At 39.7% G+C, this 57671-nt stretch carries 43 protein-coding genes and 1 tRNA gene (1 of these 44 only partly in view); 19 read left to right on the plus strand and 25 right to left on the minus strand.

Translation table 11 applies throughout. The annotated features are described in order from the left end of the window. Positions 1–783: 783 nt before the first annotated feature. The 3 genes from H4J65_RS07590 (at position 784) to putA (ending at position 9293) form a co-directional block, all read left to right on the plus strand. Complete coding sequence (locus tag H4J65_RS07590) at positions 784–2046, plus strand: efflux RND transporter periplasmic adaptor subunit (protein ID WP_182197184.1); 1263 nt, start codon at positions 784–786, stop codon at positions 2044–2046. Then, positions 2046–5165 (plus strand): efflux RND transporter permease subunit, encoded by a 3120-nt coding sequence (locus H4J65_RS07595; protein ID WP_220465105.1) that lies wholly within the window; start codon positions 2046–2048, stop codon positions 5163–5165. The genes H4J65_RS07590 and H4J65_RS07595 overlap by 1 nt, the downstream gene beginning before the upstream one ends. A 297-nt stretch (positions 5166–5462) precedes the next feature. Continuing rightward, positions 5463–9293 carry a bifunctional proline dehydrogenase/L-glutamate gamma-semialdehyde dehydrogenase PutA gene (gene putA / locus H4J65_RS07600; RefSeq protein WP_182197187.1) on the plus strand — a complete coding sequence of 1277 codons (3831 nt, stop codon included), beginning with the start codon at positions 5463–5465 and terminating at the stop codon, positions 9291–9293. Positions 9294–9729: 436 nt separating this feature from the next. Here the strand turns inward: putA and H4J65_RS18290 are convergent, their stop codons facing one another. The 14 genes from H4J65_RS18290 to rlmE form a co-directional block, all read right to left on the minus strand. Next, a complete protein-coding gene (locus H4J65_RS18290) occupies positions 9730–9888 on the minus strand; it encodes an ArsR family transcriptional regulator (protein ID WP_404851942.1) in 159 nt (52 codons plus the stop codon). A 97-nt stretch (positions 9889–9985) separates the two neighbouring features. After that, positions 9986–10396, minus strand: coding sequence for a YeeE/YedE family protein (locus H4J65_RS07610; RefSeq protein ID WP_182197189.1), 411 nt, complete (start codon positions 10394–10396; stop codon positions 9986–9988). Between the two features lie 5 nt (positions 10397–10401). Continuing rightward, positions 10402–10818 carry a YeeE/YedE family protein gene (locus H4J65_RS07615; RefSeq protein WP_182197191.1) on the minus strand — a complete coding sequence of 139 codons (417 nt, stop codon included), beginning with the start codon at positions 10816–10818 and terminating at the stop codon, positions 10402–10404. Between the two features lie 16 nt (positions 10819–10834). Continuing rightward, a complete protein-coding gene (locus H4J65_RS07620; protein ID WP_182197194.1) occupies positions 10835–11704 on the minus strand; it encodes an MBL fold metallo-hydrolase in 870 nt (289 codons plus the stop codon). An 840-nt stretch (positions 11705–12544) separates the two neighbouring features. After that, a complete protein-coding gene (locus H4J65_RS07625; protein WP_182197196.1) occupies positions 12545–13297 on the minus strand; it encodes a hypothetical protein in 753 nt (250 codons plus the stop codon). 110 nt (positions 13298–13407) lie between these two features. Continuing rightward, positions 13408–14253 carry a DUF4435 domain-containing protein gene (locus H4J65_RS07630; RefSeq protein WP_182197198.1) on the minus strand — a complete coding sequence of 282 codons (846 nt, stop codon included), beginning with the start codon at positions 14251–14253 and terminating at the stop codon, positions 13408–13410. Position 14254: 1 nt separating this feature from the next. Then, positions 14255–15592 carry an AAA family ATPase gene (locus H4J65_RS07635; protein WP_182197201.1) on the minus strand — a complete coding sequence of 446 codons (1338 nt, stop codon included), beginning with the start codon at positions 15590–15592 and terminating at the stop codon, positions 14255–14257. A gap of 788 nt (positions 15593–16380) precedes the next feature. Continuing rightward, positions 16381–16465 (minus strand) — tRNA-Leu (locus tag H4J65_RS07640). Positions 16466–16611: 146 nt separating this feature from the next. Continuing rightward, positions 16612–17007 (minus strand): preprotein translocase subunit SecG, encoded by a 396-nt coding sequence (gene secG, locus H4J65_RS07645; protein WP_259363052.1) that lies wholly within the window; start codon positions 17005–17007, stop codon positions 16612–16614. Position 17008: 1 nt separating this feature from the next. Next, positions 17009–17779: a triose-phosphate isomerase gene (gene tpiA / locus H4J65_RS07650; protein ID WP_182197203.1), complete on the minus strand. Its 771-nt coding sequence runs from the start codon at positions 17777–17779 to the stop codon at positions 17009–17011. Between the two features lie 126 nt (positions 17780–17905). Then, the gene (gene glmM, locus H4J65_RS07655; protein WP_182197205.1) at positions 17906–19243 is read right to left on the minus strand and encodes a phosphoglucosamine mutase; all 1338 of its coding nucleotides are present in this window, start codon (positions 19241–19243) and stop codon (positions 17906–17908) included. 68 nt (positions 19244–19311) lie between these two features. Continuing rightward, a complete protein-coding gene (folP, locus tag H4J65_RS07660) occupies positions 19312–20091 on the minus strand; it encodes a dihydropteroate synthase (RefSeq protein ID WP_182197317.1) in 780 nt (259 codons plus the stop codon). Positions 20092–20281: 190 nt separating this feature from the next. Further along, positions 20282–22243 (minus strand): ATP-dependent zinc metalloprotease FtsH, encoded by a 1962-nt coding sequence (gene ftsH, locus H4J65_RS07665; protein WP_182197207.1) that lies wholly within the window; start codon positions 22241–22243, stop codon positions 20282–20284. Positions 22244–22311: 68 nt separating this feature from the next. Next, a complete protein-coding gene (gene rlmE, locus H4J65_RS07670; RefSeq protein WP_182135277.1) occupies positions 22312–22941 on the minus strand; it encodes a 23S rRNA (uridine(2552)-2'-O)-methyltransferase RlmE in 630 nt (209 codons plus the stop codon). Between the two features lie 217 nt (positions 22942–23158). On the opposite strand from rlmE, the gene yhbY reads away from it, so the two are divergent. Next, positions 23159–23455: a ribosome assembly RNA-binding protein YhbY gene (gene yhbY, locus H4J65_RS07675; protein WP_182135275.1), complete on the plus strand. Its 297-nt coding sequence runs from the start codon at positions 23159–23161 to the stop codon at positions 23453–23455. A 228-nt stretch (positions 23456–23683) separates the two neighbouring features. Continuing rightward, positions 23684–24028 (plus strand): rhodanese-like domain-containing protein, encoded by a 345-nt coding sequence (locus tag H4J65_RS07680; protein ID WP_182197210.1) that lies wholly within the window; start codon positions 23684–23686, stop codon positions 24026–24028. 121 nt (positions 24029–24149) lie between these two features. Here the strand turns inward: H4J65_RS07680 and greA are convergent, their stop codons facing one another. The 7 genes from greA to H4J65_RS07715 all read right to left on the minus strand — a co-directional run bounded on the left by greA (position 24150) and on the right by H4J65_RS07715 (position 32633). Beyond that, complete coding sequence (gene greA, locus H4J65_RS07685) at positions 24150–24626, minus strand: transcription elongation factor GreA (RefSeq protein ID WP_146878345.1); 477 nt, start codon at positions 24624–24626, stop codon at positions 24150–24152. Between the two features lie 154 nt (positions 24627–24780). After that, positions 24781–27999 carry a carbamoyl-phosphate synthase large subunit gene (gene carB / locus H4J65_RS07690; protein ID WP_182135271.1) on the minus strand — a complete coding sequence of 1073 codons (3219 nt, stop codon included), beginning with the start codon at positions 27997–27999 and terminating at the stop codon, positions 24781–24783. Between the two features lie 29 nt (positions 28000–28028). Then, positions 28029–29186 (minus strand): glutamine-hydrolyzing carbamoyl-phosphate synthase small subunit, encoded by a 1158-nt coding sequence (gene carA / locus H4J65_RS07695; protein WP_182197219.1) that lies wholly within the window; start codon positions 29184–29186, stop codon positions 28029–28031. 304 nt (positions 29187–29490) lie between these two features. Continuing rightward, on the minus strand, positions 29491–30300 hold the full coding sequence (gene dapB, locus H4J65_RS07700) for a 4-hydroxy-tetrahydrodipicolinate reductase (RefSeq protein ID WP_182135267.1): 810 nt from the start codon (positions 30298–30300) through the stop codon (positions 29491–29493). A gap of 39 nt (positions 30301–30339) precedes the next feature. Further along, positions 30340–30789 (minus strand): hypothetical protein, encoded by a 450-nt coding sequence (locus H4J65_RS07705; RefSeq protein WP_182183075.1) that lies wholly within the window; start codon positions 30787–30789, stop codon positions 30340–30342. Between the two features lie 71 nt (positions 30790–30860). Further along, positions 30861–31484, minus strand: coding sequence for an FKBP-type peptidyl-prolyl cis-trans isomerase (locus H4J65_RS07710; protein ID WP_182135263.1), 624 nt, complete (start codon positions 31482–31484; stop codon positions 30861–30863). Between the two features lie 156 nt (positions 31485–31640). After that, positions 31641–32633 (minus strand): ketopantoate reductase family protein, encoded by a 993-nt coding sequence (locus H4J65_RS07715; RefSeq protein WP_182197221.1) that lies wholly within the window; start codon positions 32631–32633, stop codon positions 31641–31643. 951 nt (positions 32634–33584) lie between these two features. Here H4J65_RS07715 and H4J65_RS07720 point away from each other — a divergent pair. The 5 genes from H4J65_RS07720 (at position 33585) to H4J65_RS07740 (ending at position 39188) form a co-directional block, all read left to right on the plus strand. Next, entirely contained in the window at positions 33585–34925 is a 1341-nt protein-coding gene (locus tag H4J65_RS07720) for a hypothetical protein (RefSeq protein ID WP_259367560.1), read from the plus strand. Between the two features lie 159 nt (positions 34926–35084). Continuing rightward, complete coding sequence (locus H4J65_RS07725) at positions 35085–36395, plus strand: sugar ABC transporter substrate-binding protein (protein WP_182197225.1); 1311 nt, start codon at positions 35085–35087, stop codon at positions 36393–36395. A 70-nt stretch (positions 36396–36465) separates the two neighbouring features. Then, positions 36466–37338 carry a carbohydrate ABC transporter permease gene (locus H4J65_RS07730; protein WP_182183070.1) on the plus strand — a complete coding sequence of 291 codons (873 nt, stop codon included), beginning with the start codon at positions 36466–36468 and terminating at the stop codon, positions 37336–37338. A gap of 3 nt (positions 37339–37341) precedes the next feature. Next, positions 37342–38172, plus strand: a complete 831-nt coding sequence (locus H4J65_RS07735) for a carbohydrate ABC transporter permease (protein WP_182135254.1) — start codon at positions 37342–37344, stop codon at positions 38170–38172. A gap of 11 nt (positions 38173–38183) precedes the next feature. Beyond that, positions 38184–39188 carry an ABC transporter ATP-binding protein gene (locus H4J65_RS07740; protein ID WP_182197227.1) on the plus strand — a complete coding sequence of 335 codons (1005 nt, stop codon included), beginning with the start codon at positions 38184–38186 and terminating at the stop codon, positions 39186–39188. A gap of 308 nt (positions 39189–39496) precedes the next feature. Here the strand turns inward: H4J65_RS07740 and H4J65_RS07745 are convergent, their stop codons facing one another. Then, positions 39497–40444 (minus strand): sugar-binding transcriptional regulator, encoded by a 948-nt coding sequence (locus tag H4J65_RS07745; RefSeq protein WP_182135357.1) that lies wholly within the window; start codon positions 40442–40444, stop codon positions 39497–39499. 495 nt (positions 40445–40939) lie between these two features. Here H4J65_RS07745 and dalD point away from each other — a divergent pair, with 495 nt between their 5' ends. From dalD to mnmH, 9 genes are all read left to right on the plus strand, one after another. Next, positions 40940–42322, plus strand: coding sequence for a D-arabinitol 4-dehydrogenase (gene dalD / locus H4J65_RS07750; RefSeq protein ID WP_220465106.1), 1383 nt, complete (start codon positions 40940–40942; stop codon positions 42320–42322). A gap of 421 nt (positions 42323–42743) precedes the next feature. Further along, entirely contained in the window at positions 42744–43421 is a 678-nt protein-coding gene (gene hxpB, locus H4J65_RS07755) for a hexitol phosphatase HxpB (RefSeq protein WP_182197230.1), read from the plus strand. A gap of 253 nt (positions 43422–43674) precedes the next feature. Further along, positions 43675–45132 (plus strand): xylulokinase, encoded by a 1458-nt coding sequence (xylB, locus tag H4J65_RS07760; RefSeq protein WP_182135362.1) that lies wholly within the window; start codon positions 43675–43677, stop codon positions 45130–45132. A 228-nt stretch (positions 45133–45360) separates the two neighbouring features. Further along, positions 45361–46314: a transaldolase gene (gene tal, locus H4J65_RS07765; RefSeq protein ID WP_182135364.1), complete on the plus strand. Its 954-nt coding sequence runs from the start codon at positions 45361–45363 to the stop codon at positions 46312–46314. A 147-nt stretch (positions 46315–46461) separates the two neighbouring features. Beyond that, positions 46462–48471 (plus strand): transketolase, encoded by a 2010-nt coding sequence (tkt, locus tag H4J65_RS07770; RefSeq protein ID WP_182197232.1) that lies wholly within the window; start codon positions 46462–46464, stop codon positions 48469–48471. Positions 48472–48554: 83 nt separating this feature from the next. Next, positions 48555–50201: a glucose-6-phosphate isomerase gene (pgi, locus tag H4J65_RS07775; protein WP_182197234.1), complete on the plus strand. Its 1647-nt coding sequence runs from the start codon at positions 48555–48557 to the stop codon at positions 50199–50201. Positions 50202–51131: 930 nt separating this feature from the next. Continuing rightward, positions 51132–52736 carry a cation:proton antiporter gene (locus H4J65_RS07780; RefSeq protein ID WP_182197236.1) on the plus strand — a complete coding sequence of 535 codons (1605 nt, stop codon included), beginning with the start codon at positions 51132–51134 and terminating at the stop codon, positions 52734–52736. Between the two features lie 85 nt (positions 52737–52821). Further along, entirely contained in the window at positions 52822–53856 is a 1035-nt protein-coding gene (selD, locus tag H4J65_RS07785; protein ID WP_310649927.1) for a selenide, water dikinase SelD, read from the plus strand. Continuing rightward, entirely contained in the window at positions 53856–54962 is a 1107-nt protein-coding gene (mnmH, locus tag H4J65_RS07790) for a tRNA 2-selenouridine(34) synthase MnmH (RefSeq protein WP_182197242.1), read from the plus strand. Before selD ends, mnmH begins: the two co-directional genes overlap by 1 nt. 282 nt (positions 54963–55244) lie before the next feature. Here mnmH and H4J65_RS07795 read toward each other — a convergent pair whose 3' ends face one another. The 3 genes in view from H4J65_RS07795 to H4J65_RS07805 are tightly spaced (at most 26 nt apart) and all read right to left on the minus strand, a layout consistent with a single transcriptional unit that may run on beyond the window. Then, positions 55245–56366: an acyl-CoA dehydrogenase family protein gene (locus tag H4J65_RS07795; protein WP_182197244.1), complete on the minus strand. Its 1122-nt coding sequence runs from the start codon at positions 56364–56366 to the stop codon at positions 55245–55247. 20 nt (positions 56367–56386) lie between these two features. Beyond that, the gene (locus H4J65_RS07800) at positions 56387–57586 is read right to left on the minus strand and encodes an acyl-CoA dehydrogenase family protein (RefSeq protein ID WP_182197246.1); all 1200 of its coding nucleotides are present in this window, start codon (positions 57584–57586) and stop codon (positions 56387–56389) included. Positions 57587–57612: 26 nt separating this feature from the next. Beyond that, on the minus strand, positions 57613–57671 hold the end of the coding sequence (locus H4J65_RS07805; RefSeq protein WP_182197248.1) for an acyl-CoA dehydrogenase family protein. 1093 nt of this gene lie beyond the right edge of the window; only the last 59 of its 1152 coding nucleotides appear in the window; the start codon falls outside the window, past its right edge; it ends in the stop codon at positions 57613–57615.

Genomic DNA, 57671 nt, shown 5'->3' on the forward strand with positions numbered 1-57671 from the left:
ATTGAGGCCCAACCTATTCTAACTAACACAGCATATAAAACAGTGTGATTTTGTATTCCGCTAATTAATAAATCGAACGCTTAAAAAACTAAAATCTTGAAAGCAATTAATATTAAAATAACTTTTACCACTTTATCTATTGTTCTTTTTAAATTCTGAATTATGTGAAATCCGTTGATTAATAGACGAAAATAACCGATTTCTCTCACTCAATGATATCAAAGAGAAGTAAATATAAAAAAATGAGGAATCATATATTTTCATGTTATGAAAAATGACGTTTTATTCTACCTATAGACAAACTGAGCCCTAGTTCTTCACAAACGCTTCAGCAGTAACACCATCTTCCTAAGCTTTGAGTAACGCCATACGATTAAGCTCAACAGAGTATCTTTGATAACGTTTACCTTTTGTCATAAAACATCTCCTGATGTATCCGTACAACGATTATTGTCTGTCCACGAAAGTGGGATAAGACTACTGAGTTCCAAATATTAATTTGTCTCATTTATAGTCCATAAGCTTTGACTTTCTCAGTTTCAAACTTTAAGCGATTTTACAAAATTATAGGTAAGATAATAGGTACGATAAATCCAGGGTTGCAAGACCTTTCAGCTTCAAAAATTAATACATCCTTACAAGTAGCATGAGTCCAGGTCACTTGCACCGGTATCATTGAGTCTTTAAACATGAGATGGTGTGGGGTCTTATCTAAAATTTATCTCGACTCGATTTCTGCTAAGACTTAAAAAATTCGTAATTGATAAAAACTTAAGGAGGAAGATGAAGTATTTCTTTTTCATCGCAGCGCTTGGCTTACTTATAACTGCCGGCTGTGGAGATAACACTGATAAAAGCACATCAGACGCTTCTCAAGATAATGAATTGCAAACAAAAGAGCGCCCTGCACACCAAGTAGGCGTGGTAACAATAAAAGAGCAAGCAATCGCTTTAAATCATGAGTTGCCTGGCCGCGTGAAAGCATTTATGACGGCTGATATTCGTCCTCAAGTGAGCGGTATCATTCAATCACGATTTTTTGAAGAAGGTAGCCTTATTGAAGAAGGTCAGCAACTCTACCAGATTGATCCAGCAAGATATCAGGCCGATTATCAAAGTGCAAAGGCGAGTTTGCAAAATAGCAAAGCTGAACTTGAGCTTGCCCTTGCATTCCAAAGCCGCTATCAAAGCCTGATAAAAACCAACACAGTAAGCGAGCAAACGTTTGATAGCGCAAAGGCAAGTGTGGCAAAAGCCAACGCCGCTGTTGCCCTCTCGCTGGCTGAGGTAAAAAAAGCAAAAATCAACCTTGATTACACAAAAGTACATGCCCCCATTTCAGGCTATATTAGCCCATCGACGGTGACGGAAGGTGCCCTCGTTACTGCGCAACAACAAACAGCTTTAGCAACAATCAGACAACTTGATCCAGTTTACGTCGACTTGTCTCAGTCGGCCGCCGATGCGAAGACTTTGCAGCAAAGTTTGATGACCCGTCGCATGACCAAAGGCGAGGACGCAAAATTTGAGGTAACGCTTTTATTTGGCAATAACGATTTTATCTATCCCCACAAAGGCAGTCTGTATGCGACTGATTTAGCCGTAGATGAAAACACGGGTACGATTCGGTTGAGGTCTATATTTCCAAACCCAAATGCAGCTTTATTACCTGGTATGTTCGTGCGTGGAACCATTGAGGAAATGGGAATTGAAGAAACAATCATAGTGCCGCAAAAAGCCGTCAGTATAGAGGCCGATGGCTCAAAGGTGGTTTGGGTTGTCAATGCTAATAATATAGCAAACAAGCGTGCAGTGGTCACCAGCGGCACTTACAAAAATAATTGGGTAATCAAAAGCGGTCTTAAAACGGGTGATACCGTTATCGTAGTGGGGGCAATGATGTTGCAGCCGGGCGCCAAAGTCGCGCCTAAAAACATCAAATTGAAGGATTCAACTAATACGCCCTCTGGTATGTCCTCTAGAGCAACGAAATCTGATGACAGTGCTACAGGTGACGCTAACAATAACAAAACGAGCTCGAATTAATGATCTCTAAATTTTTTATTAACAGACCCATTTTTGCGTGGGTTATTGCCATCGTTATTATGGGTTTAGGCTCTCTAGCCATTACATCACTGCCGGTTGAACAATATCCAAATATAGCCGCACCTAAGATATCAATATCGGTTACTTATCCAGGCGCATCGGCGCAAACACTCGAAAATACGGTGACACAAGTAATCGAGAAAAATCTGACGGGTATCGATAATTTACGTTATATCCAATCTCAAAGTTCCTCATCAGGACGTGCAAATATCAATCTTACTTTTGAGCCAGGAACTGACGCTGATATCGCGCAGGTACAAACACAAAATAAAGTGTCGCAAGCAGAATCATCGCTTCCTCAAGCCGTCCAGAGACAAGGCGTTGCGGTCAGAAAAGCGGGCAGCAGTTACGCCCTTATCGTTAGTTTTTATTCAACGGATGATTCATATGGACGAAATGAAATCTCTGACTTCTTGGCGTCTAATCTAGAAGAACCACTCAGCCGGATTGATGGCGTAGGACAAATTAGGACATTCGGCCCTGAGCACGCTATGCGTATTTGGCTCAATCCACAATCAATGTACAATCTTAACATTACAACACAAGATGTCATTAATACCGTTCAGGAGCAAAATGTACAGCTAGCTACCGGTCAAATTGGTGGTGCGCCGAGTGTTAAAGGACAGCAACTCAACGCTACAATTACGTCGCAGTCATTACTTGAAACCGTAGCGGAATTCGAAGCAATTTTACTAACGGTTGATCAGGATGGCTCCCAAGCAACCTTAGGTGATGTTGCTCGCGTTGAAATTGGTGCAGAAAGTTACAGTGTCATTGGACGCTACAATCGCCGGCCTGCATCAGGTATTGCGATCGAGTTGACTCCTAATGCCAATGCTTTACAAACCATTCAAGCGGTGAAAGACAGAATTGAAGAATTTAGCGACATCATTCCTGAGCAATTAGAAATCGCCTATCCAGTAGATATTTCACCTTTTGTACAAGCGTCAATTTATGAAGTAATCAAAACGCTGGTGATTGCTGCCTTATTGGTTATTTTAGTCCTTTACGCATTCTTACAAACATCACGTGCGACTTTGATCCCAACAGTGGCAATACCCGTTGTGTTACTCGGCACGTTTGCGTTTCTTTATGTTTTTGGTTACTCCATCAATATTCTAACATTATTCGCGCTGGTATTAGCCATTGGTATGTTGGTTGATGATGCGATAGTGGTTACCGAAAACATTGAAAACAAATTGGAAAATAATCCTGATATGACGCCAAAGGCTGCTTCAATTAAAGCCATGAAAGAAATTTCAGGGGCGCTTATTGGCACAACGGTTGTAATATGGGCGGTGTTTATTCCGATTACCTTCTTTGAAGGTTCAACAGGCGTAATTTATCGACAATTTGCGGTGACGATTTCCGTAGCGATGGGCATTTCGCTTTTTATTGCGCTCAGTCTCTCTCCATCCTTGTGCGCCATCGTTTTAAAACAAGGCAAGACAGAAAAGAAAACAGGATTTTTTGGCTTGTTCAATCGGGGCTTTAAAAAATTGAAGAGAGGACATGAAAACTTACTAGTGAAGTTATTGGCAAGTCGAATTGTTTTACCATTAGTTTTCTTAGCTATGATTGCGGCTGCAATTAGTTTATTCATTAAAATACCCACTTCATTTTTGCCTGATGAAGATCAAGGACGCATGTTCACCCTAGTTAGCGGGCCTGTAAGTTCAACGCTACAACAAACCGTTGAGAAAAATAAGCAAGTCGAGGACTTCTATTTAGACCAGACAAACGGTGCGGTTGAAGGAATATTCACTGCTGCGGGTTTCAGCTTTTCTGGCAACAGTCAAAATGTGGGTATCGGTTTTATTAAAATGAAACCTTGGGCGGAGCGCGGAGAAAATCAAAGCGTCTTCCAGATCAGTGAACAAGCTGGCAAGGCATTGTCAACTGTGCCAGACGCCATGATCATTCCAATTGTGCCGCCAGCAGTATCAGCGCTAGGAAACTCAAGTGGTTTTGAATTTCAACTAGTCGATAGGGCCGGTTTGGGACAAGTCGCCTTTAATGAGGCAATGCAGCAATTCCTTGGAGAGGCAAATCAAAGCGATCTGCTAAATAGGGTTCGTTTCAACGGACTGCCGCCTAGTCCTCAATATGATATTGATATCGATGCCGGCAAAGCGCTAGCATTAGGTGTGTCAATGGCAACAATTAATCAAACCTTAAGTACCGCTCTTGGGGGTTCTTATATCAACGACTTCATAGAAAACGGCCGCATAAAGAGAGTATATGCGCAAGCGGACGCTGAATATCGGATGCTGCCAACTGATATAAAACGATGGTACGTGCGCAACGCATCCGGTGGAATGGTGCCTCTGTCAACGTTTGGATCAGGCGAATGGACATATGGCGCATCCAAGCTAACGCGGTTTGACGGCAATTCTTCTCTTGAAATTAAAGGTGAGGCCGCACAAGGCATTAGTTCAGGTGAAGCCCTTAACCAGATATCAAAACTCGCTGAAAGCTTGCCAAGTGGAATTGGTTTGCAGTGGACCGGCTTATCCTATGAAGAAAAACAATCGGGTGGTCAGGCATGGATTGTTTATATGATTTCAATCATAGCTGTGTTTCTAGCATTGGCAGCTTTATATGAGAGCTGGACAATTCCCTTGGCGATTATCCTAACGGTTCCACTGGGTATATTTGGTGCTGTTTTGGCCACATGGTGGTCTGGACAAGCAAATGATATTTACTTTCAGGTGGGCTTATTAATGACCATTGCCTTGGCAGCTAAAAATGCAATTTTGATTATTGAGTTTGCAAAAACTAACCTCGAAGAAGGCATGAATCCCTATGATTCAGCGGTGATGGCGGCTAAACAAAGACTTCGCCCTATTTTGATGACATCACTGACATTTATTTTAGGTGTGATGCCTTTGGCATTTGCCGCAGGACCCGGGTCAGGAGCGCAAAACGCGATATCAATTGGTGTACTAGGGGGTATTACGGCTACAACAATATTGGTTTTATTTTTCGCGCCCTTCTTCTTTATATGGGTCATGCGCCTATTTAAGACTGAAGAATTAAAAAGTGACTGTCAAAGTTAGGGCACAAATTCAATTTTATTCAGCGCAAAACAAGTGTTTAGGTTAGGTGCTTTTTTATGTGTCAAAGTGTATTCAGATATTTTAGTGAACTAGGCTTCAGTGGTCAGTCTACCGCTATTTTGATGAGCGAAAAATATTAACTTAATCTACATAAAAATGATGAAGAGTACCCTAATGACAATGTGAGCTTCTGTTGATTCACACCAACTGAATTTTACATGCAATCGAACCAGTAAATTAAATTGTGATTAACTTATGTAATTGCAAAACATTTTTAAAAAATTTGAGGTGAAGTATATGCTTTTTAATAATTCAAACATCACAGAGTCCCCTACGCGTCAAAAAATTCGCGAGTTCTATCGTATTGATGAAAGTGTTGCGGTAGCGCATATTTTACCCTTAGCTGAAGTTAACGATGATGCTGTCAGCAGAGCGTGGGAAAAAGCCCGTAAAATGTCGCTGAAAATACGTAGAGACGAATCAGGAAACGGTGCGATAGATGCCTTACTGGCAGAATACACATTATCAAGTGAAGAAGGTGTGGTGTTAATGTGTTTAGCCGAAGCCTTATTACGTGTACCAGATAAGCATACTCAAGATGCCCTAATTAGTGACAAGATATCTAAAGGACAGTGGGACAGCCATATAGGCAGCAGTGATTCACTGTTCGTTAATGCCTCATCTTGGGGGTTATTAGTGACCGGAACCATGGTTGACTATGCTGATGAACGGGAAAAAGATAGCTTTGGTTTATTGAAGAAGGTTATTGGTCGATTAGGTGAGCCTGTCATTCGCAAGGCAATGAACTACGCCATGCAAATCATGGGTGAGCAGTTTGTTATGGGCGAAACGATTCAAGAGGCAACTGATCATGCGGCCAAGAAAGAGCGGCAAGGCTTCGTATATTCATATGACATGCTAGGTGAAGGTGCGCGAACTATGGTCGACGCTGAAAAGTATTATAAAGCTTATCAAGTTGCCATAGATACCATTGGCGCAGTTGCTCGTGCGTCGGGTGAAAACGACCCGCGCAAATTACCTGGTATTTCAGTTAAGCTTTCTGCTATCCATCCTCGTTACGAATTTGCCCAAAAAGAACGGGTAATGGCTGAAGCTGCTCCCAAACTTAAGGCACTTTGTTTGCAAGCCAAAAGCTACAATATTGGCTTAACTGTTGATGCGGAAGAATCTGAGCGATTAGATATATCCCTTGATGTTATTGAGGCGGTATTTAGTGATGATGAGTTAGCAGGTTGGAATGGCTTTTCAATGGCCCTGCAAGCTTATCAAAAACGCGCCACCTTTATAGTTGACTGGTTACGTGAACTAACCATGCGTGTTGACCGAAAAATGATGGTGCGCTTAGTAAAAGGTGCTTATTGGGATACTCAGATTAAAAACAGCCAAAAAGGGGGTTATCCACATTTTCCGGTATACACTCGCAAGGCTTCTACTGATGTATCTTACATCGCCTGTGCGAAAAAATTATTAGAATATAGAGATACCATCTTTCCACAGTTTGCTACGCATAATGCTTATACTGTCGCTACTATTCTTGAACTGGCGGGCAATGACAAAACAAGTTTTGAATTTCAATGTCTATATGGCATGGGTGGCTCGTTATATGACCAAGTTGTTACCAATGAAAATGTTCAATGTCGCGTCTACGCACCTGTGGGTCCTCATAAAGATCTACTCGCCTATTTAGTGCGTCGTTTGTTAGAAAATGGCGCTAACTCTTCTTTTGTTAATGCTATTATTGATGAGTCACAACCGGTCGAATCTTTACTTGTCGATCCCATTGAAAAAATACATCGCTTAAAAGACAAATATAACGGCCAAATAATCAAACCCATCGCGTTATACCATGATGAAAAAGGTCTCGGTCGAGATAATTCCAAGGGCCTAGATTTAACCGATATCAATACAGTAACCCCTTTAAAAAAATCACTGGATAACTGGCTTGTGAATCACTTGTTTTCTGAAAATGATCTGCCAGAAGGGTCAATCGCTATTAGAAATCCAGCAAAGCATAGTGAAATTATTGGTTTTCAACGACATCACAGCAAGGATGAAATGCTCGCGATGGTCGAAACCGCTCAAAACGCATTCGCTTCATGGTCACAAACGCCTGTATCTGAACGCGCGGCCTTATTATGCCGTGTCGCCGATGTTCTTGAACATCATATCGACGAGTTAATTGCCTTATGCATCAAAGAAGCAGGGAAAACGGCACAAGATGGTATTGATGAAGTCAAAGAGGCAGTTGATTTTTGTCGCTATTATGCACAACAAGCGATTGAACTTGCAGAAGATGATCGTTCAGAAGCCCGTGGTGTGGTGTTATGTATCAGCCCTTGGAACTTCCCGTTAGCTATATTTATAGGGCAAGTAACTGCTGCCATTGCTACGGGTAATACTGTGTTAGCTAAACCAGCCCAACAAACAAGTTTAATTGCATTGCGCGCTATTGAATTAATGACCTCTGTTGGATTACCCCATGGCGTTGTACAAGCCGTTATTGCAAAGGGTAGTGATGTGGGTAGCGTTATTATTCCTAATGCAGGTATACAAGCGGTTATTTTTACCGGTTCTAGTAAAACAGCAACTATGATTTCGCAAACATTGGCTGAGAGAGGCGGCGATCAAGTGCCCTTTATTGCTGAAACGGGTGGTCAAAATTGTATGTTAGTTGACTCTACCGCCCTACCTGAACAAGTCATTGATGATGTTATTTCTTCAGGATTTCAATCTGCAGGTCAACGTTGTTCTGCACTTCGAGTATTATTTTTACAAGAAGATATTGCTGATGATGTTATTACCATGCTTAAAGGCGCATTAGCAGAATTACATGTGGGTAACCCAGAAAAACTGCGTACTGACGTAGGTCCTGTTATTGATCAAAAAGCGCTAGATTCACTCAATGCTCACAGTGACTATATGAAAACCCATGGTCAACTATTATACCAATGCGATATTGCTGATGAGATAACAAATGAAATAGCAGATAACGAACATTTCTTTTTTGCGCCACGACTTTATGAAATAGAGAATATTAGCGTGCTGAAGCAGGAAGTATTTGGTCCTTGTGTACATATTGTTCGCTTTAAAGGCGATGAAATAGAAAAAGCCGTTGATGATATTAACGGCACAGGTTTTGGCTTAACTATGGGTATACATACCCGCATTGAACAGCGAGCGATAAATTTGGCGAAGCTATCACGAGCAGGTAACGTGTATATAAATCGCAATATGATTGGCGCTATTGTCGGTGTGCAACCTTTTGGTGGTCGTGGTCTTTCAGGTACAGGGCCAAAAGCAGGTGGCCCATATTATTTAACGCGTTTAGTTAAAGAAATAACAACGCCCGATGCCAAGAAACTTAATTTAATACCACAGCAAGCACAAGCCTCAAACAGCGATACCGATGCACAAGCCGTATTATTTATGGACAGAGCGAGTACAGCAGAAAAAATCTGGCGCTTGAGCGAGTTAAATACCCGTATATCTTGTGTTAGCGAAGTATTAGAAAAAATAGCTCATATCGATATCATTGATAATTTAGCAGACGATTTAACGCATACTTTAGAAGCGGCGCGCTCACAATTAATTGATATTGAAAAACACTTGAAGGAGCCAAGCGTTTTACCGGGTCCGACGGGTGAGTCTAATATGCTATATTTAGAAAATCGTGGCAACATCATCTGTTTTGCTGACGAAAATGTTACTTTTCACTTTTGGTTACTTTCTGTCGTAACCGCTTTGGCAACCGGTAATACCGTGATCTCGGTTGTTTCTGACTTGTTTTATGATCAAGCAATAGCTTTTAGAGATGAACTTATTGCCACAGGCGAAGATGAGAATATTTTTCAAATTGCCCGTTTATGCCATTTAACAACCTTGCTGGCACAGCCTGGATTATCAGGTGTTGTTGTTGATAGTCATTGCGACCGTAAACATTATATCAGTGAAAAATTAGCAGAACGTCAAGGTGCAATTTTACCTGTGATCAGTTCAAAATATTTTGATAATTTAATACAACGATTATTAACAGAAAAAGCGATCAGTATTAATACCACAGCTACTGGTGGTAATACGTCACTGATGACCTTAGATGAAGAAGATTAGCGATTAAGGGGCAGTTTCGTTTTGGATACTAACATTCAAAGCGAAGCCCTTAACTGAGCAACCGTCATCTTAAGGTATTATTGACAAACAAAATCAGCAACGCGACGCTGACCTCTGCCCTACTTTTAGCATATATGGTAATCGTAGGGCAAAGGATTTTACTATAGCTTTACAAGGACGTTCGAGGCTATAAATCCTAGATAATATTTACCTTAAGCCGCTCTTGTTTATAGCTAGAATAAAGTACGATGACGTACTCTTTAGCTACATTCCCTAACCTTTCCAAACCTGCAGCTAAAATTTCCATGCTCTATTCCATGCTCTGAGTAACGGCTAAACTTCTGTTGAAAACGTTTCCTCTGTGTCAGTCCCCTTTTCTATGCTGTTTGCTTTGGCGCACAATACACTTGATAGAGGGTGGCAATGATCGCTTGCACTACTGCGCTGGCCAACGAGTAATAGATAGTTTGCGCGTCAGTCTGGTGGCCACTAACTTTCCCCGGCGCAACTGGCTGAGATGTTGTGACAAGCTAGATTGTGGGATCGCTATCTGTTTGTTTAACTCTAAGACCCAGCGCTCCCCGTCATTTAACAAAAAAAATCATCAACCTATGCTGATTCGCCATGGCTTTTAACCATATGGCGGCCTTTCCAGCGTTGGCATACATGTCGTTGATTTCCATTAATAGTGCTTATTTTAACTTGGATGCCACTAACATACCAAGCAGCATGCACAACACAAAGCCCCAAATAGCGGGCAAACCGCCGGAAAGATTGGCTAATCCTGGCCCTGGGCAAATGCCGCTTAATCCCCAGCCAAGTCCAAATAAAGTTGAGCCAATAAGCAAGGGTTTATCTACCCCTTTTTTTTGCGGTACATGAAAATCGCCTGCTAATAAAGTACTTTGACGAGGCTTGATTAGAAAATGGTAACCAGGTAAGTAGACCGCTATACCACCTAACATGACGAAGGCTAAAGTGGGATCCCAAGCGCCCAATATGTCTAAGAACCCCAGAACTCTGGCTGGGTCGACCATAGTTGAAATGGTTAAACCCGCTCCAAATAGCAGGCCTGCAATCAAGGCAGTTAAATTATGTTTCATAACAGTTATCCAATGACGTGATTGACAAAAGCGACAGTAACGATAGCGCTGAGCATAAAGGTTAATGTGGCGACCAACGAGCGTTTAGATAAGCGGCCAATACCGCATATCCCATGCCCACTGGTACACCCTGAGCCGTAATGGGTGCCAACGCCAACGATTAATCCGGCGATAGCCAATTGCGGTAAGCCAACTGGCATGCTAGTGGGTAAGCCATAACCGAACAGGGCGGTAATTAACGGCGCGATAATTAATCCTACTAAAAACAACCAGCGCCACCAATTCGCGGGCGCCAATGAGGTGATCGCACCGTGGGTAATCCCAGATACCCCTGCGACACGGCCGTTAAATAACATCAGCAGCAAAGACGCGACACCTATGAGGCCCCCGCCCATCAAGGCCTGTATATAAATATTTTCCATCAGTTTTATTTCCTTTTTAGCTTGTTACTTTATCGGTTAAGGGGATCTTAATATATCGAACACCATTACTTTCACATTCAGGCAAAGATGCGCCCCACAAATTAACTTGTAAAGACGGATACAACAGTTTGGGCGCGCCGAGTGTTGCGTCACGCTTTTTACGTAATGCGACATACTCGGTTTTTTGCCTGTGACTACCCACATATATGTTGGATTCACGACTCTCTTTTACCGTGGTTTGATAGCGCAGTTCACGCCCATCCGGCTGATAGTCGTGACATACCCAAATCTTATAATCATCCGGAAGCTCATGCAGGCGAGCGATGCTATCCCATAAAGTATCTGCATCACCGCCAGGAAAATCACAACGGGCCGTACCTGCATCTGGCATAAACAGGGTATCGCCAACAAATACATTGTCTTCAATCAGATAACTGAGGCTATCACTAGTATGACCTGGGGTACTGATGCCAGACAAAGCAGCTGAACCAAACACCAGTTGTTGCCCCTCTGCTAACAAGCAATCAAAATCAGGCTGTTCGCCAGGCCCACTAGTGGCCCGATTAAAGGTCTTGGAAAAGCGTGATCGAACCTCAGTGATCCCTTGGCCTATTACGGTCTTGGCCCCAGTTTTCGTGCGTAAGTAATTGGCCGCACTGAGATGATCTGCGTGGGCATGAGTATCCAGGATCCACACTAGTTTAAGGTTGTTATCAGCAATATATGCCAACTGCCGATTGGCAAACTCTGCTTTAACCTCCCCTGAGCCAATATCAAAATCCAACACGCTGTCGATGATTACCGCATGTTGCGCCTGGCTGTCGACTACCAGGTAACTTAATGTGCCGGTGTCCTGGTGAAAAAAAACCTTAACCTGAACCGCCATAATTAACTCCTTGATTAAATTACCCTTTATATCATATATTCGTAATATTTGATATAAATCAAGGTATCTACCACTTAATGTTAGTAATGTTGCTGTTAAGCGCCGTGATCATAGGTTTAAGTTTGGGTTTGTTGGGGCGGGTGGCTCAATATTAACGGCGCCGGCACTGACCTTTTTCCTGGGCATGGATGAGCATGGATGAGAAGACTGCGGTCACCAGCTCATTAATAATAGTAGGCGGCATTGAACAATGGCGTAATCTGGACCAGCCGCTGTCCAATACCGAAAGTTGATCGCAGCCCAACCGCTGGCCATTTTACCGGTAGCAGAAATGCCGCTGAAATCTAGGATCAGATCTGTTGATAGGTAAATCCAAACTAACTGACCAGTTTGTTTTGCTTGCCAACCAAATATAGTGCGCTATCCAAGCTGTAAAATTACAAATACAAATTACAAAGACACTCATCGTAATAAATCACAAAACTATTTTTTTGGGCTGCTCGTTACCATGGGTGTCCTGTTAACTACCAACGCCGCATTCACCGCGCGAGCGCAGCGAGTCCGGTGCAATACTTTGTTATAGCCCTACTAAATATCATATTTTTTAATGTCATAAGCACATAATAATCGCCTATAGGGCGTATCAGATTTATTCGGAAATATTCTTAAGAATTCTTCGACTTCTTGCAATGACAAATCTCCGTTATATGTAGACCAAAGAATGGCATTATACTTATTACTATCGGTGACACTAGCGTCAACCATGATCTCCGAAATTGTATTATGTTTGACCTTACAAGGAGCTGTTATCGAATCTTGATCTTCCCCCGCTTGATTGGCTTATGAAGAAAACCGCTCCAAAGCCTCTTTTTCGTATTTTGCGTTACTTACACCCCAATCACTTTCGTTTTCAAAGTAATTAAGCAATACATCTAATTTTTCTGGATCATCTTCAATAACCTTTAAACTTTTATCTATCGGGACTCTCGCTTCGATTTTACTTTTAAATATGTCACCATAAGCTAAATTTTGTAGGCATACTTGAAAATCTCCTAAATAACACGATGCATCAGATGTGTAGTCCATCATTTTGTTGAGGCAAGTCGTACTGGTTGTATCATCGCGAAGTTTCATTACGTCATGCACGATAGATTGAAGAGAATACCTAAATGTTTTAAATAGTTTAGGATGAACAATCTCATGTGATTCGATTTTACTTACAAGCAGAAGCAATGCCTGATTGACTCGTTGAGATAATTCTAAATATTCCTTTAGATCCAATAATTCAACGGCATTAGGATTGAATTTTTTAACATTACAGTATGAGTTAACTTCTCTAATAACTGCCGAACTTTGTTCTATGAGAAGGCTAACTTTTTTGAATAATTCAATTCCTGTATTTCTTTTAGCATCTTCTTTTTGGGCTTTAATAGTATTGCTATGTTGTTTTGATAATTGTTTAAAGGCAATTATGATTGAAACAATTACAGCTAAAGCTGCTAATGCAGGTCCAGCAAAGTCTTTGGCTACTTCGTAACAGGATATATCACTAATAAAACAGCAACTTTTTTCTACGACCTCTGATGCTACCACTTGCTATCCCTTTCTTCATAACGCTCCATTAAGTGGCTTTTAATTGTTGGTTAAAATGTGGATCAAAGCGGAACCTAACCAACTGTTAAAAGTCCTGCTTGAATGGCTTGTTAACATGTAATGTACTCTAAGGCTTGACTGATGCCATTTACATTACAAATTTTTGCTAGCCTTAACTTAAAATTCAAGTCAGAAATTTTTGTTTTAACTAGCGATTTCGCTCGTGTTTTTAGTAGAGGAAACAAGTAGTCCTTCCCTGAAATTACATCTAGTTTATTCAGACCTGATATTTCAAAATTAGCTAATATTTCATTCCTTGTTGATTCATAGACTTCTAAACTAGTGGATTCAATAACCATTTCTTTTAATGCTTCAGTTCTAACTGTCAGCTTATTATCATGTAATTCCCCCTTGTCACTAGAAACAAGGTCACTAACTTTGAATGCTACCGTCTGCTCTTGCGGATTCAAAGTCATAGAAATCGCATACTCAATAAATAATGAAAATAACTTATCCTCATTATTTAAGAGCCACTCTTGATAATTAAACAACCCCTCTAAATCATCTAAACTTTTAACTGGCTCTTCTTCATCCATCACTTTTAATAATGCATCATGGTCACATAAAATATTTTCAACGCAGTAATATGGAAATTTATAAAGTCCTTTTTGATTATCTACGGTATCACCGGTTAATAAGAATAAATCTCCGTCGATAATATATAATGAAGGCCTTGGGCTTGAATGTTCTATATGTTGGTCAACTACAGCTTTACGACCTCCTAAAGGAAAAACTTTATTAACTCGGTATTGTTCTTTTAATAAACGAGTGAATAATACAGCAAATAATTTAGGGTAACCAAAAGCTGTATCTTCAATGTAAATATCAATGTCATTAATGTCTTCAAAAAAAACACTTTTTGCAGCTTTAGCCTGCACACTTCTTTCAGGAATCATATTATCTACACCCCACTGCTTTATTTTTATTTCCCGCTACTATTTCAGGGGAATGAGTCGCCAAAATAAATTGTGAATTAGGGTTGATTGAGAAAATTGTTTCCGCAAACATTTCTTGCCAACCTAAATGAAGTGATAATTCAGGCTCGTCAATAATAAAGACGTTTTTCTTATTCGACTGTCGATTAAAAAACGCATGAGCAAAAATAACTAAAAGTTGCCTTTCTCCAGATGAAAGCCCTTCAATAGTACACTCATTTCCATCAGGTCTTTTTACAATTAGTTGCCCAACAGTATCAACTTTGAGTTGCTTATTTGAGTCTCTATAAAAGTCATTGACAGTATCTAAAAATTCATTGATTGGTCTATACAGTTTGTCTATTTTAGATTTATGATCATCTATTATATCTACTATACTAGCCATTCTTTCTATTTGAGCTTTGTTCAAAAGCCATTCTATGGCAAAGCCTTCTTTATTTTGTTCCATAACTTCAAAAAGCTGAGTCATACCACTAAAAAACTTATCCACTTCATCACTTAATGCAGAATCTTTACCAACTATATTAGAGATAGCATCATTTATTTCCTTTTTACGTTCTAAAAGGCCCTCTCTTTCCTTCCATTTATCTATATCAGGGGTTAAATCTTCACGATCAAATTTAGAGAATTGAAAAGAGGATAATAGAATTTTATCTCGAAGTTTATGAGATTGCTTATTTTCTAGATCCCTGATCCTACGATATGAGTTCTGAACAAGCATTTCGGTATCCATAAGGCTTGCCCCTATAGAACCTTTAATGAAACGTTTTGTGCCATTAGACTTAACTCTTTTTTGGTGTAACCACATTTCTCGCTCGTGGTAATAATCTTGTTTTAAATTAGAGTCTTCTCTACGTCTATCAAGACCTAGGAATATTGGAGAATCAAGTTTAGTGATAGCTTTCACTACTGGGTGATCGATATTTCTACGATTTATATCTTCGATTAATTCATCAAATTTATCTTCTCTACGAGAGTAGTAATCAACTTCTGAATTAGAATATGTAGGTAATACAATATCGGTGTTGCTGTCAGTTATACCCAGAAAGATATTATCTCCCTCTGTTTTAGCGGTAATAATAACTTCTTGTTTGTCTATGATTACAGCCAATGAACATGTGCAGAAAGGTATTTGTAAAAGCTCTTTAAAATTTGGGTTTATCAAAGCATTCATAAGCTTCAAAGCTGTTGTTTTACCCGAGCCATTTCCACCAACAATAAAACTGACATCTTGATTGAATTTAATATCAAAATCTAAATAACCGAAAACTTTTTCGGCATAAAATCCTTTAACTATCACAAATTACTCCTAGTTTGATTTTGCATGTTAACAGCTTATTATGTACACGCCTTAGCGATAGACGCACCGTAAATAACATTTAATTAACATCAATATCCCATACTTTCAAAGCATTAGAAACCAGTAATGCTAAATCACATATATATTAGGGTGTGTTACTAAGACCTCTCAGTAATACAACCTAAACAAAAAATAAATAAAATACATTAAATTCATATGGTTAAGTAGATTTATTTAGTTTTATTTAGTTTTATTATAATAAATGGTGTGTTACTAAGACGTCTTAGTAACACACCTCGAAAAATCATACTGGCTTCCATATAAAAGGGCATTACATCGTTTACGCTAGTAGTTAATTTATTAGAAAATATATGGCAAGATTTTTAGCTGTAATGTCAGCACTACGCACAAAGATATCATTCGTAATAATACCAATAGCTAAGGTAGTTCTTTCCCATCAGAACACTCTAAGAATCGATTATTAGACACTTTCCCGAACATTAATGACAATATGCATCATTTAGTTTAAGTGCATTGATTTGATGGTTTGATGGTTTGATGGTTTGATGGTTATTTGAAAACCGACTAATTGAGTGGCATATCAGATTAAAAATATAAATTTTATCTAAGATGAAGACAAATATAAGATCTATGTCAGGGAAGTATCTGCCAAGATTGCTAACCCGCCAGGAATAATTAGCAACCAAATAAATACCAATTAGCAACCAAACGAAAAAAGGCCGATTCATTACGAATCGGCCTTTAAATGTCTATTTGTATAAGTTTAGTGGTGCGGTTGGGGGGACTTGAACCCCCACGACCTAAATCACCAGCCCCTCAAGCTGGCGCGTCTACCAATTCCGCCACAACCGCGCAATACTAAACTATACTATCTGTTTTACTAAGTTAACTTGCTAGCTTGCTAATAATGAGGTTAATTAACAAGTTAACTTTTTGAGGCTACAACCCCTCAGTGTGGCGCGTCTACCAATTCCGCCAAATCTGCAAATATCTTAAAACTAGTTTGGTACGTCGCTAGTTTTTTTTACAGCAGCGTCACTACCAGGTACGTCAGCGTTTTCAGCTTTAGGCTCAACGCTTTCAGTAGGTATAGCATCTGTCGCTGGAGCTATTTGCCCAGCAGGAGTTTCAATATTATTCCACTCGTCAGTTGCATTAACGCGGTTAGCAGTTAAGTTACCTAAAACTAAGCTGATGGCAAAAAATGCTATCGCTAAGTAAGTTGTCGCTTTTGTTAAGAAGTTACCAGAACCGCTTGAACCAAAAATAGTGGCTGATGAACCAGCGCCAAATGATGCGCCCATATCTGCGCCCTTACCTTGTTGCATCAGCACTAAGCCAATTAAACACAACGCAACGATCAAATACACTACAATTAACACTTGATACAACATTTTATTTTCCCTTTGCTGCCGAGCAAATTATTTTAAATTCCTCGGCTTTTAAACTAGCACCGCCGATTAATCCACCATCGATATCAGCTTGTGCAAATAATTCTTCACAGTTTGTCGCATTGACACTGCCACCATACAACAATGGCACTTTAACTGCGACGTTTTCATCAATTTTTGCGATAAATTCGCGTATAAACTGATGGGTTGTTTGTGCCATTTCTGGCGATGCTGTTTTTCCAGTACCTATTGCCCAAACAGGCTCGTACGCAATAACAACATCTACAAATTTTTCAATACCAATTTTATCAATAACCGGCTGTAATTGCGCAGCTAAAACAAGCTCGGTTTGTTCAGATACACGTTCTTCTTCACTTTCACCTACACACAAAATAGGTTTAAGGCCAGCAGCTAATGCCGCCTGAACTTTTTCTGCAACCAATGAACTTGATTCTTTATAAATACTACGACGTTCAGAATGTCCAACAATAACGTAGTTAACACCAACTTCTTGTAACATTGATGTTGATACTTCACCTGTAAAAGCGCCTTTAGCATGTTCACTTAGGTTTTGCGCACCTAAACTAAACGTGCTTGCTAAGTTCGCCTTCGAACTTGCCAAACTAAATGCCGCTAAATATGGAAAGCTAGGACAAACGACAACTTCAACATTTTTATTTAACGCAACCTTACTTAACTCTGAAGCCATTGAGTTGACTAATGCCAAACTGCCATTCATTTTCCAGTTTGCTGCAACTATTGCACGTCTATTCATTTTTCATTCCTAAATCAAAGCGGCGAGATATTAACTAACCTGCCGGCAAGATACAAGTAATTCAAGCAATATCATGTTTAATTGCTCATTATTCACTCGACCGTTAAAATCAACTAACATTCTTGACTAAAAAGCTTGTTTTACAGCCTCGGCAATTTCATGTGCTAAGCCAGTAACTTCATGATGTTCAGGGCCTTCAACCATCACACGAATTAAGGGTTCAGTACCTGATTTTCTTAATAGCACACGACCGCGACCCGTTAATATTTCATTAACTTTATTCACCGCGGCAACAACATCACGATCAATTAAAGGATCGCTGTTACCTGAAAACCTTACATTGACTAAAATCTGTGGTAATTTTTTCATGCCTTGGCGTAATTCAAATAATGTTTTACCGGTATTACACACAGCAGTTAAAACATTCAATGCAGCAATAATACCATCACCTGTTGAGGTATGATTTAAGTTAATGACATGTCCTGAGTTTTCTGCGCCTAATTTCCAGCCTTTTTGCTTTAGCATTTCCATGACATAGCGGTCACCCACCTTACTGCGGGCAAATGGCACATCTAAATCAGCAAGGGCAAGCTCTAAGCCCATGTTGCTCATCAAAGTACCAACAACACCACCGTCAATTTTGCCATTTTTCAAGTCGTTACAAGCGATAACATAAACACTTTCATCACCATCCATCACGTAACCTGTGTGATCAACCATCATTAAGCGGTCACCATCACCATCGAGTGCAATACCTAAGTCAGCTTGGTGCTCAATAACCGCAGTACTGATGGCTGACATCGATGTGGCTCCACATTCATGATTAATATTGGTGCCATTAGGTGAAGTACCTATTTCAATCACTTCGGCGCCTAGTTCCCGAAAAACACTAGGGGCAATGTGGTATGTTGCGCCATGCGCGCAATCGACTACAATCTTCATGCCTTTTAATGAGTAGTGACTTGGAAAGTTACTCTTACAGAATTCGATATAGCGACCTGCCGCATCAGCAATACGCGTAACTTTGCCTAAATGCGCTGATTCAACACAGCCCATGTCTTTATCTAATTCAGCTTCAATGGCTAATTCAACATCATCAGGTAGCTTTTGTCCGTTTTGACAAAAAAACTTAATACCATTATCGTAATATGGATTATGCGAAGCACTAATCACAATACCGGCTTCAGCACGAAAAGTTTTTGTTAAATAAGCAATAGCGGGTGTTGGCATTGGCCCTAATAGGCCTACATCAATACCTGCGGCAGAAAGGCCCGCTTCTAATGCAGATTCCAGCATGTAGCCTGAAATACGAGTATCTTTACCAATTAAAACCTTTTTAGTGCCTTGTGCAGCCAAAACACGACCTGCGGCATAACCTAATTTCATCACAAATTTTGGGGTAATTGGGTATTGACCGACTAAGCCACGAATTCCATCGGTACCAAAATATCTTCTTTCTGACATTACTTTCTCCCTTGAGCTAATCGCTTTAGCGTTAGCCTTTTTAATACATCACTGTTTAACGTAACCGTTTATTGCTGATCAGTTACCGCTTTTAATACTTTTAATGCGTCCACCGTTTCTTGAACATCGTGAACGCGAATAATATGGGCTCCTTGCTGGGCTGCAATAATTGCAGTAGCTAAACTGCCCGCAAGACGTTGCTCAACCTCTCGGTTTAACAAGTTTCCAATCATAGACTTACGCGACAAGCCGGCAAGTAAAGGTAAACCTAATTGATTAAATTTTGACAAATTGGCCAGCAAATAAAAGTTTTGCTCTAGGGATTTCCCAAAGCCAAAACCTGGGTCTAATATGAGCCGCTCTCGTGCAATGCCCGCGCTTATGCAAGTGTCAATACGTTGTTGAAAAAACACTATAATATCATTAATAACATCGTCATAGCTTGGGCTATTTTGCATGTTTTTAGGTATGCCTTGCATATGCATTAAACAAACCGGAATATTACTGTTGGCAATAGCCGCTAAACAGCCATCGTTTTGTAATGCACGCACGTCATTGATCATATCAGCGCCCGCGTCTATCGCAGCACTCATCACCGAGGCTTTACTGGTATCAATAGAGACTACAATATTAAATCGTTGTTTAATTGCCTTTAATACCGGAATAACCCGTGCTAATTCATCGCTTTCGCTAACCGCTTCAGCACCAGGGCGTGTTGACTCGCCGCCGATATCAATAATAGTGGCGCCATCAGTAATCATCTGTTGAGCTTGCTCAAGCGCATAATCAAATTGAGCATATTTGCCACCATCTGAAAAGGAATCTGGCGTAACATTAAGAATACCCATTACCTGTGGTGTTGATAAATCTACTAATGAATTTGAAAAATTAAGACGATTTAACACCGCATTCTCTCTGTTGATTTTTGTTAATTAATAGCAATGGAAATAAATAATCAAACTTCACATAATATAAAGCCCCAATAGTTAGTAAATCGAATGATTTAAACCATTGGGGCTCTTGACACTATCTTGCTAATTATTTAGCAGGAGCATCTGAAGCATCATCGGCGTTAGTAGGCTCAGCTGATGGTTTTTTATCTTCATCTTTTTTTTCTGATGGTTTGCTTGAATCGGCATTATTATCTGATTTACCATCAGAGTCATTGGCACCAAAATCAGCTGGTGGACGAACTTTAGTGCGATTCATTAAATCGTCAACTTGCAATGCATCAATGGTTTCATATTCCATTAAGGCATCTTTCATCGCATGTAAAATATCTTCATTTTCTTTTAAGATAGTTGACGCACGTTCATAGTTACGATTAATGAAGTCTTTAATTTCGTCATCAATAGCACGGGCAGTTTCATCAGACATATTTAACGACTTAGACGATGATCTACCTAAAAACACTTCACCTTCTTCTTCAGCAAATAGCATAGGACCCATTTTTTGAGAAAAGCCCCACTGCGTGACCATTTTACGTGCAAGTTGTGTTGCACGTTCGATGTCATTTGAAGCACCCGTTGATACGTTGTCAAAACCGTAAATAAGTTCTTCTGCAATACGGCCACCATACAAAGATGAAATATTACTTTCTAAATGCTGCTTACTGTGACTAAAACGGTCTTGTTCCGGTAAGTACATAGTAACACCTAGGGCACGACCACGCGGCATAATACTGACTTTATAAACTGGATCATGATCTGGCACTAAACGACCCACAATGGCGTGTCCTGCTTCATGATATGCGGTCATTTCTTTCTCTGACTCACTCATCACCATAGAACGGCGCTCAGAGCCCATCATGATTTTATCTTTTGCTTTTTCAAACTCAGCCATACCAACAACGCGGCGTGCTGAACGTGCAGCAAATAAAGCGGCTTCGTTAACTAAGTTAGCTAAATCAGCACCTGAAAAGCCAGGAGTACCACGAGCAATAACTGATGCTTTAACATCATCACCTAAAGGTACTTTGCGCATATGCACTTTAAGAATTTGTTCACGACCACGAATATCAGGTAAACCAACAGTTACCTGACGGTCAAAACGTCCAGGGCGTAATAATGCTGGATCCAATACATCAGGACGGTTAGTGGCGGCAATAACAATAACGCCTTCATTACCTTCAAAACCATCCATTTCAACTAGCATTTGGTTTAGTGTTTGTTCACGCTCATCATTACCGCCACCCATACCAGCACCACGTTGGCGACCTACAGCATCAATTTCATCGATAAAGATAATACAAGGCGCAGCTTTCTTCGCTTGTTCAAACATATCACGAACACGAGAAGCACCCACACCAACAAACATTTCAACAAAGTCTGAACCAGAGATGGTAAAGAAAGGTACTTTCGCTTCACCCGCAATAGCCTTAGCTAGCAAGGTTTTACCCGTACCTGGCTGTCCAACCAGTAAAACACCTGATGGAATGCGACCACCTAATTTTTGAAAGCGTGAAGGCTCTTTTAGATAATCTACTAATTCAGCAACTTCTTCTTTTGCTTCGTCACAACCCGCAACATCGGCAAAAGTAGTTTTAACTTGATCTTCACCTAATAAACGCGCTTTCGATTTACCGAAACTCATCGCGCCTTTACCACCACCACCTTGCATTTGACGCATGAAGAAAATCCATACACCAATAAGCAATATCATGGGGAACCAAGAAACAAAAATAGTAGTTAAGAAACTAGTTTCTTCCGGTAACTCACCTGATGCATTAACACCTTGCTTCACTAAATCGTTGATTAAATCACGATCATAGCCACCAGGAATAACGGTAACGAAATTTTCGCCGCTACGTTTAATACCATTAATGACGCCGTTTTTATCAACGTCGACCTCTCTAATTTGACCTTGACGTACGTCTTGGATAAATTGTGTGTAATCCACTTGTTGCTCTTTGCCGCTTCCAGGGGTAAAACTTTGGAAGACAGACATCAATACAACCGCAATAACTAACCATAAAATAAGATTTTTTGCCATATCACTCAACTTAATGACCTCTTGCTAATGTTCAAAATGGTGCGATGAAATAATTCCACCCAATATACTATAATTTACTACAATTTAAAGCCGGTCGCCACAAGATAAACTTCACGTGAACGAGCACGTGATGATTCAGGCTTGCGAGTTCTAACGGTTTTAAATGCGACTCGAGCATCTTTCATAAATTGCTCAAAGCCCTCTCCTTGAAACACTTTCACTACAAAAGCGCCGTCTTTCTTTAAAACTTGATTACACATATCAAGTGCTAGTTCCACTAAATACATGCTACGGGCCGCGTCTGCAGTATCATTACCAGTAAAGTTTGCTGCCATATCAGACATAACAACGTCGATATTCTTACCATTAATGCGAGTTAATAAAGCATTGAGTACCGCTTCTTCGCGAAAGTCACCTTGCAGGAAATCAACACCGGCAATAGGGGCCATTGCTAAAATATCACATGCAACAACTTGCCCGTTATCACCAACCACTTTCGTGGCGTATTCAGACCAACCGCCAGGAGCCGCACCTAAATCAACCACCTTCATGCCAGGCTTGATCAATTTATCTTTATTATTTATCTCTTCAATTTTAAAAATAGCACGTGAGCGTAGGCCCAATCTTTGTGCTTTTTTTACATATTCATCATCAAAGTGCTCTTTTAGCCATCGGGCACTACTGACACTGACTTTATTCTTACTCATTCAATCCACTTATATATTTTTGTTGTTTAAAGCTTGCTTGCATTTCGAGATACCGATTTGTCTTATTTGCCAATAAAATAACGACATGACTATATTAACCAAAAAAAAACCATAAAAATACGGTAAAAAGCTGACACTTCGTAAACAAAATTAGTAATACACACTAGATGGAGTTAAAATAGCAAAAATTCAAGCTAACTTGTAATGATAATTGTTAATGAACTTAAATAAAAAACAAATCCAGTATTTAAAAGGTCTGGCACATAGCCTTAAACCCGTTGTATTACTAGGTAATAACGGCCTTACCGAAGCAGTAGTTGCAGAAATTGACTACGCGTTAAACCACCATGAATTAATTAAGATTAAAATCCCTACAGAAGATCGCGAAACCAAAGCACTTATTATTGAAGCTATTGGTCGTGAAACTAATTCAACTCAAGTACAAGTGATCGGTAAAACCTTAGTTATCTTTCGCCAAACAGAAGAAAAGAAAATTCGTATACCAAAAATGTAATTAATTTAAATGCTTTGGTAATGTAAAAAAGGGCTTCGGCTCTTTTTTTATGTCTTGGACTTTATATTTTGTTAAAACCAAACTCATCGATAAATGACTAGCTTACTGCTAGTGAAACAAAGCACCAAACTACACATTAGAAAAAGCAAACATTAGAAAAAACTAATATACAAAGTTTTATGCTTAGCATAGACTATAGCTATCACATAAATTTATGTAAGGTTTAGAATGATTTTATCGGTACCTGAGTTAGTTGCACAAGCTAAAAACTCTGTTGATTGTGTTAGCGCCGCACAAGCATTTACGCACAAAAATGCCACATTTATTGATGTTAGAGAGCCTGCTGAGACGGCTGCCTCGCCAGTAACAAATTCAATAAACATTCCACGTGGTGTATTAGAGATGAACATTGCTCAATATTGCACTGATGGGGATATGGAAATTTATCTCCATTGCGCTTCTGGTGGTCGCGCCACATTGGCTGCTGAGCAGCTTCAACGCATTGGCTATACTAATGTTAAAGCGATTAGTTGCGATCATAACAGTGTTTGTCTAGCACAAAAAAACCAGTAACATATAATAAATTAATGTCACTGGTTTTATCACCTTAAACCCACTTATCTACTATTAAGTGGGTTTGCTTTTCATTTAACATAGGTAACTCATGTCAAATAAGGTTAAATGACCATAGATGCTAAAGGTGATCTACCGAAATAATTTCATATTCAACCACGCCACCCGGGGTAGTAATTTCAATTTCACTATCAACTACTTTACCAATTAAACCACGAGCAATTGGCGAGTTTAATGAGATACGTCCGGTTTTAAAGTCCGCTTCATCGTCACCCACTATTTTGTAAGTTACTTCAACGTCAGTATCAAGATTAAGCAGTTTCACTGTTGTGCCAAAAATAACTTTGCCGGTATTAGGAATTTTTGTTACGTCAATGACTTGTGCGTTACACAACCTGCCTTCAATATCTTGAATGCGGCCTTCACAGAAACCTTGTTCTTCTTTCGCCGCATGGTACTCAGCATTTTCTTTTAAGTCACCATGCTCACGAGCAGTAGCAATATCTTTGACTATACGTGGGCGTCTTTCTGTTTTTAAAATTCTTAATTCTTCTTTTAACTGTTCAGCACCAAGAAGTGTCATTGGGTATTTTGTCATTTCACTCTTCTTTTTCTAGCAAGAAAGGCGGCTTACCCTAACTACTATGAGTAGGTTAACCACCTTTAGAAAATAATTCGCTTAAATAAAGTTTAAAATGAATTTGCTCTGTATTCATGTTTTCACACCATGAGCAAATTCATTATTTAGCCGTTTATTTGCAGCGTTTATGTAACTCTTGTATTGAAGTTACGGTATTGCGATCATCTGCAGCATGCGATTGGCAAACGGCAAATGCAGCGTTCAAGGTTGTAGTATATGCGACTTTGTAACGTAAAGCACCACCACGCAAAACTTTAGAATCTTCAATCGCTTTACGACCTTCTGTGGTGTTAATAATATAGTTATATTCACCATTTTTGATTCTATCGAGAATATGCGGTCGACCTTCTTGCACTTTATTCACCAGGCGACATGGAATATTAGCTTCACCTAATATCACTGCAGTGCCATGAGTAGCATCTACGTCGTATCCTAAAGCAACCAACTGTTTTGCTAATTCAACTACACGTACTTTATCACTGTTACGAACAGAAATTAACGCTCGGCCCGATTTAGGTACTGAAACACCAGCACCTAAACAAGCTTTTGCGTACGCTTCTTCAAACGTATTACCTACACCCATTACTTCGCCCGTAGAGCGCATTTCAGGTCCTACTAAAGGATCACTGCCATGAAACTTGTTAAACGGAATAACAACTTCTTTCACAGAAAAGTATGGAGGTATAATTTCTTTAATGATCCCTTGCTCTTTCAATGTTGTGCCAGCCATAACACGCGCACCAACTTTCGCTAGAGGCACTGCTGTCGCTTTTGAAACGAATGGAATGGTACGAGCAGCACGAGGATTCACTTCAATGATGTAAACTTCGTTATCCTTTACAGCCATTTGTGTATTCATTAAACCAATAACACCAAGTTCAAAAGCTAAGTCAGTAACTTGCTGACGCATAACATCTTGTACTTCCTGACTTAAACTATATGCCGGTAATGAACATGCAGAATCACCTGAGTGAACACCTGCTTGCTCAATATGTTGCATAATGCCGCCAATAACTACATCGGTACCATCACAAACTAGGTCAATATCAACTTCAATCGCATCATCAAGGAAGTGATCAAGCAATACTGGCGAGTCATTTGAAACGCTAACAGCCTCCGTCATGTATCGACGTAAATCATCTAGGTCATAAACAATTTCCATTGCACGACCACCTAATACATAAGATGGACGAACGACTAATGGGAAGCCAATTGATTCAGCTTTAGCCATGGCTTCTTCTAGTGACGTTACCGTAGCATTTTCAGGTTGTAACAAACCTAAACGGTCTACCGCTTGTTGAAAACGCTCTCTATCTTCTGCTCTATCGATGGCATCAGGAGATGTACCAATAATAGGTACGCCAGCCGCTTCTAAAGCACGGGCTAATTTAAGTGGTGTTTGACCACCATATTGCACGATGACACCTTTAGGTTTTTCAATACGTACAATCTCTAAAACATCTTCAAAAGTGATAGATTCAAAATATAAGCGGTCTGATGTATCGTAATCCGTTGAAACCGTTTCAGGGTTACAATTCACCATAATGGTTTCATAACCGTCTTCACGTAATGCTAATGCCGCATGTACACAACAGTAATCAAATTCAATACCTTGGCCAATACGGTTTGGACCGCCACCTAAGATCATGATTGATTCTTTATCTGTCGGATTTGCTTCACATTCTTCATCATAAGTTGAATACATATAAGCCGTGTCTGAACTAAATTCAGCCGCACAAGTATCAACACGTTTGTATACTGGAAAAATATTCGCTTTATGACGTTTCTTACGCACTTCAGCTTCAGCAATACCAATTAAATCAGCAAGACGAGAATCAGCAAAACCTTTACGTTTTAATTTACGTAAATAATCGGCTGTTAATACTTTTAAACCGCCTTCAGCGACTTTTGCTTCTTCTAAAACAATATCTTCAATTTGAATGAGGAACCAACGGTCAATCATGGTTAAGCGGTAAATGTCGTCAACCGTTAAGCCTAAACGAAACGCGTCAGCAATATACCAAATACGGTCAGCGCCCGCTTCTTGAAGCTCATGCATGATTTTAGTTTTAGCACCCGGTTGAGTTACATCAACCATAGAGTCAAAACCATTTACGCCCACTTCTAAGCCACGTAATGCTTTTTGAAGTGATTCTTGTTGATTACGACCAATTGACATAACTTCGCCAACTGATTTCATTTGAGTGGTTAATCTGTCTTCACAACCCGCAAATTTTTCAAAGTTAAAACGTGGGATCTTAGTCACAACATAATCGATAGTCGGCTCAAATGACGCTGGTGTTGCGCCGCCAGTAATATCGTTAGTTAACTCGTCAAGTGTATAACCTACGGCTAATTTGGCAGCAATCTTGGCAATGGGGAAACCCGTTGCTTTTGAAGCAAGTGCTGATGAACGAGAAACACGAGGGTTCATCTCAATAATAACCATGCGGCCAGTATCAGGACAAATACCAAATTGTACGTTTGAACCACCGGTTTCAACACCAATTTCACGTAATACCGCAATCGAGGCATTACGCATAATTTGGTATTCTTTATCGGTTAGCGTTTGCGCAGGAGCAACCGTAATAGAATCACCGGTGTGAATACCCATAGGGTCAAAGTTTTCAATCGAACAAATAATGATACAGTTATCATTTTTGTCGCGAACCACTTCCATTTCATATTCTTTCCAACCAATTAAAGATTCATCAATCAATAATTCTGAGGTTGGAGAAAGATCTAAGCCACGCGTACATATTTCAGTAAATTCTTCGATATTGTATGCAATACCACCACCCGTGCCACCCATGGTAAATGAAGGACGAATGATACAAGGGAAACCTAAAATTTTACTGGCGGCGTGTGCTTCTTCAATCGTATGTACAATTTCAGCATTTGGCGTGTCTAAGCCAATTGCTTTCATTGCTTTGTCAAAACGAGAGCGATCTTCTGCTTTATCAATCGCATCAGCTGTTGCGCCAATCATTTCAACGTTAAATTCTTTCAATACGCCTTTGGCTTCAAGCTCTAAAGCACAGTTCAACGCCGTTTGACCACCCATTGTCGGTAAAACCGCACAAGGACGTTCTTTTTCAATAATTTTGCGAACAACTTCCCAATGAATAGGTTCGATGTAAGTGGCATCGGCCATTTCTGGGTCAGTCATAATGGTTGCAGGGTTTGAGTTAACTAAAATAACTCGGTAGCCTTCTTCGCGAAGTGCTTTACAGGCTTGTGCACCTGAATAATCAAATTCACATGCTTGACCAATTACAATTGGACCCGCGCCCAAGATCAAGATACTTTTTAGGTCAGTACGTTTTGGCATTTTATATTCTCTCTTCTCTTGTCTAGGGTCTACGCTTTTTTAGCAGCAACGATTAAATCGATAAAATGATCGAACAATGGTGCGGCATCTGCAGGGCCAGGGCTAGCTTCAGGATGACCTTGAAAACTAAATGCAGCTTTATCTGTACGATGAATACCTTGAATTGAACCATCAAATAATGAGGTATGGGTTACTTTCAAGTTTTCAGGCAAGCTATTTTCATCAACAGCAAAACCATGATTTTGCGCTGTGATCATGACAATATTTCGCGCAAAGTCTTTAACCGGGTGATTTCCACCATGATGGCCAAATTTCATTTTAACCGTTTTAGCACCGCTGGCTAACGCCAGTAATTGATGGCCTAAACAAATACCAAACACTGGAATATCTGTGGTTAAGAATTTTTTGATTGCTGTAATAGCATAGTCACACGGCTCTGGGTCACCAGGGCCATTTGATAAGAAAATACCATCGGGCTTCATGGCTAATACTTCTTCAGCAGAAGTTTGCGCCGGTACTACCGTTATTTTACAGCCGCGGTCTACTAACATACGTAAAATATTACGTTTAGCACCGAAATCGTAAGCAACGACATGAAATGGCATTTTTTCAGGCTTATCTTGGAAAGAACTATGGCCCTTGCCTAGTTCCCAACTCCCTTCATGCCATTGGTAAGCTGTTGTAGTAGAAACAACTTTGGCTAAGTCCATACCTTTAAGGCCAGGAAAGCTTTGTGCTTGTGCTAGCGCCTTGGCTTCTTCTGCACTGGCGTCAACTAAGTCACCCGCGATTATGCAACCGTTTTGTGCGCCTTTCTCACGTAGAATGCGCGTTAGTTTACGGGTGTCGATATCGGCAATACCTAAAATATTTTTCGCTTTTAGGTAGTCACCTAAACTTTGTTCACTGCGAAAATTACTTGCTAACAGTGGTAAGTCACGAATTACTAAACCTTTTGCCCAAATAGTGTCAGACTCTTCATCTTCGCTATTGGTACCTGTGTTACCTATATGTGGATAGGTAAGGGTAACAATTTGCTCTGCATAAGAGGGATCTGTCAAAATTTCTTGGTAGCCTGTCATTGAAGTATTGAATACTACTTCACCTACAGCAGCCCCTTCTGCACCGATAGCGGTGCCCTTAAATACAGTGCCGTCTTCAAGCACTAAAATGGCAGATTTAGTCAATGTAACCTCCGTTAAGAAGAAAGAAAATTAATGGTAAAATAACTAAGAATTTAACCATTAACGATAAAAAGCGATACGCACAAAAAATGTCAAAAATATTAACCAGTTCGTCATGAACAGTAAATTTTTGACAAAATCCACTTATAATACGCTTGTAAGCGTCTTTCGTCTAGTAATAATTGTAAAAACTCTCTGTTTTTGACGTTATTGATGTAAAGACCCCAAAAACAACACTTTTCTATAAAGTTAACTCGCAAATAGCACAAATTAACCCACTAATATTTAGCTAAATTACTGTAGGATTTTAGTTATCTTTAAAACCCAAAACATCTTGCATATCATAAAATCCGGCATGGGCTTCGCTTAACCAAAACGCCGCCCGCATTGCGCCTAAAGCAAAAGTCATTCTTGAACTTGCTTTGTGAGTCAACTCAATGCGCTCACCAATATCAGCAAAATAAGCGGTATGTTCACCGACAATATCACCCGCCCTGACAGTAGCAAAGCCAATAGTTTCTCGGCTGCGCTCTGCGGTAATACCTTCTCGGCCATACACGGCTACTTTATTGAGGTCTCGGCCTAAGGTATCAGCAATAACTTGGCCCATTTTCACCGCTGTGCCTGATGGTGCATCTTTCTTAAATCTATGATGTGCTTCAAAAATTTCGATATCAGTATGGTTGCCAATCGCTTTGGCCGTAACTTCAAGCAACTTGAATAATAAATTTACACCAACACTGGTATTAGGGGCCAAAATAACGGCTATGTTATTACCTGCCATTTTGATCGTTTCTACTTGCTGATCAGAAAAACCTGTAGTGCCAATGACCAAGGCTTTGTTGTGCTGCTGACACCAGTCAAGATGCTCAAGCGTAGCTTCAATCGAGGTAAAATCAATTAACACATCGGCAGCCAACAATGCTTTATAGTCTGTCGTGGTTTTTTGACCAATCGCACCGATACCAGCGATTTCACCTAAATCAAAATTTTCAAATGATGAACCCGCACGAACACTACCACCTACAAGTTCAACTGATTTGTGCTCAATTGCCGCTTGTATTAAATTTCGACCCATGCGCCCACTACAACCTAATATGGCTACTTTCACTTTCATGACAACGTCTTCCTACTCGATAATGTTATAAGGGGTGTTCTATACTTTATTATAAAAAATATTAAAAGCGTGCTTTAAATCAATTGATTGGCTCAGGTCTTGTGACACTACATTAAAAATTCGCCATTGCCCTTCGCTCAAAGCTAGATGATAAAATGCTGAAAAATCGGTAAAAACTTCGGCTTGAGGGCCAATAAACTGCCAATCAACACAAGCTAGTATCAGGGTTTCACTCAACTGACTAAAACTGGCTTTTAAGGCGACAAAACGCTTTATCTCTGCATGACTTAGTACGGTAAATATATCTAAAAATTCTTGTTCAAATACTTTATCACTCGCAATTAATACCACTTTATCGGGCGTATGCAAAGTACAAGGCAACTGATAGCATTGTTGCATATCTGACATGTTTTGCTGATGAAACGCCGTTAGGTAGCGCTGGAAAAATTGTTCGATAGCTGATTTATGCATCAGTGATATATAACTCAAACTGGATTTACTTTATATAAATTATACTTATAAAAAAGCCCTCATTTGAGGGCTTTTAAAAAATAGTTTACTTAGCTAATAATCGCTAATAACTCAACGTCGAATACCAAGGTAGCATACGGAGGAATTGCACCTTGAGAGCCACGCTCACCGTAAGCTAAACCGTAAGGCACATATAAACGCCATTTTGTACCTTCAGTCATTAATTGTAATGCTTCAGTCCAACCAGCAATAACGCCGTTAACTGGAAATTCAGCAGGTTGGCCACGATCAACAGAGCTATCAAAGATATCGCCATTGCTAAATGTACCGTGGTAATGCACACGAACTGTGCTAGCAGCTGTTGGCTTTTCGCCTTCACCTGTTGCTATTACTTCGTATTGCAAACCTGATTCAGTTGTTGTGACTTCTTCACGTTTTGCATTTTCTGCTAAGAAAGCTTCGCCTTCAGCTGACTTTTCTTTAGCTTCTGCTTGCTCTAGCTCTTGCATCTTTTGTGATACAACACCAAATGCTTCATTAAGTGCTTCGTCAGATACTTGGCTTGCAGTATTAGCAATTGCATCAGCTAAACCAGCTTGCACAGCAGATACGTCAAAATCTTTAAAAGGATTGTTACGTAGTTGGTCACCTAGTTGACGACCTACACCATAACTTACGCGTTGTTCGATTGATTCAAGTTTATTTTCAGACATTATTTAATCTTCACTTAATTGATACGATAAAAATTCGCCGATACAATAGCACAAATTTAACCTTCTCTGTAGTGCTAGCACGAGTGAATTTGTTATTTATTATAATTTTTTAACCTTAATGCTGCTAGAGAACTCATCGCTAGCAATCTCATTTCGCTATGGAGAACTTGGCATTATTTTTTGATAACACTGAGTTAACACTGGGACTGAGAGATTAAATTCGGTCACTAAGGTCATAGGATAAGCCATTAACACATCAAACTCTGAATGCTGTCCAGCGGCCAAATCTCGTTGCATTGATGTTTCGCTACTATCAGGTAAGCGTGATAAAAAACTTAAAGTCTCCTTTATATGCTTATCGCCAAGCTTTACCCCTGCTTTGCGCGCAATATCGGCATATTCATTAACAATACGTTCTAATAAAAATGTAATATGGCTTTGTGCACGAATTTCGCCCAAGTTCAGTTTTCTTGCTGAAGCCAATGCCCCCCAAGCAGCAACAAGTATAAATTTTCGCCATAATGCCAGCTTAATATCACTGGTTACCCCGACGCTAATGCCCGCTAATTTAAAACATTTCGCTATCGCACTAAGCCGCTCTGTTTCTTCTGCCTTAACTTGATCAGCTTTTACTTCATCAAGTTGTTCAACTCTTGAGTCCACTAACACTTCATCACTAAAAGCGCCTAAGGTGATATGAGGCTTTGAACCGGTATGATTTATCACGCCATCAGCCGTTTTCTTAGCAATAATTTTGGCTAAACCACCAAAAATATTTTCTAAAGCAATGCCGTTCTCTTGCATAACATCAACAGCATTAACACCGTTTAATAAGGGTATTACCCGCGTGTGAGGTAAAATCAGGGCTTTTATTTGGGCAATTGCCGCCGGTAACTGAAACGACTTTACACAGAGAAAAATAACATCGGCAGGCGTTGGCAAAGTTTCTGCCGTTAGGCTTTGTGCATTAACCACATTAACCTGATCAAGCTGCACATCGCCTTCAATACTTTTAATGGTTAAGCCCGAGGTTTGCATGCGTTGAAATTGCTGGCCACGGGCAACAAAGGTAACATTTTCGCCATGCTGCGCTAAACGGCCACCAAAATAACCACCCACAGCACCACAACCCACGATAACAAAATGCATTACTCTTCCTTCTATACGATAAATTATGCTCAAGTTTACCATGGCGAAATTAAAATGGTCAGACGCTTAAGCTTGAAAATAGTGGCAAAAGTACACTTTATTTCAATATAACTCGCTAGCATTAATAATGCTCAATCCAACTAAATGATGACAAATAGGTTTTCAATCAGGTTTTTCAATTAATTTTGTCACCTAAAAATGACCTGTAAATAGTATGCTCTTAAGTAAATATTGTAACGCTAGGCATAACAGCAAATTCACGCTTAAGCTCTCTACCCTTTTTACTTTAAGATAAAAGCTTTGCCTAAGCTTTGTCTAAATAAAGTGTCCTTAAGCCTATATAAGCTGACTTAAACCTAATTGAGTCATCCGCATTGACGAATATGAAGATAAAAATCATCAATAACCTGCGAAATAAATGTATTTTTCTATGATGCTAGACGCTGACATACTGCCACTTTATATTCGTAACAAACGACGCTATTCACGCTGAAAAACATACCTAGAAATCATGCCTAAAAATCATGCCTAAAGAAGAATCCTTACATCATCAGCCTTCATTCACGCTCATTAAATACTTTGAAGTAATGGCTCTTTAATACCTTAAAAAGAACAAAAACAAGCTATTTACACAGCAAAAAAAACCTTTTCACTGCATAAAACAAATTAATTAATCACACTAAGTTAATGAATCAAAAGCTTAATATAATTTATATTTAAAATTTAGCCTGTTTTTCAAACAAACTGGTTGACGACAATAAATCACCGTGGGATTATAAACATCTGTTGGGCATATGCTCATATCTGGCCTTATGCCAACAAGAGCAGTAAATGTAAGCAAATTAATAAGTTTACAAATAACATCCGAAATATAACAGGTTAACTATGTTGAAAAATATACAAGATATACAAAAAACATTAGTTTCATCAAACAACGAAAGGGGAATTACCATGTCTAAAGCAATAATCCGCAAAACTCATAAGTTTGGCTTACTCGCAGCAGCTGTTATGGCGGCATCAGCACCGGCGTACGTTCAATCTGCCGAATTTCTTGACGGCCTTGCAGAAGTTAACTTTCTAGCCTTGCAAAACTACCAAGCCATTCAAGCGAAAGAGGGAGCATTTCGTCCAGTAGACGAAGAGCAGTCTTCAGGCTTTGGTCGTCTAAGAGTTAACTTACAATTTAAATTTCACATCAACGAGTATATCGTCGCTGATGTCGACATCGCAGAAGAGCCAAATGATTTTGGTAATAACGGCGACCGAGATTTCGCCTTTCACCAAGATTTCGCCGGTATTGAATTTGAACTACTCGGCCTTTCTGGCGCAGCGCGCGATAACGCTAACCTAACACTTCGTTTAGGTAACATAGGCGCAGCCCCTTTCCAATTTAAAGGTTTTCAAGATGGCGCTGATAACCAAGGTAATGCACTTATTGGTAACGGTATTACAGACTATGCAACTGCAGAAAATGGGATGCAATTAAGCTACAGCGAGACACGCGATAGCGGTCTGATACGCGGTTATAATGTTGCCGGTCATGTCACTACGTCAAGTTTTGGTGAAGCCTTTCAAGAAGATCGTGGCTTTAACTTTCGACTACAAGGAACACTTGAATTTGCTGGCGGGTTTAAAGCGGGTTTAAATTATTTCCAAGCCAACCAAGGCGACCAACTACGTTTTGAAAATGGCGTAGCCAGTCTTGCTGGTGTTACCACCACTAACTATCGCTTTGGTGATGGTGAAAACTACAACTTCTCTGCAGGTGCTTCAAGTGAGCGTGATACCCATGTTGGCGCTATGCCAGGGGTTGAACAGTCAATTATTCAGTTAAACCTAGCGTATCAACCTACACCAGAAACTAGCCTAATTTTCATGTTAGGTAAGTCGACGGATGATTACACTTTCGCCGATGCTGCCGGTAACGCCGTAGCAGGCATTACTTACTTTGGTGTTGACGGTATTGCCGATGCTAATGGTACAACTTTCGACTCAAATAGTGTCATTAAAGGCGACTCTTCTGTTGAGTACTACACCTTTGAAGCACAGCACTACATAATACCGAACAAGTTTTATCTAGCGGCGCGTTATTCAGAAGCGGAAAATACTTCAGATTTAATCGCACAAACTGACAACACGGTTGAGCGTATTCAAGTAGCTGCAGGTTACTGGTTTAATGACAAAACATTGTTGAAGTTTGAATATGTTGATCAAGAAGAAGGCGTTAATTCAGGTGGCCAAATCGGCACAGGCTTTGACGGCTTCACATCAGAAATTTCGGTTAAATTCTAAGATATCTAATATGGCCGTGTGCAACTGGGCCTAGACCCAAGGAGTATGGCCAGTCTATTTTACTTTTTATAGACTTTGATAACTTACAATTATAATGATAATAAAAGTCTCATTTAACACCTTAGGTGAGACATTAACGTTGAATATGGGGAACACCTGATGAAAAATAAATTAATGATGCTAGCTTGTGGCGTGATGACCATGAGTGCCGCAGCCGCCGCAAAAGAGACAATCACCATTGCCACAGTTAACAATGGTGACATGATCACCATGAAAGAACTCAGCAATGACTTCACCCGCCAAAATCCTGATATCGCCTTAAAGTGGGTGACTTTAGAAGAGAATATCCTTCGTCAACGTGTCACGACTGATGTGGCCACCGGTGGTGGGCAATATGACGTGATGACCATAGGCACATATGAAGTGCCAATTTGGGGCAAACAAGGTTGGTTAACTGAACTTGATAACCTAGGAGCGAGCTATGATGTTGATGATTTATTACCCGCGATAAGAAGTGGCTTAACCGTAGACGAAAAGCTTTTTGCCGCACCATTTTATGGTGAAAGTTCGATGGTGATGTATCGCACCGACTTGATTGCAAAAGCGGGACTTGAAATGCCTAAAAAGCCAAGTTGGGGCTTTATTCGTCAAGCAGCTAAAGCCATGACAGACAAAGAAGCCGGTGTTTATGGTATCTGTTTACGGGGTAAAGCGGGTTGGGGAGAAAATATGGCCCTAATAACGGCTATGTCTAACTCATTTGGTGCCCGTTGGTTTGACGAAAACTGGCAACCACAATTTGACACTCAAGAATGGCATGACACCTTGCAATACTATGTAGATGTGATGGAAGAGTCTGGTCCTCCGGGCGCATCCGCTAATGGTTTTAATGAAAACTTGGCCTTATTCCAAACGGGTAAATGTGGTATGTGGATTGATGCCACTGTTGCCGGAGCCTTTGTTACTAACGAAAAAGATTCTGCAGTAGCAGACAAGGTTGGCTTTGCTTTAGCCCCGGATAAAGGTTTAGGCAAACGAGGAAACTGGTTGTGGGCTTGGACCTTAGCTATTCCAGCAAGTAGTGAAAAATCTGCAGCGGCTCAAAAGTTTATTAGCTGGGCGACATCTAAAGACTACTCTGCGCTTGTGGCTAAAAATAAAGGCTGGGCAAAAGTTCCACCAGGTACTAGAGCATCATTATATAACAACCCTGAGTACATGAAAGCGGCACCTTTTGCACAAATCACTATAGATTCTATCCAATCGGCTGATCCTGTTAACCCAACCGTTAAACCTGTTCCTTATGTGGGTGTGCAATTTGTTGCTATCCCTGAGTTTCAAGGTATCGGCACGGCAGTTGGACAACAATTTGCGGCGGCACTAACCGGCACCATGACGGTGAAGGAAGCGTTAAAAGCCTCTCAGCGTTTAGTAGACCGTACTATGCGCAAAGCAGGTTATCCAAAATAGAACATTAGTTTTTCTTAGTGGGCAAGTCGTAATGGCTTGTCCAAATTTTTACTTTTAAAAGGTTCTGGTGATGGCGACGTCAAATTCACGAACACTAGCTCGATTAATGTTATTTCCTTCAGTTGTTTTACTGTTGGCTTGGATGTTGGTACCGCTATGCATGACATTGTATTTTTCATTTTTAGATTACAATCTACTTACCCCGGGAAATAATGCCTTTATTGGTTTTTTAAACTATGAATTTTTCCTGACCGATCCGGCATTTTTTGCCTCATTTTTCAATACAATATTACTGGTGGGGGGTGTTTTACTGATCACCCTGGGCGGTGGTATTGGTTTAGCTATTTTGCTCGACCAAGCTATTTGGGGTCGTAACTACGTCCGTATTATGGTCTTAGCCCCCTTCTTTGTTATGCCGACGGTGTCTGCCTTAGTGTGGAAAAATATGCTGATGAACCCGGTGAATGGTTTATTTGCACATTTTGCGACTTGGCTTGGCATGACGCCGATTGATTTCTTTGCTCAAATACCCTTATTGTCCATCATTATTATTGTCTCGTGGCAGTGGTTACCGTTTGCAGCGCTGATATTACTGACGTCAATTCAATCGTTAGATCGAGAGCAACTTGACGCCGCCGATTTAGATGGTGCGGGTCCCTTCAGTAAGTTTTATTACATCGTTTTGCCGCACTTATCGCGCGCCATTACCGCGGTAATTTTAATTGAAACTATCTTCTTGCTGTCAATTTTCGCCGAAATATTAGTCACCACCAGCGGTGGTCCAGGCTATGAATCAACCAATATCACCTATCTGATTTACACCCAATCATTATTACAATTCGATGTCGGTGGTGGCTCAGCAGGCGGCATTGTTGCGGTTATTATCGCCAATATAGTTGCTATTTTCTTAATGCGATTAATTGGTAAGAACTTGGAGGATTAAGCGATGTCGATAAAAAATAGTCATAGATCAAAAATTATTTATACCTTTTTAGCTTGGACGATCAGTAGCTTAATATTTTTCCCCATATTATGGACCTTGATCACTAGCTTTAAAACAGAAGCTGAAGCTATCTCTGCTAGCCCAAGTTTATTTATGTTTGACTGGACGCTAGAGAATTATGAAGAGGTATTAGCCCGATCGCCTTACTTTAACCACTTTTGGAATTCTATCGTGATTTCACTGGGCTCAAGTATTTTAGGGCTACTCATTGCTATTCCAGCGGCTTGGTCCATGGCATTTGTACAAACTAAACGCACTAAACATTTATTAATGTGGATGCTTTCAACCAAAATGTTACCGCCGGTGGGTGTGCTTATTCCCATTTACTTGTTGTTCCGTGATTTTGGTTTACTCGATACTAAAGTAGGTTTGGTGATTGTGATGACCTTAATTAACTTACCTATCATGGTGTGGATGCTCTACACCTATTTCAGAGAAATCCCCAGTGAAGTGCTTGAAGCATCACGCATGGATGGGGCCAATATTGCTGAGGAAATTTGGTATGTACTCTTGCCTATCGCTTTGCCAGGTATCGCATCAACATTATTGTTAACGGTAATTTTAGCGTGGAACGAAGCTTTTTGGACGCTGATTTTAACCGCCGCCGACGCCGCGCCATTAACGGCCTTTATAGCTAGCTATTCAAGCCCCGAAGGTTTGTTTTATGCCAAGTTGTCTGCCGCGTCAATGATGGCGATAGTGCCGATCCTGATATTGGGTTGGTTTAGTCAAAAACAATTAGTGCGTGGATTAAGTTTCGGCGCCGTTAAATAGGAAATTTCAAAATGGGCAGTATTAATTTAAAACAAGTAACAAAAGATTTTGGTGATGTTAGCGTCATTAAACCGATTGATTTAGCCATTAAAGATGGTGAGTTTATTGTCTTTGTGGGGCCGTCAGGCTGTGGCAAATCCACCTTATTAAGAATGATTGCGGGCTTAGAAGACACCACCAGCGGCAACATAGAAATTGATGGCCAAGATGCGACTGATACCCCACCGGCTAAAAGAGGGCTAGCTATGGTGTTTCAATCTTATGCTTTGTACCCTCATATGTCGGTGCGCAACAATATCGCTTTTCCCTTAAAGCGTGCGAAAGTTAGCAAAGAAGAGATTGAGAAAAAAATAGCAAGTGTCACCAAAACATTAAACCTATCTGATTACCTTGACCGTAAACCAGGGCAATTATCTGGCGGTCAACGCCAACGTGTTGCTATTGGTCGTGCCATCGTGCGTCAGCCTTCTGCTTTTTTATTCGATGAGCCCTTATCTAATTTAGATGCGTCTTTGCGGGTCAATATGCGTTTAGAGATTTCTGAGCTGCATAAAACCCTCGCCACGACCATGATTTATGTTACCCATGATCAGGTAGAAGCCATGACAATGGCCGATCGTATTGCGGTATTTAATGCCGGCATCATCGAGCAAGTGGGTAGCCCACTTGAGCTTTACAACACGCCAGTGAATAAATTTGTGGCGGGTTTTATTGGTTCGCCAAAAATGAACTTTATAGCTGTTGAGCCAACGGCTACCGATGCCACTTGTTGCTTAGGCATAAGACCTGAGCATATTACTATATCAACAACATCAGGTACCTGGCCTGGAAAAGTAGGGGTTATCGAACATCTTGGCTCTGAAACTTTTTTACATGTGCATGTTGAAGGTAATGCCACTTTTACTGTAAAAGCCGGTGGCGATTGCCCTTATGTTTATGGCGACAATATTTATTTAAGTGCCGTAGAAAACAAGATGCTACATTTTGATGCCGCAGGTCTTACTTTGTCTCAATAATATGTTGAGGCTAATCCCTCTATCATGTTTGTAACCAATGATACTTTGTGCCTAAGGGCACAAAGTATCATATCTATCAGCAAGATTACTTTACTAGCCAACTGAGCTTAAAATTGCTTTCATCTAGATTGATGGAGGGTTAAAAGCATGAGACAAGCGAAGCGTTAGGGGATTGATAGCTTGGGCTTTTGATATGAATATTAATGTGTTCGACTCTGCATTTAACGAAAATCCTGCCAGTCTTCGATTATATATCATCTTCGAAACACATTAATCTATAGATGTTTTGTGGGTATTTATAGCTTAACCTACTGAGTAAGTAACCATCTGGCGGTTTGTTCATCAGTGACTAAACCATTAATCCATTTTCCCTCTAATGAGGCTAATATTGCCGCTTGTTTATCTTCCCCTGAGGCAATTCCTATTATTTTCGCTTTTTTACTTTTTCTAAGATCGTAACTGGTCACGCGTTCATTGATTGCGTGCTTGATAACTTTTCCGTGGCAGTCAAAGAAACGACCTAAAATTTCACCTACAGCCCCTTTCTTTTGCAAGGCTTCAGATTCATTATTAGTAATAAAACCATTAGATACGATAGGGCTTGAATCACCAATGGAGCCAATACCGATAAAGATAACATCAGCATTACTCGCTTTTACCGCCAGCTCTTGATATAGGTCGGTGTTGCACCACATTTTGTGATTTTCTGCATTCTTAGAGTAAAAAGGAGCAGGCAGTTGATAATAACCAGCTTTAATTTTATCTGCAAACAACAGCGGCACATCATCATAATAATTACATAAGCCTTCGAAATTCATTTGGCTAATTAAAGCGATACATTTATGTTGCGGCTGGTTAAGTTTCTCAAGATAGTTAATAGAGCGTTTTAACGTTAAGCCAGAGCCAATGCCTATGTTCAATGATTTTTCTTGTTTTATATATCTAGAAATAACTTGGGAAGCCCCGTAAGAAACTAAGCTTTTATGATCAGATTTGCTGTCTTGTGCATAAGGCACGATACGGCAAAGTGATAAGTCATATTTTTTACTAATCAATAATTCATATTCAAGGCAAACAGAGACCGGGTGTTTAATATCAACTGACACTAAACCTTTATCATTCGCAGAAGCAATCATGCGCTGTACTGAAGGTCTAGAAACACCCAGGATAGTAGCTATCTCACTTTGATTCTTACCCAATACATAATATAGCCAAGCAGCTCTAACGAGGTTGTCATGTTTATAATCTACTGTCATTAGTAATCTCTTTGTGTAAATTTTTAGCCTTGATTAACGTAATCGAAATACGATACTTAACCATTCAATGTAGGGGTTTATCAAAGAACAGCCTGACTATTGTACTAATGTATCAAGTATTCGTCTATTTAATAATATATTAAAAATTAACACTTTAGGTCATACAGTAGCATAGGATCGTTAACGAATTATTATTGATTTATTGGCCGATAGGTAAGCAGGGTTCTATCGTTGTTTAAGCCAGTTTTAGGGACCAGACCTAAGGTTCGCATTAAAAACTAATGTTTAAATTCATGTTTTTGTCCACTTTAATATGGTGTTAATCAAGCATGAATAAACAGTATGGGCATCAATATAAAGTGGGTTATTTACCTGTAGATATTATTTTAAATAAAAATCTTTTGATTGTATTCAAATAATTGCTCAAGCTATGGACATTTATTCGACCTTGGAATATAGTACCTCTCAACGAAATGTCTATTAAAGGTTAATGGTTTGAGTAATTCACATAGTTACACATGGCTACACATTGGTTTAGGGGCATTCCACCGTTCTCACCAAGCTTGGTATATGCACAAGCTTATAGAAGCAGGTGATAATACGTGGTCTATTACCGCTGGTAATATGCGCGGCGAAGATGAAGCCATAGCAAAGTGCCTTCGCGAACAACAAGGGGAATATGTACTTGAAACTATCTCACCGCAAGGCGAAAGTAAGTACGAAAAAATCACCTCAATAAAAAATATAGTTCCGTGGCAGGAAGACTTGGCACCGTTAATAACTGTTGGGGCTTTAGCGGCAACTAAAGTGATTTCTTTTACTGTCACTGAAGCGGGATATTATTTAGATACCAATAATAAACTCGATCAATCAAACGAGGCGGTCAAAGCTGACTTGTCTGGTGATACAAAAACCATTTACGGTGTAGTGGCCAGTATTCTTCGTAAAAGAATGCTAGGTAATCATGGCCCTGTGACCTTATTAAATTGTGATAATTTACGCCATAATGGCCAGCGTTTTTATAATGGATTAGTGGAGTTTTTACAATTACAAAAAGACGAGACATTACTAACTTGGCTCGGTGATAACATAACTTGTCCAAACACTATGGTTGACCGCATAACGCCACGGCCAACTGAAGATTTGCCACAACGTATTAAAGAAAAAACCGGTATAGATGACAATGCGCCTGTGATGGCGGAGTCATATATACAATGGGTGATTGAAGATAACTTTATTACACCATGGCCTAATTTAGCTTCAGTAGGGGTAGAAGTGGTTGAATCTGTTGTGCCTTATGAAGAAGCTAAGATTCGGATTTTAAATGCCTCGCACAGCTGCATCGCATGGGCAGGAACATTATTAGGTAAATCCTTTATATATGAAAGTGTTGCTATCGATTTTATTTATAATATGGCCTTTGATTATATCACTGAAGATGTTATTCCAAGTTTAAATAGTAATGAAATAGATTTGTTTAGCTACCGTGATATTGTGCTTGAACGTTTTGCGAATATTAACATCAAGGATACGAATCAACGGGTTGCGGCGGATGGTTTTTCTAAAATACCAGCAATGATTACACCGACACTAATTGACTGTTATCAAAATAATAAATCGCCTGAAGCAACCGCAATGTTACCGGCATTATTCTTTATTTTCTTAAAGAAATGGCATGAAAGTGCGCTACCTTATCAATACCAAGATGGCATTATCGATAAGCAATTAGTGACTAATATGTACGCAAGTGACGATCCTATTAAAGTTTACTCTCAGAACAGCATGCTTTTTGGCAAGCTTGCTGAGAAAGCTGAATTTGAGATCATGTTGCGAGATAAAATTAATGAATTATATCTAAAAATAAATCATATGGGCTAGCTGATCTACAGCATATTAAGCGAAATGAAACTAAGCTTAGTCTCTCAACCTATTGATTGTAGAGTACTAAGTTAGCAGGTTTTATAACAGCTACAGGTGTTGTTAAAATAGTTAAACGCAGTGCTGTCCTCCTTTTATATTAGTGAGTGTTATGACTTGTGGGCTGATTGCTATGGGTGCTGCAAGTTTAACTTTAGGGCGCAGGGCTTTATTTAATAGCAGGGTTGGAGTTTTAATTTTAGCTATTATTTCAACGTAAATGAATATTTTTGGTTATCTGCAAAAGCTTGTAAAAGGAATTATTATAATTCTTGCGGTAGTTCCTGAAATCAAAAAAATAGTAATCCACATGCTTAATTGCGTTTTAGTAACGGGTTTGGCTCACTATATATGATGGTACAAATTTTATGGATATTAATTTATGAATATAAAAACTGTTATTTTCGATATGGACGGTGTACTGATTGACTCAGAACCATTCTGGCGTCAGGCGCAAATAGAAGAACTTAGTAAATACAAGGTCAAAATTACTATAGATGACTGTATTAATTATACTATGGGGCGAAAATTAGACGACTTAGCTGATACTTGGTGCCGACGTTTTGATCTGCCGATATCGAATATTGAGCTACAACAAAATATTATGCATTCGGTAATTAGCCATATTCGTGAGCAAGGACAAGCTAAAGCCGGTTTATACAGCTTACTGAACTATTTGAAAAAAAATAATTTCAACATCGGTTTAGCAACATCCTCTAGCGTTCCCGTCATTAATGCAGTGCTAGATCACTTGTCGATTAGGGATTTTTTTACCGTGATTTGTAGTGCGGATAACGAAAAGTATGGAAAGCCCCATCCAGCTGTGTATTTAAGCGCTATGACACAACTAAAGTCAAACAAAGAGCAATGCATAATTATTGAGGATAGCGTTACTGGCATGATCTCAGGAAAAGCAGCAGCAATTACGACTTATGTCATACCTGAAGACATTGCCGATCCTAAGTTTAGTATTGCTGATGGTATTTTTACCTCGCTTGAGGAAATTGAACATTATTTAATAAATAAAGCACAACCTAGCGTTCTCGCCAATAACGTATAGGCAGAGCTTCACAGGTTTTTTGTCATTTTATTTAATTTATTGCAGTAACGGCTGCCTTGGCAATGTGACACGTTTTGTAGGCTTAGAATTTTTTGGTTTTCTATGCTTATCAGCAGTATTCGTTTTGATTTTATAAAAACGTCCCCGTTTGACGATTAAAGGTAACTAATCCTTTATCTTAAAAGGGAAAGCAATTAGAGTTGCATTATAAAAGACAACAATAAAAACAACGATAAAACAAAGAGATAGGTTTATGTATTTAGGAATCGATTTAGGAACTTCTGGCGTTAAAATTGTTATACTTGCAGAGGATGAGCAGCTTATCGGGCAAGCTTCGTCTTCATTAACAATATCTCGTCTAGAAAACTTATGGTCAGAGCAAGACCCTAAACATTGGTGGCAGGCAACAAACTTTGCGATGGCTCAATTAAAAGCTGAGCATGGTAAAGCACTCTCTGACGTAAAGGCCATTGGCTTGTCGGGGCAAATGCACGGTGCAACCTTACTCGATGATAATGACAATATTATTCGTCCAGCCATTTTATGGAATGATGGTCGTAGTTATACTGAATGTGCTGAAATAGAGCAAAGAATAACCAATAGTCGTGATATTACCGGCAACATCGCTATGCCTGGCTTTACAGCACCGAAACTGGCATGGGTGAAAAAAAATGAACCTCATCTGTTTGATAAAATAAAAAAAGTTCTCTTACCCAAAGACTACCTTCGTCTATTAATGACCGGTGATTATGCCTCAGATATGTCAGACAGCTCTGGCACGCTATGGCTAGATGTTGCAAATCGACAGTGGTCAGATGAAATGCTAGCGGCAACTGATTTAGATAAGTCTCATATGCCTGAATTATTTGAAGGCACAGAAGTTACTGGAATATTGCGTGCTAGCGTAGCTAAGCAGTGGGGTGTTAAGCAGGTGCCGGTAGCGGCGGGTGCGGGTGATAATGCCGCTGGAGCAGCTGGTATTGGTGTGATTAATCCGAACGAAGCCTTTTTGTCTTTAGGCACGTCAGGCGTTTTCTTTGTCGCTAATAAAGACTATCAGTCGAATACCGATGGTGCAGTTCATACTTTCTGTCATTGTATTCCTGAAACTTGGCATCAAATGTCAGTTATTCTTAGTGCAGCGAGTTGTTTAAGTTGGGTAACTAAACTGACCGGAGCCGCTAATGAAAAAGCTTTATTAGATGAAGTGGAAACTGAGGATTTTACTAAACCCTGTGCGGTTACTTTTTTACCCTATTTATCTGGTGAGCGTACGCCCCATAATAATCCTAATGCTAAAGGTGTATTTTTTGGTTTATCACATAATTCTACGCGCAGCACATTAGGGCGTGCCGTTTTAGAAGGCGTTGCATTTGCTTTTGCCGACGCACAGCAAGTGTTGTTGGACGGTGGTACTGAAATAGGTCAAGTGTCGGTAATTGGCGGTGGTGCTCGAAGTCAATTATGGGGAAAAATATTAGCAAGTGTACTAAATCAGCCACTGATCTACCGGGAAGGGGGGGAAGTGGGTCCTGCTTTTGGTGCTGCGCGCTTAGCACGAATAGCCATATCAAAAGAGTCACCGCAAAGTGTTTGTCAGCCAGGCAAGATCACTAAAGTTATTGAGAGTGATAGTGCCATGTCTACTTACTATCAGCCGCAATATCAAACATATCGCAAGCTTTACACTAGTTTGAAAGGTTATTTTTAATCAAGTAACTAGCCTGTAGTAAATAAAAAAGCTTAGCGTTTGCTTGGCAAAACCACAAAAAATCACTGTGAAGTGTCGATAATATTTAGCGTTAAAAGCAAAAACACCCGCTATTAACGCTTTATAATTGCAACAAAATTTCAGCAAAAATGTAATTAATTAAACGGTTAAAACTCAGTGATAAAGCCGTTAGTAAAATTATCAAATTAACTCTTTTATAGGACTAACATGAACTTATTAGAACAATTGAAAAAAGTAACGATAGTTGTCGCTGATAGCGGCGATGTTGATTCAATCAAAGAACTAAACCCTATTGATGCAACCACCAATCCATCATTAATTTTACAAGCAGCAAAGTTACCACAGTACCAACATCTAATTGATGACGCGATAGCTAAAACTCAGGGTCAGGTGGATGATGTTTGCGATCAACTGATTGTTAATTTTGGTTGTGAAATACTGAAAATTATTCCAGGGAGAATTTCCAGCGAAGTTGACGCTCGACTTTCTTATGATACGCAGGCAAGTATTGAAAAAGGTCGAAAGTTAATTGCCTTATATCAAGCCGCCGGTATTAACAAAGATCGAATTTTAATCAAGTTAGCGGCAACCTGGCAGGGCATTAAAGCCGCTGAGCAGTTAGAGAAAGAAGGTATTTCTTGTAATTTAACACTGTTATTTAGTATGGCTCAGGCGATTGCATGTGCGGAAGCAAAGGTTACTTTAATTTCGCCTTTTGTCGGACGAATATTAGATTGGTATAAACAGAACGAAAATAAAGACTTTATCGGTGCTGATGATCCTGGCGTTCAATCGGTAACACGTATTTATCATTATTATAAATCTTATGGATATAGCACAGTAATTATGGGCGCAAGCTTTAGAAATACTCGTGAAATCATTGAACTTGCTGGTTGTGATTTGTTAACGATTTCTCCTACCTTGTTAACGCAACTACAAGAAACAGAAGGCGAACTTGTTGTTAAGTTAAATGCCGATGATATTGCCGTTAAACCTCGTACTGAGATAGAGCCGCTAGATGAAGAGCGCTTTACTTGCCAACACGAAAATGATCCGATGGCAAAAGAGAAACTTGTCAGTGGAATTACCCAGTTTTCGGCGGACCAAAAGTCGTTGGAAACACTGGTTACTTCATTAATATCTCAAAAAACTGCCGTGTAATAAAATAATTATGGCTTGTATGGTCAAGTGATAAATCCCCTTATCGTCATTTGGCCATACTGCTTTTTCATCCCACATTCCATAGCTTACCTCTTGCCGACAGATAGTAACTAAGTAAGCAATTCATTATCAAAACAGGATCACAAAATGACTACTCGACAACAGTTAGCCAATGCTATTCGTGCGTTAAGCATGGATGCTGTACAACAAGCAAAATCTGGTCACCCAGGTGCCCCCATGGGGATGGCAGATATTGCTGAAGTATTATGGAATGACTTTTTAAAACATAACCCAAATAACCCCAATTGGTCAGACCGAGACAGGTTTGTTTTAAGTAATGGCCATGGTTCGATGTTAACTTATTCATTGTTACATTTATCTGGCTATGACTTACCCATTGAGCAAATAAAACAATTTAGACAGTTACACTCTAAAACTCCTGGTCACCCAGAATATGGCTATACCCCAGGCGTAGAAACCACAACAGGTCCGTTAGGCGCTGGTTTATCAAATGCCGTTGGTATGGCGATTGCTGAAAAAACGCTAGCGGCACATTTTAATCGTAAAACGTTTGAAATTGTTGATCATTATACGTATTGCTTTTTAGGTGATGGTTGCCTAATGGAAGGTATATCTCATGAAGTTTGTTCGTTAGCGGGTACATTAGGCCTAGGTAAATTAGTGGTATTTTGGGACGATAACGGTATTTCGATTGATGGCGATGTAAAGGGATGGTTTACCGATAACACCCCAGCGCGCTTTGCCGCTTACAACTGGCATGTTATTGCTGATGTTGATGGCCATGACCCAGTACAAATTCAACAAGCGATTGAACAAGCTAAACTTGTCACTGATAAGCCAACGCTGATCTGCTGTAAAACTATTATAGGATTTGGCTCACCTAACAAGTCAGGCTCACACGACTGTCATGGCTCACCGTTAGGGGAAGATGAGATAGCAGCAACCCGCAACTTTTTAAACTGGCCGCATGCTCCTTTTGAAATCCCTGCAGATATTTATGCTAGCTGGGACGCCAAAAAATCAGGGGTTGAGCAAGAAAAACAATGGCAACAACTTTTTACAAAATATAAGCAAGCCCATCCCGAATTGGGCAATGAATATCAACGTCGTGTTATTGAACAAAACTTACCCGCGTTATTTGAAAAAAATGCTGATTTGTTTATCGCTCAATGTCAAAAAGATGGCCAAAATATAGCCAGTCGAAAAGCATCACAGAATTCGATTGAAGCATACGGAAAATTGTTACCTGAGCTATTAGGTGGCTCAGCAGATTTAGCTGGTTCAAACCTCACCTTATGGTCAGGCTCTAAAGGTATTACGGGAGATGATGCGGATGGAAATTACCTTTTTTACGGTGTTCGCGAATTCGGGATGAGCGGCATCATGAACGGTATTTCATTGCATAACGGTTTTATTAATTATGGGGCAACTTTCCTGATGTTTATGGAATATGCCCGTAATGCGGTAAGAATGTCAGCTTTGATGTCTATTCAAAATATTTTCGTCTACACCCATGACTCTATTGCACAAGGAGAAGATGGGCCAACTCATCAACCCATAGAGCAAATAGCTAACTTGCGCATGACGCCCAATTTAATAACTTGGCGACCTTGTGATGCGGTTGAGTCAGCGGTGGCTTGGAAATCAGCGATCACCAAACAAAATGGCCCGTCAGCATTAATTTTTAGCCGTCAAAATTTGTCACACCAACACCGTGATAACGCACAGGTAAATAATATTGCCAAAGGTGGCTATATACTAAAAGCTTGCCAGAACAAGCCTGAACTTATTTTAATCGCAACCGGCTCTGAAGTCAGTTTAGCGGTAGACGCTGCAGAACGTTTAAGCCAATCAGGTGTACAAGTGCGAGTCGTTTCTATGCCCAGTACTAATGTTTTTGACAGACAAAGCGATAAATATCAAGAGTCTGTGCTGCCCAGTGACGTTAAATCAATAATAGCCATAGAAGCAGCACATGTTGATTTTTGGTATAAATATGTTGGCAGAAACGGCAAGGTTATTGGTATGAGCAGCTTTGGTGAATCTGCGCCGGGTAATCAGCTCCTTAATCACTTTGGCTTTACCGTAGAGCACGTGGTTAATACCGCAATAGCGCTGTTGAGCTCCAATAGGTGATTTTCAGCAATAAGTAATAAGCAATAAATAATAAATAGAAAAATTCTTTTGATATTAGCTGTACACGAGAAACGGAGATGAAAATGACACCTAGAACTTCACTGGCGAGTTGGAAAAAATTGGTCAGCCATGCAAGCTTTATGAAACAACAACATATGAGTGAATTGTTTGCCAATGACAGTGCCCGCTTTGAGCAGTTTTCTATTAAGCTGTCACCATTTATGTTGGACTATTCAAAAAACCTAATATCAAAAGAAACAGTCGATAATTTAATTGAGCTAGCGAGAGATTGCGATATTGAAGGCTGGCGAGAGAAAATGTTTAGTGGCGAGCCGATCAATTATACTGAAGATCGTGCCGTACTTCATACAGCATTGCGCGACCGTTCAAATAAATCAATCATTATTGACGGCAAGGAGGTTAGTGAACAAGTAAATAATGCCTTGCTGCACATGAAGTCTTTTACCGACAAAGTGCGCGAAGGGTTATGGAAAGGTTATTCTGGACAACGAATAACTGACGTAGTCAATATCGGTGTGGGTGGCTCTAATCTGGGGCCACAAATGGTTACTGAAGCGTTAAAGCAATATAGCGATAACCGTATTAACGTTCACTATGTTTCAAACGTTGACGGGACCCAGATTGCCAACGTGCTAAGGCCGTTAAATCCAGAAACAGTGTTGTTTATTGTCTCGAGCAAAACCTTTACCACCAAAGAAACCATGACCAATGCGAAAACTGCAATGAATTGGCTAGTTGCCTCGTCATTTGATCAATCAGCTATCGCACAACATTTTGTAGCCGTTTCTTCTAATAAGAAGAATGCGACAGAGTTTGGTATCGCCCCTGAAAATATTTTTGATATGTGGGATTGGGTTGGTGGCCGCTTTTCATTATGGTCGGCAATTGGCTTACCGATAGCGTTAGATTTAGGTTTCGAGCGTTTCATCGAATTACTTGAAGGTGCTCATGAAATAGATAATCATTTTTGTAGTGCGCCACTAGAAAAAAATGCCCCGGTTATTCTCGCCCTATTAAGTGTTTGGAACTGTACTTTTTTAGGCGCAAGATCACAGGCTATTCTTCCCTACGATCAGTCATTACATATGCTTTCAGCTTATCTACAACAGGCTGAAATGGAAAGTAACGGTAAGTCGGTTACCATGAATGGCGAAACCATCACTTACCCAACGGTTCCTTCTATCTGGGGTGAACTCGGTATTAATGGGCAGCATGCTTTTTACCAATATTTACACCAAAGTAATAATGTAGTGCCTGCTGATTTCATCGGTTCAGTTGAAAGTGTTACGCCGATTGAAGGACACCATGAGACCTTAATGGCGAACTTTTTTGCACAAACACAAGCATTAATGCAAGGGGTAAATGAAGAACAGGTAAGAGCAGACTTAAAAGCTAAAGGGCGAACACCAGATTACATCAATAAAGTCGCTCCTCATAAAATTCATCAAGGTAATCGTCCAACCAATACGATATTAATGAAGCGTATTTCTCCTCGTTCATTAGGGAGTTTGATTGCCCTCTATGAGCATAAAATATTTGTTCAAGGGATTATTCTGCAAATTTGTTCTTTTGATCAATGGGGGGTTGAGTTGGGTAAAGGATTAGCGATTAAAATACAGGCAGAGCTTGAATCAAACTATGTTAATGACTCATATGATAGCTCAACAGTTGGTCTAATTAATTTTTATCATGAATTCAAAAAGGGTTGAAAATAGACCATTGAAAAGTACTTAGATCCTATTTATTCAAATATTAGTCATTCAAATATTAGTCATTCAGATATCAGTCATTTAGACACTAATGTTGAGCACAGTCAGCTCAGTGTCTAAATACTTTTGCTAATATAATTAACATAGGCGATTAATTTTGTCGTAGCGTCATGCATTCCACTACTTCAGTTAAGGTATAACAAGCATAGCTAGAAAACTGAAATGAAAAAACATAAAAACATAAAAAAAGATATAAATGGAAACTTGCGGCTATTTATTGAATTGGAGTTAAAACCTTAATATTACAACCGCAGAAGCATCCTAGTTGAGCATTGCAATAGGGTAAAATGATGCTCTTAACTAAAACCATAGCGATAACTGGTTAATGGCTTTTTCGTAAACTGATACTTATGCTGAAAAACAGCTTTCAATTAATGGTCGACAACACTTTTTTCAATGCGCTACGTGTTAGGTGATTTACGCAGGAGTCATTGAAAATAGCCAGTGCTTAGATTAATAATAACTAGTTTCGAGCCTGTAACAGATTTTGTTACAGGCTTGTAGTTTTCGCTTGAACCTAACTTCAAGACAATATCGATATTCATTCACTTTATTACCCATCCATCGATCAATTTATTGCTTTTTGGCTTAAGCTTTGTGCTTAACTCCTCAGTTAATTAATGATTAATATAGCCCTCTAGTTGCACTATAATGGTGCGCGTGCATTAAGAGTAAGCATCAGATAAAAATTTAATGCACAGAATTATTACTATTTATTTTTAACTTATTGAATTAAAATAATTATTTTCATCACTTAGTGCATTGCTGGTGTATTGCTTTTATTTCTTTAGTGGTCTGTAATGTGCATATAACTTATCAGATAAATTTTTAATTACTGATATAAATAGTCAGGTTAATTTAAGGGCTTAGATGGACTCCATACTTGTTATTATTGCTGTATCCTTGGCGCTAGCGAGCGTTATCAATATTGTATTAACCAAATTCTCTATTTCGCATATTATTGGTTATATTATTACTGGCACTATTGTCAGTAATTTTTTTGATTTTAATGGCAGCACCACACCTCACTCTCTTGAGCTAATTGGAGAATTTGGTATTGTTTTTCTTATGTTTACTATTGGTTTGGAAATGTCATTTTCTAAGCTGGGTAAAATGAAAGAACTGATATTTTTTAATGGTTTTATACAGGTTGCTTTTAGCTCTATTGTTATTTTTATTATTGCCTTTTATGGTTTTAATGTTGAACCGATATCGTCATTAATTATTGCGCTTTCATTTAGCTTATCCTCAACGGCTATCGTATTACCCTATTTGAAAAAATCAAAAGATATTGTTACCCCTTATGGTAAAAAGTCAGTTGCTATCTTAGTTTTTCAAGACTTGGCGGTGATCCCTATTTTATTATTAATGGGTTTTTTATCCAATAATGAATTATCGCTAGTTGATATTTTATTAAAAACGCTTTTTTATGCCAGCCTTATCATTATTTTCATGTTTACTATTGGCAAAAAAATCATTACTTGGTTACTGCATTTCTCAGCAAATGCGCGCATGGAAGAGTTATTTTTAAGTTCGGTATTTACTATTGTGTTGGGTGCTTCACTGATTGCTCATGAAATGGGCTTTACTTATTCTTTAGGCGCATTTATTGCGGGTATGATCATCGCAGAAACTAAATTCCACATAAAAGTAGAATCAGACATATCCTCATATAAAGATTTATTATTAGGGGCGTTTTTCTTTTCTATTGGCACAAAAATCGATGTGTTATTTTTTATCAGCAACTTACATTGGGTACTGGGTATATTAGCCTTGGTGATGATAATAAAAGCTATTATCGTTTATTTTCTAATGAGAGCAAAAGCGAATAAAAGTGAATCGATAAAATCGGCTATTGCTTTGTGCCAAGTAGGAGAGTTTTCTTTCGCTATTTTTGCCTTGGCAATCAGTCAAAATATTCTCTCAGAAAATTTAGGCAGCTTCCTCATATTGATCACGGTGTTATCTATGATATTAACGCCTTTTATGGTCAGTAATATTTATAAGTTAGCCGCCATTTTTGTGGTTGAATATTTTGAAGCAGACAAAATAACCGCGGTAGATGCAAGCAACCATACTATTGTTTGTGGTTTTGCTATTTTGGGCCGAATTGTGGCGAAAGAACTGACCAGTAAAGGCATTGATTTTTTAATTATTTCTGATGATTTACAGCATGTATTACTGGCAAGAAAGCGTGGTTATAATGCCTATTTTGGTCACTTAGACAAAAAGCCCGTATTAGAGTCATTAAAGGTAGAACAAAGCAGTAGCATTATTGTTACTGCCAATTCTTTGAGAAATAAGCAAATTATTTGTGAAGCTGTGCTTAATTACTATCCTAAGGCAAACTTAATAGTGAAAGTGAACACCTTAGAAGAAAAAAGCGAATTGGCAGGCATTAACATTAGCTCGTTTGTCTATGCACAACATGAAATAGCGGCACTATTAGTTAAACAAAGTATATCTGCAAGTTAAGCGGCAGGTTATAAATAGTAATCGGCAGGTGTAACAGGGCAGGTATTACTGTAAATTAGGCACCTGCTACTCTTTCATACGAGACATCATGACAAAAATTCGCTTGACTCAATACTCACACGGCGCAGGCTGTGGCTGCAAAATTTCACCATCGGTACTTGACGTGATGCTAAAGTCATCACTTACTTTGCCGGTGAATAACTCACTGTTAGTGGGTAATAGCACCAAAGATGATGCAGCCGTTTTCGATATTGGCAATGACCAAGCCGTGATCTCCACCACAGATTTTTTTATGCCGATTGTTGATGACCCAACTGACTTTGGTAAAATTTCTGCCTGTAACGCTATTAGCGATGTTTACGCCATGGGCGGAAAACCCCTGATGGCGATAGCTATTTTGGGTTGGCCGGTTAATATTTTAGCACCAGAAATCGCCCAACAAGTACTGGATGGCGCTAGAGCTATTTGTGCTGAAGCCGGTATTCCGTTAGCGGGCGGTCATTCAATTGATGCACCAGAGCCTATTTTTGGCTTAGCGGTTACTGGCCTGATTAATAACGCGCAGATTAAGCGAAATAATACCGCCGAGGTCGGTGACCTTTTATATTTAACTAAACCCTTAGGTATTGGTATTTTAACCACAGCAGAAAAACAAGGTAAATTGTTACCTGAACATGCCGATATAGCGCCGCAAGTGATGAAAACTTTAAATACTATTGGGCAAGAATTTGCAGCACTAGACACAGTAACCGCCATGACAGATGTGACAGGTTTTGCGCTGTTAGGGCATCTTTTGGAAATGTGTCAAGGCAGTGATGTTTCGGCTGTGCTTGATTTTGAGCGAGTACCCCGTCTTGATTTTGTTGATGATTACATCGACCAAGGCTGCGTACCTGGTGGCTGTGAACGAAACTTTACCAGTTATGGCGAACATGTTGGGCCGTTAAGCCCAAAACAGAAAATACTTTTGTGCGATCCTCAAACCAGTGGCGGGTTACTTGTTGCGGTTAAGCCAGCAGGTAAGCAAGCTTTTGAAGCCTTATGTCAAGAAAATGGTTTGAATCTTCAACCTATTGGCGAAGTTGTTACAACCACTTCACCCACGGTAAGCTTAGTGTAATGGCCATCAAAAGTTCAGCAACAGCGCGCGCCGATAGCGCTGATTTTCGTACTATTATTGCTAATAAACTGCCTTTAATGGATGTACGCGCACCGATTGAATTTGAAAAGGGCGCTTTTGGTCAGTCGATTAATCATCCGTTAATGAATAATGATGAACGCGCTGAAGTTGGTCTTTGTTATAAAAATAAAGGCCAAGCCGCCGCGATTACTTTGGGTAATGCCCTTGTTTGTGGACAGAGCAAAGCAAGCCGACTGGCACACTGGCAAAACTTTGCCCAGGAAAACCCGCAAGGTTATTTATATTGCTTTCGTGGTGGTTTACGTTCACAAACGGTGCAAGGCTGGTTAAAAGAGTCAGGGGTTAACTACCCATTGATTACCGGAGGCTACAAAGCACTGCGTCAGTTTTTATTGAACGAATTGGAGCAACTTGCCTTACACCCCTTAACGATTTTAGCGGGTAATACCGGCAGTGGAAAAACGCCTTTTCTGGCCCATTGTGCAAACAGTTTAGATTTAGAAGGCGCGGCCGGTCATCGAGGCTCAAGTTTTGGCGGTTTTGTTACCGCGCAAGCCAATCAAATAAATTTTGAAAACAAATTGGCTGAACAATACATCCAAGGTAAGTTTTCTTTAGCGCAACGGTTAGTCTTGGAAGATGAAGGCAGATTAATTGGTAGCGTGCATTTACCAGAAAGTTTACGCCAAGCAATGACGTTAGCGCCAGTGGTGGTGATTGAAGAAAGTTTAGATTATCGACTTGAACAGATATACCAAGAATATATCATAAAAATGACCGCCCAATACCAACTCGCCTATGGTGAAGAACAAGGTTTTATTGCCTTTAGTGAGTATTTAGCCCAAGGTTTATTCAAAGTACGTAAACGCTTAGGTACAGAACGTTATGGTCAATTAAAGCAAATACAGAGTATGGCCTTATCTCAGCAGCAAAAGGGTCAACTAGCGTATCACTTAGATTGGTTAAAACCCTTGCTTAGTGAGTATTATGATCCTATGTACCAATACCAGTTAGGATTAAAAGCTGACCGAGTTGTTTTTCAAGGTAACAATGCGCAATGTTTAGCTTTTATAGAGGATAAATAAAACCTATTCTAATCTGACCTAACCTAACCTAAGTAAAGCAAAGGGAATTCGATTTTGAGCGGGTATTTAGCCCCTGTTTTTCTCTGCCTGAGTTGTTGTGCAGATAAATCTTGTTGGCGAATTTAGTACCTAAGCTGAGATGAAAAAAAATGCCTTGAATTGGATGTAATCAATTCAAGGCATTTTTATAGCGCTAATCGTTAAGAGATAATGAGCGGCTGAGTTAATCGCTAACAACGATGGTAACGACAAATGCTAGCGACTAAGGTTAACGAGAAAGCGTTACAAAGCGGCAAAGCGTTTGGTATGAGCATCAGTGCTACCAAACAAAAATTGAATGGTGGTTAAACGTTTAAAGATATGACCAACATCAAGCTCGTCTGTCATGCCTATAGCACCGTGCAGTTGTATTGCTTCACGACCGACTAAGCTCGCTGCTTTGCCAATACGACTTTTTGCCGCTGACAATGCTTTTGCATCACTGCCATTATTACTGTCCATTTTTAATACCGCCATTAACAGTATAGATTTAGCCTGTTGATGCTCGATAAACATATTAACTAAACGGTGCTGAATCGCTTGGAAAGAGCCAATCGTGCGGCCAAACTGTTTACGTGTTTTAGCATATTCTAAGGTACGCTGATGGGCGATTTCCATCGCGCCAACGGCTTCGGCGCAAATCGCTAATGTCGCTTTATCAATAATATTGTTCATGGCAGGCAAGGCATTATCTAGCTCACCTAACAAGTCTAGGGTAGGGGTATTGTCAAACCAAATGTCAGCCGCTTGATGGCCGTCAACATTGGCATAACCTTCACGTTTAATGCTCGGGTGATTAGCGTCAACCAGGAATAAGCTGATGCCATTGTCGTCACTTGTTGCACCAGAAGTACGTGCGGCAACAATTAAAGTATCAGCATGATTACCATTTAATACCACCGACTTTTGACCGGTAATAACAAATTCACCCTCGTTTTCGATAGCACGACATTGTACGTTGTTTAATTGATAACGACTTTGTGGCTCGGCATAGGCAAAAGCCATTTGCAGCTCACCTGCCATTATTCTGGGTAAGTAATCGTCTTTTTGCACTGTATCACCGGCTAAGGCAATTAAACCACCAGACATAACCGCCGTTGCAAGGAAAGGTTCAACAACCATGCCTTTGCCAAACTCTTCCATGACCAACATAAGGTCGACCATAGAGCCGCCTAAACCGCCGTCTTCTTCGGTAAATGGCAGCATTAACCAACCAAGTTCAGCAAATAAACGCCAATTTTCTTGACTAAAACCTGTCTTTGATGCCAGTATTTTTCGACGCGTATCAAAATCGTAATCGTTGAGAATAAACTTTGATACACTATCTTGAATCATTTGTTGTTCGTTGTTTAACGAAAAGTCCATAGTAAACTCCTAATGCTAATTTAAAGGCCTAAAACGGCTTTGCTGATAATGTTAGTTTGAATTTCGTTACTACCGCCATATATGGAAGCTTTGCGATTATTAAAGTAACGTAATGCACTGTTCGTTGCCATATCAGGACCAATGCTTTGTCCGTCAAAGTCATCATGGAACTGATGAGGAACAAATGGCATTGCGTAATATCCAGCGGCTTCGACATACAATTCGTCAATGGCTTGGATAATTTGTGTCCCAACAATTTTTAAAATGGAAGACTCTGGCCCTGGTGCTTGGCCTGTGCTGATAGCAGAAAGTGTGCGTAATTCAGTATATTCTAAGGCTAATAAATCGATTTCTACTTGGGCAACTTTTTGCGCAAAAATAGCGTCTTCCATTAACTTATTATCGCCATCAGGCGATGTTTGCGCCAAGGCTTTTAATTGTACGAGGCGATCTTTAGAGATAGCAACGCGAGCGATACCGGTTCGCTCATGGGTTAATAGCACTTTAGCGTAGGTCCAACCTTGACCTTCTTCACCGATAAGATTAATCGCAGGCACACGGGCATTATCAAAATGAACCTCATTAACTTCATGTCGACCATCAATGGTAATAATCGGTGATACCGTTATTTTAGGGTCGTTCATGTTAATTAATAGGAAACTAATGGCTTCTTGGTTTTTAACGCTCGGCTCACCGGTTCTGACTAAACAGAATATCCAATCAGCATGTTGGCCTAAGGTTGTCCATGTTTTGGTGCCGTTAACAACATATTCATCGCCTTCTTTTACCGCTGTTGTTCTAACCGATGCAAGATCAGAGCCTGCACCTGGTTCTGAATAACCCTGACACCACCAAACATTACTGGCTAATACGTCAGGCAAAAAACGTTGCTTTTGTTCTTCATTACCAAAGGTATAAACAACAGGGGCCACCATTTTTAGACCAAAAGGGATCACATCAGGGCCACCGGCTTTGGCACATTCATTAGCAAAAATATATTTTTGTGTTGGTGTCCAACCCGTTCCACCATGCTCAACTGGCCAATTAACACCGGCCCAGCCTTGTTTGTAGAGTATTTTTTGCCACTGATTACATTCATCTTTAGATAAATGTAATGCGTTCTTGGTTTTTTCAGCGATATCTTTCGGTAACTTTTCTTGCAAAAATTGCTGCACTTCTTGTTGAAAGTCTTTTTCTTGGGCGGTAAAGTTTAAATTCATTGTGCAAATCCTTCGTTGGTCTTAATTTATTGAATGTCTTTGATCATATTTTTGGCAATGATCATTTGTTGGATCTGTGTCGTGC

Source organism: Colwellia sp. MB02u-9 (genome assembly GCF_014077085.1).
Lineage (GTDB): Bacteria > Pseudomonadota > Gammaproteobacteria > Enterobacterales > Alteromonadaceae > Cognaticolwellia.

Excerpts from the sequence above, each read along its gene's own strand:
- putA (WP_182197187.1), top strand. The coding sequence starts at position 5,463 with ATGCTTTTTAATAATTCAAACATCACAGAGTCCCCTACGCGTCAAAAA.
- H4J65_RS07730 (WP_182183070.1), top strand. The coding sequence starts at position 36,466 with ATGGCGACGTCAAATTCACGAACACTAGCTCGATTAATGTTATTTCCT.
- tpiA (WP_182197203.1), bottom strand. The coding sequence starts at position 17,779 with ATGAATAGACGTGCAATAGTTGCAGCAAACTGGAAAATGAATGGCAGT.
- H4J65_RS07795 (WP_182197244.1), bottom strand. The coding sequence starts at position 56,366 with ATGGACTTTTCGTTAAACAACGAACAACAAATGATTCAAGATAGTGTA.
- pgi (WP_182197234.1), top strand. The coding sequence starts at position 48,555 with ATGACACCTAGAACTTCACTGGCGAGTTGGAAAAAATTGGTCAGCCAT.
- yhbY (WP_182135275.1), top strand. The coding sequence starts at position 23,159 with ATGAACTTAAATAAAAAACAAATCCAGTATTTAAAAGGTCTGGCACAT.
- H4J65_RS07720 (WP_259367560.1), top strand. The coding sequence starts at position 33,585 with ATGTCTAAAGCAATAATCCGCAAAACTCATAAGTTTGGCTTACTCGCA.
- H4J65_RS07595 (WP_220465105.1), top strand. The coding sequence starts at position 2,046 with ATGATCTCTAAATTTTTTATTAACAGACCCATTTTTGCGTGGGTTATT.
- H4J65_RS07630 (WP_182197198.1), bottom strand. The coding sequence starts at position 14,253 with ATGATTCCTGAAAGAAGTGTGCAGGCTAAAGCTGCAAAAAGTGTTTTT.
- rlmE (WP_182135277.1), bottom strand. The coding sequence starts at position 22,941 with ATGAGTAAGAATAAAGTCAGTGTCAGTAGTGCCCGATGGCTAAAAGAG.
- H4J65_RS07620 (WP_182197194.1), bottom strand. The coding sequence starts at position 11,704 with ATGGCGGTTCAGGTTAAGGTTTTTTTTCACCAGGACACCGGCACATTA.
- H4J65_RS07590 (WP_182197184.1), top strand. The coding sequence starts at position 784 with ATGAAGTATTTCTTTTTCATCGCAGCGCTTGGCTTACTTATAACTGCC.
- H4J65_RS07680 (WP_182197210.1), top strand. The coding sequence starts at position 23,684 with ATGATTTTATCGGTACCTGAGTTAGTTGCACAAGCTAAAAACTCTGTT.
- H4J65_RS07725 (WP_182197225.1), top strand. The coding sequence starts at position 35,085 with ATGAAAAATAAATTAATGATGCTAGCTTGTGGCGTGATGACCATGAGT.
- glmM (WP_182197205.1), bottom strand. The coding sequence starts at position 19,243 with ATGTCAGAAAGAAGATATTTTGGTACCGATGGAATTCGTGGCTTAGTC.
- H4J65_RS07735 (WP_182135254.1), top strand. The coding sequence starts at position 37,342 with ATGTCGATAAAAAATAGTCATAGATCAAAAATTATTTATACCTTTTTA.
- secG (WP_259363052.1), bottom strand. The coding sequence starts at position 17,007 with ATGTTGTATCAAGTGTTAATTGTAGTGTATTTGATCGTTGCGTTGTGT.
- H4J65_RS07715 (WP_182197221.1), bottom strand. The coding sequence starts at position 32,633 with ATGCATTTTGTTATCGTGGGTTGTGGTGCTGTGGGTGGTTATTTTGGT.
- H4J65_RS07710 (WP_182135263.1), bottom strand. The coding sequence starts at position 31,484 with ATGTCTGAAAATAAACTTGAATCAATCGAACAACGCGTAAGTTATGGT.
- H4J65_RS07745 (WP_182135357.1), bottom strand. The coding sequence starts at position 40,444 with ATGACAGTAGATTATAAACATGACAACCTCGTTAGAGCTGCTTGGCTA.
- folP (WP_182197317.1), bottom strand. The coding sequence starts at position 20,091 with ATGGGTATTCTTAATGTTACGCCAGATTCCTTTTCAGATGGTGGCAAA.
- greA (WP_146878345.1), bottom strand. The coding sequence starts at position 24,626 with ATGACAAAATACCCAATGACACTTCTTGGTGCTGAACAGTTAAAAGAA.
- H4J65_RS07800 (WP_182197246.1), bottom strand. The coding sequence starts at position 57,586 with ATGAATTTAAACTTTACCGCCCAAGAAAAAGACTTTCAACAAGAAGTG.
- carB (WP_182135271.1), bottom strand. The coding sequence starts at position 27,999 with ATGCCAAAACGTACTGACCTAAAAAGTATCTTGATCTTGGGCGCGGGT.
- tkt (WP_182197232.1), top strand. The coding sequence starts at position 46,462 with ATGACTACTCGACAACAGTTAGCCAATGCTATTCGTGCGTTAAGCATG.
- H4J65_RS07740 (WP_182197227.1), top strand. The coding sequence starts at position 38,184 with ATGGGCAGTATTAATTTAAAACAAGTAACAAAAGATTTTGGTGATGTT.
- H4J65_RS07610 (WP_182197189.1), bottom strand. The coding sequence starts at position 10,396 with ATGAAACATAATTTAACTGCCTTGATTGCAGGCCTGCTATTTGGAGCG.
- xylB (WP_182135362.1), top strand. The coding sequence starts at position 43,675 with ATGTATTTAGGAATCGATTTAGGAACTTCTGGCGTTAAAATTGTTATA.
- dapB (WP_182135267.1), bottom strand. The coding sequence starts at position 30,300 with ATGAAAGTGAAAGTAGCCATATTAGGTTGTAGTGGGCGCATGGGTCGA.
- mnmH (WP_182197242.1), top strand. The coding sequence starts at position 53,856 with ATGGCCATCAAAAGTTCAGCAACAGCGCGCGCCGATAGCGCTGATTTT.
- hxpB (WP_182197230.1), top strand. The coding sequence starts at position 42,744 with ATGAATATAAAAACTGTTATTTTCGATATGGACGGTGTACTGATTGAC.
- tal (WP_182135364.1), top strand. The coding sequence starts at position 45,361 with ATGAACTTATTAGAACAATTGAAAAAAGTAACGATAGTTGTCGCTGAT.
- H4J65_RS07615 (WP_182197191.1), bottom strand. The coding sequence starts at position 10,818 with ATGGAAAATATTTATATACAGGCCTTGATGGGCGGGGGCCTCATAGGT.
- H4J65_RS07780 (WP_182197236.1), top strand. The coding sequence starts at position 51,132 with ATGGACTCCATACTTGTTATTATTGCTGTATCCTTGGCGCTAGCGAGC.